The sequence below is a fragment of the Bifidobacterium sp. SO4 genome (genome assembly GCF_018555355.1).
GTDB classification, from domain to species: Bacteria; Actinomycetota; Actinomycetes; order Actinomycetales; family Bifidobacteriaceae; genus Bifidobacterium; species Bifidobacterium miconisargentati.
Window position 1 is genome coordinate 1 of the sequence record NZ_JAFEJP010000013.1, and the last position, 57,671, is coordinate 57,671.

Below are 57,671 nucleotides of genomic sequence, written 5' to 3' on the forward strand. Positions count from 1 at the left end.
CTGCCGCTTCGTCGCCATGCTGATCCTGTCTTCCATACGACAAGCCAAACAGACCAACCCGGTTTCGCGCTCACTCCAGGTGAGGCACCACTACCCATTTCGCGCTCAAAAAACGTGAGGCACGTCGCGTTGCTCTACCAACGATCTTTGGCAGGTTAATATGGAATGCCATACGAAAACGAGGAGTAAGATTTTATGCTCGACTTGGATGGTATCAACAAGGGGCTTGACGATTTGAAGCGTCGCGCCTCCGAGTCAAAGACGCTGAAGAACATCGCCAACTCCGACGCCGTGCGTAACGCTGCTGCCGGCGCGTCGGATGCTGCCGCCGGTGCGGCGGACGCGGTCGCGAAGGCTGCGCAACGTCTGGAGGAATTCGCCAAGTCGAACGAGCGTAAGTCCTCTGGTGTGCGCTCATCCGAGCGGATGAGCGATGTGAAACCCTTCGCTGCATCTGATGACGGAAAAACCGGGGCGAGTTTGCCGGAGGATGGTCCGGAAATCATCCCGGTGACCGAGATCGTGGATGCGGGAGGCCCTTCGAAACCGTCCGATGGCGGTGCGCGTCACGGTGGCCGCCACGGCGGTCAGACTTCGAAAGCCAAAACGACTAAAAGTGATCGTGTTTTTCTGATTGCCATGATTGCCGTAATCGCCGCGTGCTTCCTGTACCTGGGTATTTCCGCGCTGTTGGATTCGCACGATGATGCGGGGTCGGAAACACAGCAGACTGTCCAGACGACGCCCAAGGCATCAGAGACGCCGGAAGCTGATTCGTCTAAAGATGCTGAGGCGAAGCCGGAGACGGTGGACACGGGCGCACTCGTGGGCCGTGACGCCCGCGACGTCATCACCGATCTGCAAAACAAGGGTTTGACCGTCGACACCCGTTATGTCGCGAACCGTGACGCCGACCACACGTCCGACGTACTCGCCGACACCAGCACCAAGTACGTGGTTAAGGAGGCCTCGCAGACAGATTATATGGTCACGCTTATCGTGGAGGCCGACTTGGCCGCGTCGAAATCCGACGATTCCAGCGATTCCGGTTCGTCCGGCTCGGAGTCGTCTTCCGATACGGGTACCGGCTCCTCGGCGGGCGCGAGCATGACCGCCGCCGTGCGTGTGGCCTGCAATCAGGCCGGTGAACGCGCCTTCCCCTACGGATTCAAGGCGCATGGCATCACCGGCGTGGTCCAGGAGGTCACCCTGGAAGCCGATGGCACGTACACGTACGTTGTCATGGCGGACGTGAAGAACGCCGCCGGACAGAAGCAGGAGCTGCAGGTCACTTGTACGGCAGTGTCCCTGCCCGACGGATTGAGCGCCCAGATCGTCGCCGCCAACTGAAAACTTCGAAAGTCGCGGCCGCAACGACATGACAGGGAACTCCCGCATCAGTGGAAGGACCTTTCATTCCTCCCCTGTGAATGCTGGTGGCGTCAGGCTCTCGCTTGGTCGACCGAGTCGAGCAGGTGGAGGATGTTGAGGTCCTTCAGGCGTTTGTCGGCCGTGAGTTGGTCTGCGGGGCGGGCGCCTTGGTTGGTGTCGGTGTCGTAGACGATGGTGTCGGCCAGACGGGTTGGTTTGTCCGTCCTGTCGTGGGCGGGTTTAGGGATCGTCTCGGCGTTGGTCTCTGTGTCGGCGGCGCATTCGTCGCAGACCGGCAGCCCGTCGATGGCATGGGACATGCCGCCGAACTGTCCGCAACGGGAGCAGGCGTGGATCGCCGCGAGCCGGTAGAGGAACAGCAGATTCGTCATGAGCGTCACGGGACCCGCCTGCCCGTTCCCTGCGGCCGTCGCGCCGGCGGCGGAATGGCCGCTGTCGGACTGCCAGTGGATGCGGGGCAGGCCGAATTTCGTGTCGATGCCGGTGATGCGGAAGTCGTCGAGTCCCGGGTCGATGATCTGCTGCATGTCGCGGATGAGTTCGGGGCCGAATGCGAGCTTCCACCCGTCGGGCAGGCCGTAGAGGGGAGCGGCCCAGGTCCAGTGGTGTTCGAGGACGGTGTCGAGCATGCGTTTGGTGGTGTGCGCGACGAGGAGGTGGCGCAGCAGGGGCATGCTGATCTCGCTGGCGAGGATGCGTTGGCGGTCCTGTTCGGTGAAGTCGTACAGGTGCTCCCAGGTGTCCGTGCTGTCCCCGGACGGGTCGATCACATTCAAGACGGTACGGTACGTGAAGCAGTCGCGGGTCCACTTGTGGATAAGCCCGATAACGGTAGAGCGCGGGGTCTTCAAACGGGAATTGCCGTCGTATTCGGCCTGAAGCGCGTAGCTGAGCCGGCGGTCGTGGGCCTGAAGCGCGGGCGAATCGTCCGGCGTCCAATCATAATCATCCATACTGGGATCGCACCGGTATTCCAGGGCGATGAACTCGGCACTCAGGTCGTTCATGCGGTCGTGCTGCGTGTCGGCGAGCTGCCAGTCCTCCTGGTCGTCCACGGGATACGTGCCCTGACGGCAGGCGTACCGATCCATCGGATCCGTGACCAGATCGCCGTCGCTTTTCCTTGGATCCTGTTCCATGGTCTCGTGGATCTCACGGCGTTGGTCGGGGTCGGGCCAGGCCAGGGGCTCCAACATGAGCAGACGCTCCCGCCAGACACGGGCCGCCCGGTTCATGCGGTCGAACTCGTAGGATTCGATGGCCTCGCGCTCCTCGCACAGGGCATGCCATTCGTCCGTGTAAGCCCGGTATCGTGCGTCGTCGCCGTCCCGCTTGGCGCGGTAGGCGAGCAGGCTCACACGTTCCAGGAGCCGGGAGAGGGCCTTTTCACCGTCCTCGAACACGCGCATCGCGCCGCGGGCCGATACGGGTTCGCGTGGGGAGCGTCCCTCGGCGATGTCGTTCTGAATGGTCCGGCTGACCTGACGGGCGAGGTATTGGAGCGCGGCCTCACCGTCCGGCGAGCTTACGCCTTCTATTTCCGGGTATTCCAGGCAGGACGCGGTGAACGCGAGCAGCTCCTCGTCCCACTCGACCCGGTACGTCAACTCGAACGCGGGATCATTGCTCCAGATACCCCAGTAGGCCATCCTCAACCCCATGGTCGGCTCCTTTCCGTTTTTTTGACGGATCTCCTGTCCCGATTCTCTCTCGGAACGTCCTACCTGTCATAACCGGACAACTCCATGTTTGGCATGCGAGACTGCCGGGTGTTCCGACGGTGTGTTTCGAACCGTGACAGTGGAACCGGGATTCCAGCCCGATGATCCGCATGAGGGTTCCGCGGTGATTTCCGGTACCGGCCCGGCTGCTTCGATGGTGCGTTCTTGGGTGCCGGCATGGCGGAATCGTTGGCTCCTATCGGTAATCACGAAGTACGTGATCGCCGGCAAGGAGTGGGGTCGAGGTTGGGCATGGGCTTTTCCTTGTAATGTGTGACAATTAACACCAACGCGGAGAAAGAAGCACCGATGAGCAACCTCAACCTCGAAAACCTCGAAGACAGCGTCCTCTACGACCTGTTCTATGAGGTCGGCTCCATCCTCGGAGGGTCGCTCCTGGCGAAGGAACGCGAAGCAAGGCAAGAGGGCGACCTCGAACGATACCGGAAATTCCACGAGGAACGCATGGCGATGCGCCGGGAACGCATGTCGGTCAAGTCCAATGACCGCGCGCTCCAGATCGAATGCAAACGCAAGTGGGATGCCCGCGTGAAGGAACTCAGGGAGTCCCGATGAAACTGCTACCAGAGGGCGGGTAGGATACGGTGTTATGACTGTGGTTTCAGGAAGTCATGCGCATCGGAAGACGGTCGGCGGATGGGTGCTCACATCCGCCGACCTCGCGGAATTGGAACGTCTCGAGGACGAACTCGAACGTTCGCTCGCCGAGATCGACGAACGATTGGAACGGCTACGCGGATCCTGGCGCGGGTGACTTGACGGGTCCGTCAGTTGTTCCATGTCACGAATGGAAGACCGCTTTCCAACTGGTTGTTGAGCAGCATGGGGTCGGTACCGCCATTGATGACATTGTCCAGCAATTCCACGGTTTCCTCGGGCATAGCGGAACGATCAGAGGCGTCAGGGAATCCCGTGTACTCGCCGCAAGGAGTCATGCCTGTGGCGTCGAGCCCCACATTGCGGTGACGTAATCCATTCTGGATTTCGCTCTGGCCCGGTGCACCTTTCAGTTTCAGTGAAGAGGCATCACATTCCAGTGTGTAGGTGCCATTCTTGTTCTTCGTGATCGTCTTGAACCGTCCAGTGAACGTTGCGGTGTCGACGGTTCCGTTGGGATAATCGTCGCCGGTTTCACCCATGGCGGAGGCGCTGTATTTGCCGGTGAACGTACCATCCTTCGCCAGGGTGAGCATTGTGCTTCGGCCGCCGGCTCCGCCGGACAGGATGTACTTTCCTGCAAACGTGGCGAAATCAGTTGTAGCTTCGGCTTTAGCTACGGATTGTGAATCGGATGATTCCATCTTCGATTCCGTCGTCTTTGCCTCGCTGATTACCTTCTCGTCGAACAAATTCCAGTCAATGGGGTTTTCGATAAGGTAGTAGACGTTGTTCTTGTTTGGCGCGTCCTTGAAAGCGGCCATCTTGCCATCGTAGTTCGGTATGAACGACTTCGAGAAGTCGGTGTATTTTGTGTTATCGCGACGGATGATGTAGGGTCTGTCCTTGTCTGGCTCATACGTGGATTTCCCATCGAAATATCCGTTGGATTTCAAAGTCTTGAGGTCGGCGTTGACGGGCATGTACAGGAGGAATTCTTCCGGTTTGTAAGTGAGTCCGGTGTTTTCTCCATACCCGTCTACTGCGGTGCCGTTTTCGCAGTGGTAGGAAGTCGCTCCTCCGCCGAATAGCTTGTCGCCGCAGTAGGAGAACCCGTCTCCCTCGTGCAGTTCGAAGGCGCCGGTATCGCCGGATATGAGCCATCCCTTCATATACGTCTTCTGGAATTTGTCGTCGGTTTGGTTGGATGGGACGCATCCCCAGTACCCGTTCTGCATGTATGGACAGGTCTTCACGTCGTGTTGCCAGTCGCCGTTCGTCATATCGATGGTGCCCGACACCTGTGCGGAAGACGAAAGGTACGGAATGAGATTGAAGCAGTCTCCGCCATCCGTGCAATATTCACCTTCAAGACGGTTCGTAAGGTTGGCGATGGTGACCTCACGGCCATAATCATCCACCTTGTGTGTGAGCACGTCGTATCGCTTGGATGCGTCGACGCCGTAGTAGAGGGTGACGTCCTTGGTGTCGGTCTTCAGGCCGATGGACGGGTTGGCTCCGACGATTTTGCCGAGGTATTGGCGGCTGGAGAAGCGGGGTTCCATGGTGACCGTGTAGCCCTTGTCCTCGAGTGCGCTTTGCGCGTCGTTCATGTCCTGTCCGGCGATTTCGACGGGGATGCCCTCGCCTTCGACGCCGACTCCCAGATGGATGCCGTCCTGGGTGTCGGTGACCGGGTCTCCGTCGGCGGGCGTGGTGATGACGACTTGGCCGGGTTTGTCGGAGACGACCTCGTGTTCGGTGAGGGTCACGCCCATGCCTTTGAGGTTGTCTTCGGCTTTGTCGGGCGTGAGTCCGACCGTGCCTTCGGGCACGCCGGGGCCGGCGGATTCGACTACCGTAACGGTGCTGCCCGCGCTGAGCCTGTCGCCCGGCTTGACGCCGTCGAGTCCGAGGTAGGAGCCCTTCTTGGCCCCGGCGTACTGCTTCTTGCGCACGACCTTGAACCCGTGGCCCTCGAGCTGGGATACCGCATCCGAGGCGGTGTCCACGCTGATCTGGGGTACGGTCTTCGGGCCGAATACGTTCCAGGCGACCAGGCCGCCGGCTACCACGCAGATGGCGATCAATGCCGCCAGGATGGTGATGAGGATCGCGCGGCGACGATCCGGTTTCACGGCCATGGTGGTAGCGTCGGTGCCTCCCGCTTGCGGCGTCGGGTTTGCTGGGATCGGCGGCATGGGTACGGGCGCGACGGCGCCGGCCGCCGGCGAGGGCGTGCCTGGAGCGGCCATGCTGGTCGGGGAGGCGGCGGGAGCCTGTGCGGATGGTTCCGGTACGGACGTCTCCCTGAGGGTGTGGGTGTCGTCGGTGGGGGTGAGGGGTTTGCCGCAGCCGATGCAGTATTTGCTGTCGGGCTGGTTCCGGGTGCCGCATTCAGGACAGGACATTGGAGATCGCCCCCATGAAGGTCAGGCCGAGCGCGCCGGCGACGATGGCGGTTAGGATGATGCTGATGATGGTCTGGAGGATGGCCATGAGGAACGTGGTGAGGAACCGGAGCCATTGGCCGTCGAGCTTGCGGCGGGACTCGCCCTCCCAGACGAGCACGTACACCCAGATGGACTGCGCCCACGAGGCCAGCGACCAGACCGCGAGGGCGAGCGGGTCCAGGTGCACGAGGGCGAGCAGGAGCGCGGCCGTGTACGAGACCGTCCACGGGGACAGTCGGTGCGCGTACCCGTCATGCAGGGACGCGAACGTGTCGGGCGAGGCCATGATCGCGCGCGTCAGGCGCAGGCAGCCGAGCGTGGCGTACAGGAACGCGGTCGTGCCCAGCCAGATCCCGAAGAACAGGGCCGTGCCAGCGCGGGTGACCAGGTCGTCCACGTAGTAGGCGATCTCGTAGGGCATGTAGTAGCCGAACTCGTCATAGATATGGCCCAGGATCACGATGAACGTCAGGGCCGAGATCGCGGTGGTGGCCAGGATGACCGCGATCCCATACCACGCCTTGCCGCCGCCCGTCTCGGACGGTCTGGTGACGAACGTCTTGAACCATTCGCCGAACGCGCGCGCCTCGGCCTTCGCCTTCTCCTGCTGCTCGGGAGTGAGCAGTGGCTTGACCTCGGAAGGCTGTGGGACGCCGGCAGACGGGGTGGCCGGCGACGGTGCCGGGCCCGGGATCGATGACGGGGCGGCCGGGGCCGGGACGGACGGCTGCGCGGGAGCGGGAATCGGCCCGGAGACGGATGGAGGCACCGGGATGGACGGCTGCGGCAGGACCGTTGGCACAGGCATGGGCTGCGCCGCGACGGTCGTGGGTGCCGGGGTGGACGGTCGGATGGATGGTTGCGGCTGCTGTGGCGCGGCGTGTGCGGGCGATGCGGCTGCGTTGGTTATCGGGGTGCCGCAGCCGCGGCAGAAGCGCGCCTCGTCGGGGCTTTCCGTGCCGCATTTCGGACAGGTGTACATCGGTGTTCCTCCCTCTCTCAATGGGTGAAAACTGGTTATGTGGAATGTTTTAGGGGATTGCCGTCCCTGAAACGCCGTGACGCCCGGAATATCGCGGGTAAAGAGGCGTCAATCGGGGTGGTTCCGGCCGGTGGCTGGCTCGGTTCCGGATTCGTCAGTGGAAGCTGAGGCGGGCCGTGTTCCGAAGCTTTTGCGGTCAGCTCCGGCGGTAGCGGTCGATGACCTGCTGTGCGGCCTGACGATCGGGGCCGTCCCGCCCGTCGAGGGGAAGGATGCGGTCGCGTTCGACGGTCATGTTCTTGAACATCATCGGCTCGTCCTCGTCGATGATGTCGTACGACCATTCGTTGCCGAAGAAGTCGTGATGGTTGACCCCGCATACGACGCCCGTATGCGTCCTCCCGTCGAGCTCGAAGGCCACACGCGCATACCGTTCGAAGACGATGCTCGCGCGGTTCAGGTCGACGTGCTTGGCGGCGATACTGCCGGCCGCGCGGCCGCCGCCGGTATCCGTCTTGGTTCGGCTTCTCACTTGCTCTCCTCGATGGTGGACAGGTCGAAGTTCCACAGGATCTGGTCCTTCCAGTGGTCGGGGATGCCCATGGTCTTGTTCGGGCTCATGCCGGGCACGTCCGTGGGGAACGCCTCGAGGCAGTGCTTGAGGTTCAGGGCCTCGTCGTCGTCACCGAGGTTGCGCAGCATGTACGCGATGACGGCGATCTGCCCGTAGATCCGGGTGTAGCGTCGGGACTGCTGGAATTCGCGGTACGTCTCGTAGCTCATGCGGGACAGGTTCTCGAGACACCGCAGGTATGCCTCGTTGGCCTGCTTGGCGTGTGCGAGTTCGGGGCGCTGCTCCCAGTTCGGGATGTTGTCGAACTCGCGGTCGAACAGGCGCTCCTGGTGGGCGACGCTGTTGCGCAGCTCGGTCAGGGTCGGGAACCAGGAGCGCAGGGCGCCGCGGGAGACGCCGAAGTCGGCGGCGATCTCGTCGCGGTCCTCGGGCTTCATGCACAGCATCAGGCTGATGAGGTTGCCCAGGGTCATGGCCTCGGTTGCGGCCCACAGGGGCATCTGCCCGTCGTAGTCGTTCCTGAAGTGCTCGGCGTAGTCCTCGTCGTTGCGTTCGGCCTCACGGGCGAACGAGCTGGCGAAGTTGGCGTAGGCGACCACGTCGATGTTGTCCTTGAGCATCGCGGGCTTGAGATAGGCGAATGCATCGCGGCGGCCCAGCACGTATCCGGTCTTGACGCGCAGGGCGACCTCGATCTTGCTCAGCGCGGAGTACAGGGCGGCGCGCAGCTGCTCGTCATACCGGTACAGGCGCATGACATGCTCGAAACGCGCGCCATCGACGAACTCGTCGAGCCGCTTGCCGGTGGCCGGGTCGATCCTGCGCAGCGGATACCAGTAGCCGCTCAGACGGTAGTAGCCGATGCGGGCGAACTCCATCGCGTACTCGTGCGCGTCGGTCATGCCGCGTTCCTCCACGCGGCTGATCTGCTCGTCAAGGCTCAGCCAAGGCTTGTCGTAATGCGGCTTGTGGTTGTTGCGTCCCATGTGTTCCTCGCTTCCGGAAAGATCCTGCACGCGCCGGGCGTTCCCGCCGCGTCGTCCCGGCCCTCTCGCCGTGACACTGAAGACAACCGGACAACACGGCGTGACGGCTTGGAATCGCAAACCGCCTTCATGATTTCTTCACATTCCGGTACGAGGTATGTGCCATCCGGGAGGAATAGTCAGACGGGATTCGTCATGTCGTGTGAGATGGGAGGTGCCTGTCCGGGCTTTGCCGTCGGAGGGGTGAGTCGTCTTCGGTGTGGATGGCCGCAGTGGTTTCATATACGGATGCGCGACGGGTGAAGGGTATTCATCAAATCGTGATTTGACAAATCACGATTTGATGGAATGGGGCAGCATGGAAGACTCCGCGGTCGGCGGGCATGTGACGCTTGGTGTCCGAAAACGACCGTTTGCGGACACCTGACGTGCGAATCGAGGCGCGTCTCCGACACGCCGGGCGAATGTGTATCAAAAACCGTCCCGTAAACAACGTATTAATATTCGGTGCATTTCACGGGTTGTGATACGTTTGCGGGTATGGGAAAGCGATTCGGGTACGCCAGGGTGAGCACGAACGGCCAGACGGCCGACCTCCAACGCGACGCATTGGACAAGGCCGGGTGCGACCGGCTGTTCGTCGACGTCGCCTCGGGCGCCAAGGCCCACCGGCCCGAACTCGACCGGATGATGGAACTCTTGAGGGAAGGCGATGTGGTCGTCGTCTGGAGGCTCGACCGGTTGGGACGCAGCGTGCAGAACCTCGTGGAGCTCATGAACCGGTTCCAGCAGATGGGCGTCGGGTTCGTCAGCCTCAACGAGGCCATCGACACCACCACGCCCGGCGGGATTCTCGTGTTCAACATCTTCGCCGCCCTCGCCCAGTTCGAACGCGACCTCATCCGTGAACGCACCAACGCCGGCCTCGAGGCCGCACGCGCCCGCGGACGAAAGGGCGGCCGGCCCACCAAGCTCGACGGCAGGCAGGTCAGGGAGATCCGACGCCTCTACGAGTCCAGGACGGTGACCGTCAACCAGATCGCCGCCATGATGGGCGTCGGCCGCGCCACCATCTACCGGGCGCTCGAACGGGGAGATGTGTCTGACGCAAGGCGGAGTGCGTCGGTTGGCACCTCCCGTGCATGAGCATTAACTTACTGTGCTTGTAAGCAAGTTGCTTACGAACAACTTGTTCACAAACACAGTAAGAATCTGAGATGCGGTTAACCGCACCGCATGCGATGGCACAAGTTATATTCGGTTTGTAATGGCGGTCGGCCAGAGAAGATGTCGGTCATGTCATATCACCACTCGCCGTGGCGGACGATCTTGTATGTGCCGTCGCCGAAGAAGAAGCCGGAATGGCGGTCGATGAAGTCCTCGGCCTCGTCGATGGACACGTCCTCGAGCACCACTTCGTCGGTGAGGAAGCACCAGCCTTCCTTGATCACGTCGTACGTGTTGAACAGGCTCGACAGGAAACTCATGATGATTGTCCTTTCAGTAAAGAGGATTTCTTGCTGTTACCCCTTCCAACCGGACAACTCATGCAGAGCCGGTGGAGAGATGCAGGACGGGAGTCTCGTGATTTCCCGCCCTACAGTCCGATCCGGCCCCAAGCGAGGAAGTAGGAGTGGAAGACCTCGCGGACCTGGGACGGCGTGGACTGTTCATCGAAGTACACGTTGCGGCTCGTGGCGTCGAGGATCAGATGCAGCCGCAGCGCGAAATGACGAGGGCAGAAGTACAGCTTGTATAGGCCGCCGGGCTTGCTGCGGTCCGCGATGGCCAGCCAGTACTTGGGTGTCTAGTCGCATTCTCCGATCGGGAAGCAGCAGCTTTCGCCGCCGCCTCCACGGTCGTCGTCCTCGAAGAACCCACCGCGGATGATGTCGTCGAACGAATCGTCGACCTCTTCCGGAGTTGCCGTTACGGTGGCCACGGTTGTGGCGGTCATCGGCATGGCTGCCGGCATCGGTTTCGTCATGGGCATCGCTATCGTTTCCTTTCTTTGAGGGCCCGTTCGTGGACGGGGCATGCGGGCAGGTTTTCCTTGGTGAGAGTGCGCGGGTTGAGGAATCCCGCCTGGATGCGTTCGATCAGGTCGAGGCAGTTGGCGATGTCCAGTTCCACGTCGTCCTCGTTGAGGAACGTGTCCGGGTCGAAGTATTCGGGATACGTGTCCATCTGCCAGCGCAGGGACTTGCCGTCATACACGGCGAACTCCACGCCTGCCCCGTCGCTGTAGTACATCCAGGAGATCACGGCGTGCGCGGGCAGGGGAAGCACCAGGCCGGAACGGCGCTCGATCAACGCGACGACGCTCTCCTCGCGGAGCTCGTCGTCATCGGTGAGCATATGCTCACGTTCGAGTTCGGCCAGATGCATCACCGAGAAGTACTGGTGGGCCGACTCCCAGTCCGGCGTGATTCGGTCGCCGTCCTGCTGGTAGCGCAGGCACAGGTCCGAGGTGCAATGCCAGTTCACCGGTACTTTGGTACGCAGCACGGTCTGGTCGAACGCGACATCGTTCATGGAACCCCGCTGCACGCGGGTCTCCGAACCCGTATCTCTGCCTTCACCGTCCTCCTTCCACATGTGCTGGTAGAGGACGAACGCTTCGGGAGACCCGTACCGGTTCAGCCGGTAATGGTCGAAATTCTCGAAGCCCGTGACCTCGAACTTGGGCATGATGCCGCCGATCAGGTCGAACTCGTGCTGCAGCCGCTTCAGGCTCCCCGGACGGGAGGTGTCACTCACCCAGATGAGGCCCTGCGCGTGGCATTCGTGGTTGATGACCCGCTCGCGGTCATGCTTGTCGTTCTCTCCCAAGGTGTTCTCCTTTCCGGTTTCGTTGTCCTGCGCTGCCGTGGGCTGGTCCTATTTTTCGAAGTCGTCGAGGGTGATGCCGAGCTTGCTGAAGTCGAGCTTGTCGAGCGCGACGGGCTCCGTGCTGTCGATGAGGTCGTCCTCGTAGAACCAGGGACGGCTGACGACCTGATAGCCGTCGAGCAGGTCCTGCTCCTCGTCCGGATCGGTCAGATCGAAGCGGTCGGCGAGGTCCCAAGCCTCGTCCACGCTGCTCACCCACGTGCCGTTCATCGCGTCGTCCTCCCATGCGGAGTCGGTGCCGTCGAGATCCGGATCCGAGAGGAACGCGCGGTCACTCGCGCGGCGAACCGCGTACTCGAGTCCGGCCGCCTTGGCGCCCTCCGGCAGGCTTTCGGTATCCGGCGCGATCAGAATGACGTTCATGGTCATGATGGTTTTCCTTTCTTCTTTTTCGTCCGGGGTCCTTCCCCGAACGATTGTCTTTCCGTCACCCGGGCTTTCCGCGTGACACTCTGAGCAACCGGACAATCCCGCAGATGGAAGGTTTTACCTTGTCTTTGTCGGCGTGTCGCGTCGTTGCGACGAGGTGATGAACATGCTGGCTCACAGCCGACCATGGCCACCGGCTTCAGCGCCGGTGTGGCAATCGGTCCTATCAGTGTGTTGTCCGGTTATTGAAGGTGTGTGGCCGGAAGGTCCGGTCACACAGGAAAGGAAGGAGACCATCATGGGATGGTTCATTGCGGGATTCATCATCGCGTTCCTGGCGGTCAAGGCCATCAAGCTCGTGTTCTGGGTAATCGGCTTTATCGGAGGATTCATTGGTGGGCTGCTTGGAATCCGATGAAGTTATGTGCCTGACGGATGAATGTCCATTCAAGCAACCAGCAACCTTGTAATTTGTATAGCTCGAGTTGTCAAAATACCAGTATATTTGATGTAACAACGATTGAGGAGACGCGCGTACGGTTTGACTCCGCTTAACCAAAGGATTGACATAAATCCGATAAGTTGTATTGTTTTATACTTTTTGTCCGTACAATGTAAGGGAACATATTGTGTATTCCACGTCTTGTGTTAATGAAGTTGTTTTGTTGGCCTGTTATGCATAAACTGAGACGGTTTCATGCACAACAGGCCAACAAAAGCTTAATAGGGATAATTCGGTTTATATTTCAGGAATACCGATTGATCGAAGATATTTATAAGTGAGATCATAAAATTCGGGATTCCGTGTAATATCATTTTTATTACCTTTAGGAATGAAAATAACCATTCCCTGTCGTGCCCGTGTTAACAACACCCGATACGCATTTTTGAGATATCGACGATCTGTCTCCGAATTGATATTATTCCATGTGGATCCTTTGAATTGAAGATAATTCCACTGCGTGCCATCGAATCGAAAATCAGCATCCCATGCGACGATGGCATAATCGACCTCCAGCCCCTGCACGTCGAATTCTGTAGCACAGTCCTCCATCGCATAGCTCGAGCGGATATCCGTTTTGGGCTTGAGGAACCAGTTCACTACCGACTTATCGCTTTTGACAAAAATTCCCTCTGGTTTAAGACGTAAACCTCCACTACTGGCGAGAATGCCAAACCGCTCATTGCCTATGGATTGGTCTTTGACCCATCTTTTTGCCGAGTTAAGATCGCGTGTCAGAACTATGGGATATCTGTTTTTGATTCGGTTAAATTCGGATATGGCTGATTGCGGATCAACGTCAAGGATTGCTTTCATGAAAACGGCAAGACTTGGTGCCCTAAAAGATCGGAGATCTGTTGAAAGATGGAGGTCAGACACAATTGTGCAATCGAGATTGCCAATTACCTCATCCCAAGCTTTCCCTCGAAGATACTCATCATCGCGCAATCGATCGGAGGCATAGACCTTCCAGCGCGGGAAGGTTCGCTGCAATGCCGCGAACCATTCTGGAAGACCGGCTTCGCCATCGTGTATTTCTTGTCCGCCGCCAACTAAGCATATGATCACCGCCCAATCAGTATGTCTATCCATTGTCTGAATAAGGAATTCAGGCTCACTGTATTGAAAATCAGGAATATGTTTCTTTTGAGACATAAAATGCCTAATTTGGGTCAGCGTCCAAGCTCGCTGGGCTTCATCGAATATAACTACATGTTCTGTAGGCTGCTTGTCATTACCGACATAATCATCCCGATAATTGTGAATTTTCTGGATGAATGCTGTAGTGTCTCTTCTAGCGTCAGATATTTTAAGCTTAATTCCCTTTCCTTGTTCTTGGGAAACTTTATCCTGTGCAAGTGCTTCCATAAGAACATCCACTAACGGTCCGTTTCCTGAAAGATATGTTGCGCGTTCGCCGTTTCGGGAATTGGAGTGTTTTACTGCGATATTGAGGCCTACGAGCGTTTTTCCTGCTCCGGGGACACCCGTGACGAAGCAGATGGCTTTCTGGCCTGATTCCCTTGTCCTAGTGATGATGTTATCAATGGCATTGCTTGTAACGGACAGATTTGTTGCGCCTGCTCCATTGCGAGTGATCTCATGAACGTTATGGCCTTGATACAAGGCCTGTGCCGCTTCGACAATAGTCGGAGTCGGGTAATAGCGTGAGTTTTCCCATTGTGTGTAATTGAAATCGGATTCGTCTTTGTAGATAGATGCCACTTTGTTTATGTATTGTCCTAGATTATTAGCGTTACAAAGAATTGGGTTGAGGATCCGTCGTTTATCGGCTACCTCATTCTTTATTGGGTCAGCTTTTGTGGTAATCAGGATCGGAACAAGCAGTTTATCATGGCTTTCTTCTTGAAAATCTCGCAGATCCTTGGCATAACCGCATACCTGATCTATTGCTTCTGATGTATATTTCCTTGATCAGCATTTGAATTCCAAAATAAAGACGATATTCCTATATAAGAGAATTGCATCAGCCCTTTTGCCCATTCGTGGAATAACATATTCTAGAAGTATGCGACCATCGTCAAGATTCTTGAGTTCCCTCTGGAGGATTTCGATTTCTTCATTCCATGCATAGGCTTGTTCTGCGGTATCGCTAGTGGTCTTATTTTGATTAATGATTCCGAATATAGTTTGAGTATTTTCATTTAGAAAAACACTAAGATCTTGGGAATAGTAGCTATTCTTCATTGATTCTCCTTTGAATACTATTTATTTGCTACACGGTCTGGTGATCGTCTATGCGTTGCAAACCGATCACCAGACCATCATTGTTTTGTTATTACAGTGCTTTCACCTGGTCAAGAAGGGCCTTATAGGTAACGGCTTGTTGGTAGTGGACGTCGTCGCCGGCTAGGTGGAAGTCGTTGAACAGCTTCGAGGCGCAGGCTATCTTGCCTTTTTCCACATCTCGGAGTTCCAGCGAGTCCATTGTGCCTTTGGTCTCGGCCACGAAGAACAGGTGCTTGATGCCGTTGCCTTCACGGAAGGCGACGGCCCAGTCGGGGGCGTAGTTGCCTACCGGCGTGGGGATCTGGAAGCCGCGGGGGAGTTTCGCGTAGACGACGACCTCCTCGGCGGCGTCGAGATCCCTGGCGAAGCGGCGCTCCACGCTTTCCTTGGCCGTGCCGTCCGGGAACACCCAGTCCTGCACGCATTTGCGGGCGCGGTACGCCTGGGCTTCCTCGCGGACGTTCCCGCCCGCGGTGAAGATGCTGGCGTCGTATTTGCCCTCGATGCGGTCGTAACGGATGTGGTCCACGATCATGGTGGCCTTTTCGCCGACGATCAGCTTTGAGACCTTGGCGATGAACTGCTCCGGATTGTCCGCGAACATGCGGAACTTGGCTGGGCTGATCCGCTTGAGGATCTCCGCGGCGCAGCGTCGGGTGATCGAGGCTCCGCGCGCGATCTCTCCAAGCAGGTCGTAGGCGACGCCATTGGAGACGTTTACTTTCATCTCGTTGCCGCTGCTGGTGGATTCGCGCGAGAAATGCTCGCCGGCGGCCAGCTCGTTACGGTTGGCCTCCTGCTTCTGCAGGCCACGTGTGATCGTGTACGACAGTTTGGAGACGACCAGGTCCTTATCGATTCTCTCGACCGCCTTGCCGATCAGCTCGTCGTCATCGAAGTTGACGGTGTACGCGTACTTGTGGTTGATGCGCTTCCACAGCTCCTGGAACTCCTTGCGGTCCCAGTTCTCGTTGAGGGGATTGCTGAGCACCTTCTTCTTGAGCGCGTTGCCGATCAGTACCGAGGTCAGGCCTTCGAGGACGCTGTCGAGCGAGCATTGGATCGCGTCGATCTTCTCCGGTGAAACCACCTTGGCAAGATCCTGCCTCGTGGCGTCATCGAGATGGTTCTCCCGATACGTATCGGTCAACTTGTCGTTGAAGTCGACGAGATCATGCTTGACCAGCGTGACGTAGATCTTCCTGGACTCCTCCGCGGTGAACGTGACCGGTTCTTCGCCTTCATAGGACGGGCCAAGCTTCTTGGCAGGTACCGTGATCCGTGAGAAGAACGCATTGTCGATCTTGACCGGACGGTCACGCAGATCCTGGCTGATGTCCTTCTGCAGCGAATCGGTGAACGACGCATAGCTTTCCGAGGCGATTACGGTCAGCAGGTTGATCTCCTGCACCTGATCCGCACCCAGAGCATTCACATCCTGGCGCACACCGTCCTTGTTCACGCACAGACGCAGACCGCGACCGACTTCCTGACGTTTGCCGGTCTCGGAATCGGAGTGCTTGAGCGTGCAGATCTGGAACACGTTCGGATTATCCCAACCCTCACGCAACGCGGAATGGCTGAAGATGAACCGGGTCGGCTCATCGAAGCTCAGCAGCCGTTCCTTGTTCTTGAGGATCAGGTCATAGGCGTCCCTGTCGTCGCTTTCCTTCTCTTTGCCCTTCGTTTTCGAATCGATGCTGTGGCCGCTGCGCTTGTCGATGCTGAAATAGCCGTTGTGGGCGGCATGGGCATTGGTGTTGCGCAGCCAATCACGATATCCGCCGCCATCCACGTCCAGATGAGAGTCGAGCCATTCACGCACGCACGAGTCGTATTCCTCCTCGAACATGCGCGCGTACTCGCCGGGCTGCTCCTCGTTGTTGTCGTCGTACCACCGGTATTTGGCGACTTCGTCGATGAAGAACAGGCTCAGGCATTTGATGCCGTGCGAGAACAGCATGGCCTCCTTATCCAGGTGGCTCTTGATGGTCTCCCTGATCTGGATGCGGCGAAGGTCCTCTTCGGCACCGTCGTTGAGGATCTCTCCGCGCCGTAGCACGGTACCGTTGAGGAACCGCACGTAGCCGAGGCCGGTCTCGCTGAGCTGGTCTGGCACGATGCCGTCAGGCGCGATACGCCAATCGTCGCGGTACGCTTCCAACTCGCCGGACGCCGTGTATAGATCGTCGTTCACGTCGAAAGTAGCGGTCGTCTTGACCACGCTGCCTGCTGCGGACGTCTTCTTGTATTCGATGCGTGCCTGGGGCGCCCGGTTCGGCTTGACGATGATGTCTTGCAGGTACAGGTATCCGTCGGTGCCGCGCATGTTGTCCAGTTCAATGCCTTTGACCTCGATACGCTTGACCAGCCGCTGGTTATAGGCATCCAAAGCGTCTAGTGAATACACGAGATCATGCTTGACTTTGTGCGTGGCCGAATAGTTGAGCACGAACAATGGCTTGAACAGGCTGATGCCCTGCTGGGTTGCCTTGCCTCCCATCTTCTGCGGCTCGTCCATGATGATGATCGGACGCGTTGCGGCAATCACGTCAATCGGCCTTCGAGTGCCGAAATCATCGCGTTCGGAGAAGATGATGCGGGCATCCTTGCTGCGACCGTCCTCTTTCATGGACGTGTTGAATGCCTGCATGTTGATGACCATCACGTTGATGTCAGAGGATTGGGCGAACGTATCCAGTTCGTTCAAATTGGCCGAGTTGTATACGAACCATTTGATGTGCTTGCCATATCCCTCGCCGCTATCCGCGCCGGACGTATAGAAGTACTCGTCGGTCAGATCCAACGATTTCGCCACGCCCTCGCGGATGGCGATGGAGGGGACCACGATAATGAACTTCGACCAACCGTATCGGCGGTTGAGTTCGAGGATGGTCTTCGTGTACACGAACGTCTTGCCCGTGCCGGTCTCCATTTCCACATCCAGTTCCACGGCACCGTTTCCCTGGTACAGCTGGCTGGATGCGATCAGGTCCTGACGCTGCTGAACGGCCTGGATGTTATGCAGCAGCTGCTCGAGAGACAGTTCCAGGTCGCCATTGCGGTAGCCGGTGTCGTCAAGCTCGTCAGCGGATTGCAAGGTACCTTGCTTGGCTTGGGCCTGTCCCAGACCGAGCTCACCTTGTTCGGCCTCGGGTTTGAAGACGGGCTCCGGCTTCTTCCACACACCCACGTCTCGAATGTAGCTGACTTTATGCTGCATGGGCTGGCCCGCGAACACATCGCACACGGCGTTCGCCGCATCGGTCTGATATTGGTATCTCGAAAACTCGAATTTCATGCGATATCACCTCAGATGATGCGAATCTGCGTGGAACCCTGCTGGGCGTTCGCCGCCTGCTTGAAGATCTCCGCGAAGTTCGTCACGGTTTGACTGTTCTTCAAACCGGCCTCGGCGACCACCGCATACGAAGGCTTCGGATCCAGAGCAGCCATGCCACGCAATACCGACTCGGGAATCTCCGCATCAAAGCAGGCGACCAGCTGTCCGCCGTTGACGCTGTACACCGTATGACCGGCGAACGCGGGGAAGTCCAGCACTTCGATCGCGGAATCATACGGCAACTGGAACGTCGGGAAGCATTCGAACAGTTTGTCCAAGCCCTCGCGGTCCGACTTCGCCACGTCAATCAACTCATCCAGTGAGCCCTGAACCGTCTCCTCAGGAGTACGGCGCGCATCCTGATAGTTCGAGGAATCCACGCGCAGCACACGGAACCCGATATCTGGCACCTGCTTCGGCTTGGCGCCCAGCTCAAGCTGCTGATTCTGTTGCTCCACCTCAGCCTTGATCTTTTCGCCGGCGCGACGAATGCGTTCCTCTCCGATCTCACAAATCGTGTGATAACCAGCCTTCGCCGCCTCCGACTTTTCATCACAGACTTCAGGCAGCTGCACCATAATGAACTTGCGATTGCCGCCGTCCTCGGCGTTCAACTGCATCACCGCATCGGCAGTAGTCGCAGAACCTGAAAAGAAGTCCAAGATGAAGCAATCGGTACTTGCTCCTATTTCAGCGAAGCGCTTGACCAAAGCCGGCGGCTTCGGAAAACTCATAATATTCGAACCAAAAAGTTCCTTAATACGCTTCTTTCCATAATCATTATTGAATTCTGCATCCTGCTGAAGTGACTTAGCCATAGTCAAACCAGCTATTCCTTCATCCAAATAATCTTTGCGGAATACTCTCCATCCTTCTGACGATTCCCTGCCGATTAGATAACTCTTCTCGTTGTTGATCTTTTGCTTGGACCAAGTCCAGCAAGTTGGCGTACCGTCACCGGCAAGAGGAAGTCTTTTAATGCAGTATTCGTTGCTTTCCTGTGTGGACACTGCGCCTGTATTCGGATTGATCCAAAGAGGGAAGTAAAGATTAGGACGTGTAGTTGGATTAAAAGCTTGATTGCGGTTTCTAAGCCCGATTAAACGATACCGTCCTTTTTCATCCTCTTGGTCATACTCCGAAAGCATGCGCTCATCCTTTGCGATCAGACTAAGACAGTCGGGATTGTTGTAGTCCTTTACATAGATGACAACTGGTTCACACGTTTTTGCAATATATCTATCTAGGTTCCTACCGCGAGGATTTACTTGTACAGAAAGATCCGCTACAAAATTAGTATTTCCAAAAATTTCATCACAAATCTTTAAAAGATTATCGTGCTCATTATCATCGATGCTAATGAAAATTGATCCATCAGATGATAATAAATCCCGCGCAAGCAGTAAACGTGGATATATCATGCTGCACCAATCGGAATGGAAGCGACCGTTGGACTCGGGGTTGGATACAAGGCGGCCACCATCGCCATCATATGCGCCACTGTTCTCGGTATATTCAGCAGCACTTTGCGAGAAATCATCATGGTACACAAAATCATGTCCCGTGTTGTATGGCGGATCGATGTAGATCATCTTGATCTTGCCGGCGTAGGTTTCGCGCAGAATCTTCAACGCATCGAGGTTGTCGCCCTCGATATACAGGTTCTGGGTGTCATCCCAGTTCTTGCTGCGTTCCTTAATCGGGCGCAGCGTCTTGGCAATCGGACGGCGCGCTTCTTCCTTAGCGGCACGCTTACCCGGCCATGTGAACTGGTAGCGTTCGCGCATCCCCTCGGCCACGTCACCAAGCTGGTCGCGCAATGCGTCGAAATCAATCGCTCGCTTGACCTCACCGGTTTCCGGGTCTTGCACTTCGGTGCCCACATTCGGGAACAACGCGAGGATCTTCTCCACGTTTTCCTTCGTCAGGTCAGGCGTCACTGCCTCGATACGCTCTGGCATCCCTTTCCTCCTTTGTCGGTTCGGCTGCCGGTTGGTTATTCCGGTCAGCCTTCAAACTGATGGTTCACATGCAGCGTCAGCCGTGGCTTCCCCTGCATCAAGTCATAACCGGACAATCCGCCGCCGTTGGATACGGCGAGGATATTTCCGAAAGACAGATCATGGAGTTCCCGCACGGTCAGACCGGTTTCCTCGCTGATGGTGCGCGAGGAAATGCCTTTGCCGTGATTGGTTTGGACGACGAATGGGAACACTTTGGAACGTTCGGCGGCAATGCCATCCGGTTCGGCGGAACGGTATCCGCGCGCCGTCAGGGCCGAGCACGTCTGACGGTACTCCCAGTCGGAGAGCCGGCCCAGCTGGTGCGCACGACGGGCCATCGCCATTGCGGACACCTTAAAGTACCGTTTGCCTTTGATGATGTCGGCAATGCCGGCGTGCGACGGAATAACCGCCTTCACGCGCCGTTCCGGCATCAGCAGATTCGCGGCGAAGTCGTGCGCCTCCGATTCCACGTCACGATTGACGGCCCCTTCGGACAACGAGCCAGCATGCAACAGCAGGTGCCCAAGCTCGTGCGCGATATCGAACCGCACGCGTTCCGCTGTCTTCGAGGTGTCGACGGCCACATATGGTATCGCATCGAATACGAAACTGAATGCGTCCACTTCCTTGCCCACGGAAGGCAGGCTGAACAGGCGAACGCCATGTGCCTCGGCGAGACCGGTCATATCGGGAAGCGGGTTTTCCCCATACCCCCAATCACCTCGCAATGCTTCGGCCGCCTCGCGGGGGCTCCATGCCGTTCCGTCATCGGTCGGCAACGCACGGCCGGGGAGCCGGAAATGGCGATCGATCCAGTGGAAGAACAACAGGGCGTTTCTGCCATGGCCGACCGCCGATCTGCGTTGCCGGGCCGTGGACTTGCGCAGCGAACGGAACCATACCTGCTCCTCGCTGAGATCCTCGATTATGGGGGAGCCGGGCAGCACCGTGAAGAACGAGGGCATGACGTCCAGCGCGTTGCTCAACGCCGTCACCTGGGATGATGGGGCCCCGTCCTCCTCGTAGTTCGTGATGGTGCGCGAGGTCACTTGCAGAAGATCGGCCAACTGCACCTTGCTGAGTCCCGCGGTCTCACGAGCGCAGCGGATGCGTTCCGGATCAAGCGGCGGGCGGGGAGTGACGTCAGCGTGCGGAAATGGCGATGGCAGTGCCGTCACCCTCGTCGCGCTCATCTTCTCGAACCTCCACGATCTGATCGTTCGAACCAATCTCGCCAAGCACGATGCGCTTGTCCCAACCCAAAATTTTACCGTCATCGCTCACGCCTGTGGGCAGCGACACCTCCAGGCTGACAGCCTCATTGGCCGTATCGCGGTGGAACAGCAGCAGCCACAATGTTTGCGGTCGCTCTTCGACCGCTTCGGACAGTTCCGGGAACTCCAACTGCTGTGGATCGCAGTTCATGTTTTGCCGTAACTCCAGTAGCGTGAAAGTCCCGAGCGGCTTCCTTGGGCGGGGAGATCCGGTGATGTGCCCAGTCGCCGCAGTTCCCTGTGCGAATGCCAAAGCCAGCCCATCCGATCGGTGGGCCCTCGGCGAGGTATGGTTGTCGTCATCCCGGTTGGCGCTCCAATCATCAAGGGTATCCACCTCGGCGCGAACATCTTCCACGAGCAGATGGTAGAAATGCGATCCTGCCGCGCTGAGCTGTGAGTGCAAATCGTCCGTTTCACGGGCGCTGCGCAACGCCGCCAATGCCGCGTTTCTCAACACCTGTGCGGAAAAACCGAAAATACGTTCAAACTCCTTATCCGCGGATTCCTCGGTGAATACGCGGCCATTATCGGCAAAATCGGGTTGAATGGACATGTTGCCGCTCTCTATCTTTTGTCTGAAACCGGAAAAACAATGTTATCCTATCACAGGATAGGCAAGGTATAGGTCCACTCGCGTGAAAGGAGGTGGATATGGCAGTGAGAAGCGCATCGCAGAAGCAACGGGCCCGCAGCGGGGCCGGCAAGGGACGTTACAAGTCCGCGATCACCGGTCGTTTCGTGACAAGCCGTTATGGCAAACGTCATCCGAGAACTACCTACAAGCTCGGTGACTAACCCACAGGGTCTCGGTATCGTCCAAGTGGCGATGCCGAGACCCTGATTCGATCAAATGCCGGTTTCCAGCTCCTTGAGCTCCAGGCGGGCCTGCCGCAGCTGGTTCCACAGGGTGTTGCGCTTGGCTATCTGCCGGGCTTTGGCATGGGCCTTGGTCAGACGGTCGATCTCCTTGGTGAGGGCCTTGATCCGGTTGTCGACCGCGATGCGGTGATCGACCTGTTCGGGGTTCGCGTCGTCGAGGATGACCTGGGCGCAGATCGCGTCCCATGCATGATCGAGGTCATGCTCGTCCAGACGGACCGACTCCTGCGTGAAGTTCACGTTCTCGACCGTGTAGACATGGCCTTCCATGAGGCCCTGGGCGACGTTGGCGTTGCGGAACACGGCGAGCGTGCATTCGCCCTCATAGGTACACATGAAGAGGATGCGGGTCTTGTAGCCGGTCTGCTCGCCGTAGAACCGGGCGATGTGTTCCATGACCTGGATCGGCGGCTTGTCGGTCTTGGTCTCGATGCCGAGCACGAAGATGTTGTTCACGGCCTTCCCGGCGGGGATCCCGGTGGAGCGTTCGTTGACCTGGGCGAGCATGACGAACGATTCCGCTTCGGACACGAACCGTCGTCGCAGGGCGGCGGGCACGTCCATGTTCCGGTAGAAGCCCTCCTTGGGAAGGTGTCCGCGGCCGGCCGGCACCGCGGTGGTGCTGGGCAGGCCCATGTCGGTCGCGGAGATGGGGCCGCAGTGTTCGATGCCGCTCATCGCGGATCCTTTCCGGTCTTCCGGGGCAGGATCACGAGGAAGCAGATGAGTTCGAAATCGTCGAGGCCCTGGATGGTGGGGGCCAGGAAGTCGGCCATGCCGGTGGCGAGGAACCCGTCCGCCGCGGACTGCGAGTCCGTCTGGACGATGCCCGAGACCGCTTCCTGCAGCAGTCGGGATGCGCGGCTCATGTCCTTGCCGTTCCTCGTCATCCTGTTGTATGTCCGGCATGCCTTGTCGTCCGGTTCGGTCCGTCCCTTGCATAGCATGCGCATGAGGTCGAGGCACGCCTTGGGCTCCAGGTGACCGTGGCGGATGGTGCCGTCGCTGCCCACGTGGACGAGGTAGTACGGGTGGAGATGGTTGCGGCCGCTGGTGTTGACGCCCTCATTCACGTTCTTCAGCACGAACATGATGCCGGGCTCGTCGCCTTCGACCACCGCATCGATGCCGTCGGGCGTGCGTTCGATGTCCGGGTTCTGGCGGTGGTATTCGACCAGGTCCATGCGGAATTCGTTCAAACCGAGGTCGGTGATGCTGATGCCGCCCTCCACGTCCTCCAGGTCGGGGATCTCCGTCTGCATCTGCCTGAGCTGGCGGGTCCGGTAGGCGAGGTCGCCCTGCTCGTTCTCGTTGATGTAGTCGTCGTCACCGGTGGAGGTGAGCACGGTCAGGCGCATGCGGGCCTCGACGCGGTCCTTGAGCTTCAGGTACTTGTCGAGGTCCACGTCCGGCCAGTAGTTGACCAGCTGGATGTACCTGTTCCGGGAGCCGATGCGGTCGACACGGCCGAACCGCTGCACGATGCGCACGGGGTTCCAGTGGATGTCGTAGTCGACCATCATGTCGCAGTCCTGCAGGTTCTGGCCTTCGGAGATGCAGTCGGTGGCGATCAGGATGTCGATGTCCTGGCCCTGCAGCCCGGGGGCGGTCTGCTCGCGTTCCTTGGAAATGGGGGAGAAGCAGGCGAGGATGTCGCCCATGTCGCCGCCGACCTTCTTCAGCGTGCAGCGGCCGGGCCGGGCTCCGGTCACCTCCGCCGTCTCGAGCCCCAAGGTCCTCGCATAGGCGGCGACATGCTCGTACAGGTAGTCGGCGGTGTCCGCGAACGCGGTGAACACCAGCAGCTTGCGGTTGCCCGGGTTGATGGGATGATCGACCTTCTCGCGGATCGTGCGGTACAGCTGCTGGAGCTTGGCGTCATGGTCGGCGTCGATCCCGTTGATCATCGACAGGAGTCCCTCGATGACGGTGATGTCCGCCTGGATGTAGCGGCGCCAGTCCTTCCAGTTCATGTCCGACAGGGCGAACCGGTTCTTGCCCTGCGTGGTGAACTCCATCTGCTCGTCGTCGTCCTGGTCAAGGTCGAATCCCCGGTCGAAGCTGTCGGCGTCGATGTCCTTGAACATGCTCAGGTCGCGATGCTCGCCGCGGTACTTCTCGTACCGGTCGATCACCTCGACCGTGTCCTTCATGTAGCCGAGCACGCGCTCCAGTGTGAGACGGAACGAGTGCACGCTGCTCTCGAACCGCTTGAGCAGGTTCGTGGCCATGAGCTTGCGTACGCCGGTCTCGCGGCCGCCCGTGGTCAGGCTTTCGTCCTCGCCCTCGAAGTACTTCGACTTGCGGGATTCGAGCACGAATTCGGACGGCATGTAGAGGGCCAGCGAGAGCTTGTCCAATTCGTCGTAGATCTGGTCGTAGGCGACCGCGTCCGGGTCGGTGGACAGCTTCGGCCTGACGCTGACCGGCTTCATGCGTTCGGGGAACCGGCCGATCGCGTTCATGTCGTAGTAGCGTTGGATGTGCTTGCGGCTGCGGGCGACCGTCACCTGGTCGAGCACCTTGAAGAAGTCGAAGTCGAGCCGGTCCATGAGGTTGGCCGTGGTGCGTTCCTCCGGGTCGAGCTTCGACCATGCCGAGTACGCCTTCTGCGCGTTGCGGAACACGTTGTCGATGTCCGTGGACAGGCCGAGCTTGGCGGTCCAGTCGTCGTCGTTGCCCTCATACGCCAGGGCGAGCTGGTTCTCCAGGTCGCGGAACCGGTTGTTGACCGGCGTCGCGGACAGCATCAGCACCTTCGTGCGCACGCCGGAATGGATGACCTTGTCCAGGAGCTTCCTGTACCGGTTCTCGTTGCTGTCGGTCTTGACGGCGGAATCGGTGCCGTTGCGGAAGTTGTGCGACTCGTCGATCACTACGAGGTCGTAGCCGCCCCAGTTGATGCGGTCGACCGGGATGTTCATGATCGTGTCGCCCCTGGTGCGGCTCAGGTCCGTGTGATACAGCACGTCATAGCGCAGACGGTCCTCGGCGATCGGGTTGTTCGTGGCGTTCGAACGGTATGTGACCCAGTTGTCCTTGAGCTTCTTCGGGCACAGCACCAGCACGTTGCGGTTGCGCGACTCGAAGTATTTGATCACCGCCAGCGCGGTGAACGTCTTGCCCAGACCGACCGAGTCAGCCAGGATGCAGCCGTTGTACGTCTCCAGCTTGTTGATGATCGACAGGGCCGCGTCCTTCTGGAAGTCGTACAGCATGTTCCAGATCCGGCTCTCCTTGAACCCGGTGCCTTCCTTGGCGAGCTGGTCCTCGTCCACGTCCTCCAGGAATTCGCTGAAGATGCGGTACAGGGCCTTGTAGTACACCAGTTCCGGAGGGTTCTCCCGGTACATGCGCTCGATGCCGTCGATCACCGCCTCCGTGACGTCATGCACCTGCCGGCCGTTCCATACCTGGTCGAACGTGGCCAGCAGGCCGCGCGTCTGGTTGGTATCCTGCTTCATCACGAAGGACGTGTACGGTGAGGAGGCCGCATGTCTGGTCACGCCCAACTGGGTGGTGGAGAACTCGTCGAAGGGCAGGTATCCGGTCGAGTCGCCGTCCTTCCGTTCGACGGCGAGGAATCGGGGGAATCCGGTCTCCTCGTCGAACGACATGAACCGGACGCCCTTGCGCCGGATCCAGTCCACGCATTCCAATGCGACGGCCTTCTGCGTCAGCTCGTTGCGCAGGCGGATCTCCAGGTTCGTGCCGTACAGGCTCTGCTCTCGTCCTATCCTGGGAATGTAAAATTCGCGGCGTTCCTTGGGCGTGCGGTCCTTCGTGAAGGCCTTCGAAGTGAACAGGAACCGGAACGAATCCACCTGTTCGAGCTGTTCGCTCAACTCGCGGTACGCGTACATCGAGAACAGTGACGCCGCCACCGATACGCGGCTGCCGGAACGGATCGCGCGCACCAGGTCGTCCTTCACCAGCGAGGTCCGGTTGTCGATCATGCCGTAGGCGTCCATGCGCTGCGTTCCTCCACTATCCTTGTTGTCGTGTTCCTTCATGGTATCCGTGCCGGAATCCCGCGCCGCGCCCGCGGCGTCCTGTATCGCGGCCGGTTCCGTCGCCGGGCGATCCTGCTCGTTCTGTTCGACCACGATGAAGTGGTTCCGGGCCTGGCCCTGGGAAAAGGCGATGGAGGCCTGGGCCTCCTCCCCGTCGGACAGGGTGAGCGGATAGAAATGCGGCGAACACGGATCGTCCTCCATGCTGAGGCGATCCATCACGGCCCGTTCCGTCGGGGTCAGCGCATCCTTGTATTCGACGTGGCCGTCGGTGTGAGCGCGCACGCTGACGGAATCGTCCTGGATCAAGGTCACAATGCCGGGGCGCGGCATGAAATCGACCATACGGTGGGCCACCACCGGCCGTGATGCGCGCATCACCCTTGACCGGCTTTTCCTGCCAAAGTCGAATACACGGGTCGCGTTGGCCGCGTTGGCCGGTTCGCCATGGAGCACGGACTCCACGTAGGAGTCCGGCAACAGGACCAGGGAGGCGAAACGGTTGCAGGAAGCCTCCTCGAACCGTTTGCTCTCGGCCGGATCGGCAATGAGCTCAAGCGTGCGGGCCAGATCGTCATCGGTTTGCTGCAGATAGTGGCCGATCTCATGCATCAAGGTGAAATTGCGGCGGACCGTGTAATCGTCCGGCTTGAACTGCACCTGAATGTGACTTCGTTCTCCGTCCTCGATGGTGAGGCTGAACAATCCCAGCAGATCGTTCTCGGTATCGTCGTCCACCGTGGCATAGTCGTCGTCGATCCTGTCACTGTCCACGATCGAATCGACGTACGTAATCTCGACGTCGTCCTTCCACTGTTCCACGACGATTCCGAGGTCGGTTCCGGCCGGCGGCGGGAACCCCGGATGCCGGGATGAGGCCAGGGCGAGCATGGCTCGCGCCTGGCTATCGACCCTATGACGGTATTGAAGGAGATCTTCCATCGTTCTGTCGCAGCACGCCGCCCGATGTCAGTCCCGTGGATCGGCCAGCACCGTCGCGGCGGCCTTGTGCAAGGCGCCCCTGAGCGCCTCCACGCCATGGCCGTTGACCCTGGCGGCCAGTTCGAACTGGGCCTTGTACGCCAGCCGTTCACGCGGATCCCCGGTCACGCCGCTCGCGGCCAGGGCGTTCGCGGCCGCGCGCCAGCGGGGCTGTTCGACCTCGACCAGATAATCGTCGTCGACCTGCGGACGGTTGTACGGGGACTCCGGGAAGCCCGCGGCGGCCATCCTGCTCTGCTGCTCGTCGGTCAGCGCCTTGCCGCGGCTCACCGCGATGCGCTGTCCGGGCGTCAAGTGAAGCACGTTCTTCAGCGCATCGGCGTAGGCCGCCAGTTCGTCGCCGGAATGCTCGGCAGCCGTCCGGTCGGCGTGCAACTTCGGCAGGTCGGCGCACAGTTTATGCCATGATTCCAGGCTGTGTTCGATCTCATGGATTTCCTGTTCCGCGGATTCCATGGGATCGTCAGGGGCCGTGGCACGATTGATGCCGAGCTTCTCATCGGCATGGTCGGCGGCAAGGGCCTCGGTCGTTTGGGGATTGAATTCGTCCAACGGTTTGAACAGTACGCGAACGGGGATGCTGGTCGCCAGTGCGGGCCATGCGACCATGGGCATGCCCAGGGGAGTGCGATCGACGATCAACGAGCCGTCGGTGCGTTCCGCGGTGTTGTTGCTCAGCGGGATGACTGTGATGGTGCGTGGGTCCTCGCCGTCCACGGCGGTGATCAGCACATACTGGGCTTCTCCCTTCGTCTTAGCCATCCACAGCTGTCCTGCGGCCACCGGCATGGCAAGCCGACGCGCAATGTATTCCGGATCCTCCATGTTGATGACTTCGGCCGGGATCGCGGACGCGGGAAAATCGAAGGAGCGTTTCTCCGCTCCGGAAGTGTGTTCTACCATGATTCACCTCCGCGTTCATCGGTAGATAAAGTCGTTTTCGGCGTAATTGCCGTCGTTATAGGCCATGTTCTCGAAATTCAATTCGTAGGTGACCGAGGGTATGGCATCGGACCCGTCCCGAACCATGTAGGGATGCAGGCCGATGATGAGCCGTGTCAGCACGTTGATCTCCACGGATCCCTTTGCCTTGAGCAGGATATCGTGCAGGCAATCGACGATCTGTCGCCGTGGAAGCGGCGGCCGGTTCTTCCTCTCCCTGCGTCGGACCTTGTCATATTCGACGTCGGCCGGCCATTTGATCCGGTTCCTGTGCCGGAAGGCTGTCGGACGGAGCTCGTCCTCCGAGAGAGCCGTGCCGGCCGAAGTACATTCCAGCAGATGCCAGCAATTGTTTGTCGGCTCCTTGACGAAACGTATGTCCGTGGATTCCTCCATGTCCTTTTCGAGGACACGCCTGGTCTTGCCGAATTCGGTCCGGTCGAACAAGTCGGCCAGCCAATGCTTCGCCTCGCCGATGACAAGCTCTTCGAACTCCTCGTTCGTCTCGCAGGACTGCATGAACTTGATGAGCTTCGGGTTCCTGCAGTTTTTGTCATATTCCAGCGAATCGATGGGCTCTCTGGTGTTGGTGAAGATGAACTTCATGGCCCATGCGTCCGCGTCGCCACCATATGCGCCGGTGAGGGCGGGATACCTGTCCAGGACCCCCGAGAAGTAGTTGTTCAGAAGAGAATACAGCTGATGGTATTTCCCCTGTTCAAAAGCTTCTTTGCTGTACTTTGTCGTCATAGTCCCTCCTGTCGGACGGAAACAAATCCAGTCTACCGTCCGGACGCTCATGGGCTATGTATTGTCCCACATGCTTTTCGGCGGTGGCGTGCGGCACTGCGATGGTGAAGATGTTCATGGTGGCTTCCTTTCCTGCCGTCTTTCCGGCGGCATGTGTCCGGTTGACGGGGCGGCGTTTCCTGCCCCGCCATATTCGTCACTGATGTCAACCGGACAATCTTCGGCATCCACCCGATCAGCCGTGGATTCGGCCGCTCATGGCATCACGCCAACGGGTCGGAATGCCACCGGACGGCCACGAATCGTGCCTTGGCTTCCAACGACGGTCCGGCATGCCCCGTGCCTTCCAACACCAGATATGGGCTGTGGTCGGCGGGATACAACGAGGGATTCGAGCTCCGGGAATTATCGTCGCCGAATACATGCCGGTCAAGGAAGACGCGGGTCCGCTTCCAATGGTTCCGTCGTTTCTCATCCTTGGCAATGAGGTTTCGCGTCTTCTCGTCTATCTCGAAGTGCTCATTCGACTGGTTCTTCTCGAGGTATCCGCCGTTGTATTGCGGCAGCGGCACCGTTCCGCTGTCACGCAGGAAGGTGACGTTCCGTTTGCTGACGACGATCTTGTTTTCCCCGGACTTCAGGTGATAGGCGGGGATTCCGTTGTGGCATCGCATCCACACCACGAGTCCATGGAACACCGGCAGCGATAGCGCCAGCGACAGCACGGCGCAGACGATGGACAGCACCAGCGCTGGAACGGCGAAGCCATCGAACATCGCGGTGACACCCACCAGCATGCAGGACAGTGAGGTGACCAGCAGATTCGCGGAGATCAGGATGTTCGGATACCTGGTCAGGTCCTGCGATACGGAATGGTCGAAGGAGTTGATGCGTCGGGCCACCCATAGGGTGAACAGCAATGCGAGAATGTCCGCGACGCTGCCGAGCTTATCGGGTATCGCTTCGATTATCTTCGGATCGTTGATTACGACGATATTGGCTATGCAGCCGATGAGCAGCAGCAGGGACCATGCGCAGTTCGCCAGGATGGCAGGCAGTTTGTTCAGCAATGTCAGGTGCAAGTGAAGGGACGGTAGCAAGTCGCGTTTCCCTGCGCTGATATGCACTCTGCCGGCGGCGACGCTGGAACGGATGCGAGGGCGTCGTTCGCCGTGCAGATTCCATTCGGCAAGCGCGATGCTGCCGCCGCCGATCGGATTGATCTCGATATGCGTGGATTGCGCCGCATCGGTCTGGAACGACAGGTCCAGCTGTTCCGAGGACGGCAGCATGTACCGGTCCCACGCGGACTCCTGATAGCTGCTGTCGAACGACAGCTTGACGAGGCATCTGCCGTTCACCTGATCCTCGGGGATGAGCGCGACGCACACGTAGCTTTCGCACAGACTGGAGAGCAGCAGCAGGTATGTCGTCAGCGCATCGGTCCGTTCCGGCACGGGTGCGTCGGCAACATAGTCTTCCAAGGCATGTAGCAGGGTCTCGGCGGATCGGGTCTGCGACCGGTACTTATCGTCCGCTCCCGTGTGCACAGGACCGTGCTCGGAGCCGACGGTCCTGTCGATGGCACCCGTCGCGGATGACGGGTAGAGCCTGCCTAATATGTCCCTGATCCTGCGCCTGCGGCTCCCGTTGATATCATCCACGTCCACCGGGCTGCAGACGATGCCGGTATGGGCGGCTTGGACGCTGAAGGACGCATCCCCATCAGGCCACTGACGCGCCAACGTTTTACATAGTTCCAGCAGCCGATCATGGTCTTCGACCTGCTCGAAGCAGTAGTCGAGCGCCGCGACGGCTATGTCCTTGTTGTCATCCAGCCTCAGCAAGGGAACAGGATCTCCGCCGGCCACGCTTACATCGGCGTGGATCAGATCGCCCTTGCCCAGGAACGTGAGCGGCACCGCCACCAAGGTTCCATCGGTCTCGTTCTCGCGCCATGGCAGCCGCATGGACCGGGGCACTAGGAAGTCGAAGCTGATGCTCCGTCGCGTAGTCCCCTGCTCGGTGAACGTCACGGTTTCCACGCGACGTTCGATCCACGTGTCCTGGCCGAGCAACAGCATGGCGCACTTCCAACGGAACGCGTCGTCCTGCTCGTCCCAGGGGCTTCCGAGTATGTCCCTCGAACTTATGCCGACGTTCTGCACGTTCTGCACGTTCTGCACGTTCTGCACGTTACCGGTCATCGTCCGCTCCCTCCTCCTTCGTACGGCCTTCTTCCGGCCACTGGTCGAACCAGGAAAGCAGCCGGTCGACCGACTCGTCGCTCCAGTCGTACAGCCGAGGTCCCTTGCATTCGCGGTTGTACGGCTGGTCGAACACGACGACATGCTGGCCTACCGCGCGCAGCGTCTCGATGTTGGCGGGGGAATCGTCGATGCATACGGTCGCCTGCATGCTGTCCTTCAACCCGGTGAAACACAACGACATATACGGGATATGCTGCTCATCCAACCATTCCGCGGTGTCCGCGACGACCATGCGATGCTGTCCGGAGACGAACAAACGATGGGTGACGATGCGGATGTACACATGCTCGTCGGCCAACCGCTGCAAGGCGTGGGTCACGCCGTCGATCGGCTTCATCGTGGCGTACAGGTGCTCGCTTTCCGCGGCCTTGTGCGCCTCGATGTAGTCATCGAGCGTATCGAACGGCCATCCGGATTCCCGGGTGAGCTCATACCGGTCGTTCGACGGTACCGTCGACGCGTCCATCAGACCGTGACGGACCAGATAGTCGCGCAGCGCCCCCTTGTAGTCGGCGCATACGCCGTCCAGATCGAGGTTGAGCACCCGGTATCCGGTCAATCCGACCCGCTGGCTCCTGTACTGTTCCGGGATCATTCCCAACTCCTTCGTCCTGTATGCGATCTCAATGCCAATGTACTCGCCCCGACCCATCGGCGACGGGATTATGAGTTGTCCGGTTGTTGGGGATAGGTCGCCGGAAAGGGGTTCGGAAATGCCGGACCGTGGCGGCGTGGAAAACCGAGAGACGGTTCCGAGAGTCGGGACCGCGTGAATGGAGGTTAGAGGAAATGTTCGAGTTCATGATGCTTGTGGGAATCGTGCTGGGCGTGCTGCTGCTGCCGTTCATCCTGTTCGGCGTGTTCCTGAACACGCCCGTGGGCCAGGTGGTCTCCGGGGTCATCGACTGGGGTCTGGACCATCTGGTGCTGTTCCTGGTCATCGTCGGCGTGCTCGCGCTGATCAACCTGTTCTTCGGGGAGAAATGATCATGGCGGCGTGGCCCGGGGCATGCGAGGCGTCCGCTTGGGATGCGGGCCGTGTGGCGTGCCGTGCGGGTGTAGGTTTGTCGGTATCTGGTCTGGAGGGAATGGAGTTCCTATGACTGTCGGTGATGATGCGGCATTGAGGCCGCGTACGTTGGACGATCTCATCGGACGGGCCATCGGTGATATGGCCGCGGGCGGGGATGGTGAACGGTATGTGGTGCTCACTCCGGCCCGTCTGCGCCCGTATGTGGAGCGTCGCGCGTTGGAACTGCTGCGTGAACATCCTGCCGGGCGGCCTGGGGCGACGGTGGAGGTGCATTCGCCGTCGAGTCTGGTGCGTTCCGTGGTCGGCAACCATGCGGACAACGACCGGCCGGTGAGGTCGGTCACGGGTTTATTCGTGTTGCGTGCCGGGCTCGCCCGTCGCATGCGCCATGACACGACGGATGCGTTCCGCGAGGCTGGCGACGTGTTCGGTTCCATCGGCCAGTACGCGGACCAGCTGGTCGAGCTCGCCAACACGGGCGTCACGGGCACGGACGTGGGTTCCTTCGATTCGCAGCGTTTGAAGGCTGTCGGCCGGCTCATGGGGTATGTGGGCGAGGATTTCGGCCCGGATCCGGTCCTGGTCGGTGGCGGTGCCGTGAACGCCATGGATTGGGTGGAGCAGCTGGGTGGCCGCCTGCATGTCTATTTGTATGGGTTCGAGGATCCCGCGCCGGCCGAGGCCCGGCTTCTGGATGTGATGCGGCGTCATGCGCATGTCACTGCCGTGGCCGAGGACGGGTATCGGTCCGATGTCATGGCCGCCGTGCTCGGGGAGGAGCCGGTCGGTGATGGCTCCGTCGAATTGGCTGGCGGCAAGCCGTCTGACGGCAATTACCAGGTGCTGCCCGGCCTGATGTTCGAGCATGCGGATGACGGCCATGCGTCGGACCGGTTCCATGCCTTCTCCGCCTTGGACGAGACGGCGGAGCTCATGGCCGCCGCGGCCTTGGTCCGTGACCTGCTCAAGGGTGGGACTCCGTCTTCGGAGATTCTGGTCACGTCGCGTGATCTCGCGCCGTACCGGGCGATGCTGGGCGCGGTGTTCTCCCGTCGGGGCATCTCGATCAACGCGGTGCCCGTGGCGACTCTGGCCGACCAGCCGTTGGCCGTGTTCCTGTCCGATCTGATGGACGCGCGTCTGTACGCGGAGCTGCCCGATGCGGGGGTCGTGCTGCGCCTGTACCGCACCGGGTTGATCCGGGCGGACGAATACCGGGTGGAGCCCGACGAGCTGGACGCATTGGATGCGAGGCTGCGCGCGGAGGACCCGGCGTGGGTATGGAAGGACACGAGGGACAAGACGACAGGTCATGCGGTCCATGCGATCCGGGCGATGGTCAGGCTGGCCGGCCCCGTGTTCGCCCCGGAATGGCGGTACCGCGCCAAAAAGACCACGGTCCGCGAGGCCCTCGGAGCCATGGTCCGTTGCCTGGATGCACTGGGCGTCAGGATCATCCCGGTGCGGGACGATGGCGTTGACGGGAGGGCGGAGTCCGCGAAGCTGGTGTGGCGTGTGCTGATGGGCCAGTTCGACGAGTTGGCGGAACGGTTCGGCGACCTGCCGTTCGCGGATTTCCGTCCCACGTTCCGTGACAATCTCATGACCCTGCTGGCGAGCATGCCCGCGGGTGGTCTGCCGCCCGCGTCGAACGCGGTGGATGTGACCGGCTTCCCGACCCCGATGCGCCCGTACCGGCATGTGATCGTCCTAGGCTGCACCGAGACCGGTCTGCCGGCCGTCCCGCGCGAGACGGGCCTCCTGGATGATAGGGAGCGTCTGGCATTGGCCGGCCTGCTCGAGCATGAGGGGCGGCGGGTGGAGGCCGCGTGTCTCAGGGCGCGGTCGGTGCATGGCATGGCCCGACGCGAGATCCTCGCGTTCAACCGTGTGCTGCATGATGCGGGCGAGGTGACGTTCCTGTGCCCCAGGAGCACGGCCGGCACCGCGCAGGCCCTGTCTCGCCTCGTCTCCCGTCTCCTGCCCGGCGTGCCCGACGAGAAATACGCGGACTACAACCGTGAGCATCCCGACAAGCCCCGGACAAGACCCCGGACCATCGACGACCTGCCCGATGGGAATGCCAACGAGACCTCTAGGAACGCCGATGGCTCCGATAACGGGTCTGCCGAGAGCGGGAGGGACGATTCGTGGCTGGTGGCGCGCGACCGGTCCGGCATCACGTCGGAGACGGCCCTGAGCCTGTTCACCAAGCCGGGCCGCGGCAGGCGTCCGGTGATCGACGTGTCCGTCTCCACGATCGAGACGTATTATTCCAACCCGTTCGAGTTCTTCCTGACCAAGGGTCTGGGCTTGCAGGAGAACGACCCGTTCGGCCTGACACCGGCCATCAGGGGCTCGTTCTACCATGCCGTGCTCCAACGCGCGGTCGGTGTCACCATCGCGCTCGACCGGCTGCGCCGGAAGGCGGGCGAAACCGTAGACGAGGCCGAGGCGTTGCGGGGCGTACCCGCCGATTACCTGAACACCGACGGCACAGGCAAGGATCTACGCGCACTGATCGGGCTCCTGTCCGACCTGGAGTATGAGCCCGTCCCGTTCGACGGGTTGGAGATCCCCATGATCAGCTTGCTCAGGGAGAACCCGGAGTTCAGGGTATTGCAGTCCGGCAACCGCATGAAGGCCGTGCACGAGCAGCTCGTGAGCGACCTGCGCCTGTTCGCCACCCGTCTGCAGGCGACGTTCGAGGACTGGGAGAAGAACCTTCTGATCGACGGCAAGCCTGCCGGAGGCCTGACCGTGGCGGCGGAGTACACGGAACGCCAGTTCGGTGACATCGGCCGCACCAAGGGCGCATGGGAGCCGATCACCCATGTGATCGAGGTGCCGGACGGCGACGGGAAGGCCCGTGCAGTCACGGTGCGCATTCGCGGCAAGGTCGACCGTATCGACACGGTCTCGTGCGGCATGCCGGGCGGTTCGGGCTCGTTCGTCATCGACTACAAATCCTCGAATCACACACTCTTCCCCAAGGGCGACGGGTCGAAGGTGTACTACGGGCGCGAGCTGCAGCTGCTGACCTATGCGTACGCCGTGCTGCACCATACGGAACGGGACCATACGGCCGATTCGCCGGCACAAGCCCCGAGGTCGGTCATAGGCATGGCGTTTATGCCTATCGCCGTATCCGACTGGGTCAAAGCCAAGCCGGCCGACATGCATATCCATGAGTCGGCGGCCGGGGATGGCGGCCGGATGGCGTTGTTCGGCGGAGAACCGTCCGATGCGGACTCCATCGAGATGAGTCTGCCGGACAAGATCGCTGACATCCGGGACATGGGCTGCCTTGTCGGACCGTGGAGCGCGCGGCCGAAACCGGAGGGCAAAAGCAGGGGGTCCGTAACCTCGCTGCCCACGGCCGTCGTGGAGCCGGGAGAACTGGACGGTCTGTTGGACTACGTGCAGGCTCTCATCAAGGACGCCTGCTCACGGATCCTCATGGGCGACCTGCGGGTCAACCCGTATCTGAAGACGAAGGACGACGGAACCACCGAGGACGGCACCAAGTACAGCGATTTCAAGGACATCATGGCATTGGATCTCATCGACGGACTCGCCTGGCGCTACGAGACGCCCAGGACGCTTGATGATCTGGAACACGAGGCAGGGCAACATGCCTCGACCGCACACGATGGGATCACGGACGGAAACGGAGAGGAACAATGAGGGACGAAACGAGCCGGTCCGTGCCGGATGCCGGCAACCGGTATTTCATCAGCGCGTCCGCGGGCACGGGCAAGACCACGCGCCTGCTGCAGGACGTGATGATCGACCTGCTGGAACGCAGCCGTGACGATCGGGGAAACCCGGACCCGGGCGCGTCGATCCGCCAGTCGCTGATCGTCACGTTCACGATCGCCGCGTCCGAGGAACTGCGTTCGAAGCTGGACGCCAACCTGCGGTTCGCCATCGACTACGCGAAGACCGCCGAACAGTGGCTGCGGGCTCCCGAGGACCACCCCGAACCCTGTGACGGTGGCTTCCGTATCGGTGGTGACAAGGGTGATCTCGCCTTGATGATCAGGAGGAGCCCGGCGGACGCCCGGTTCGCCCAAACGGTGTTCTCCAAGGCGTTGGATGAGCTGCCGGCCGTGCAGATCAGCAGCATCGACGCTTTGAACAAGTACGTCGTGGACCGCAACGCCGACATGCTGGGCATCGACCCGGGTTACGCGATCATGGCGGACACGGCCATGCTGGGCCAGTTGCGCGGCCGCGTGCTCGACGACCTGTTCGAGCAATGGTACGACCCGGATTTCAGTCGTTCGGATATCATGCTCGGCGATCGTACGGTCACGGTGGATCATGCCGCGTTCCTGGATCTTCTGGACAACGTCGGCGGACCGCAGGAGGACGACAAGCTGCGCGTCGAGATGCTCGGACTGTACGATCAGGCCGAGTCCAAGCCGGAGGGCATGGCCTGGCTGGATGATTTGTCCTCCCTGTACCGGACGGGGTTCGCGGATCGTCGACCGCTGCAAGGAGCCAACCCGCTCATCGACCGTGCTGTCGATGATTGGCGAAGCCGCGTCGAGGCAGCTGGACGACAGGTGGCCGATTATCTCCGGGCCCTCGAGACCGGGCACAGCGGCCATCGGACGGCCGATGAACTGATGGCCTTCCCCGATCAGATGTTCAAGCCGCTGTTCGATGTCATCGATCGGGGCATCGCGGCATATGAGACCGGCACCTGGGACGAGTTCCGGGCTGCGCTCCTGCCGGCGAAGAGCATGCCCAAGCAGATTTTGAAGACGACGATTGCCTCCGGCGAGTTGTTCCCCTGGCTTGACAAGGAATCGGAGTCGGCTGCGGACGGTCGCGAACTGTTGAGGACAATCAAAAAGCTGGCCAGCGAACCATTGTCCTGGTGCGACCGGCCGGCCGTCCAGGTGGATGCGGTCGACGTGGTCGCCGCCCGTCGTATCGACACGTTGGCCGCGCTGGTCCGCCTGTTCGACGAGGCGTATACGGCCGAGAAGCGCAGGATGAAGGTCGCGGAGTTCTCTGACGTGACCCACTGGTGCGCCAAGGCGTTGGGCGTCGAGAGGGATCCGACCATCGACCCGAAGGCGGTCGATGCTGCGGTGGGGCGTCTGGCCGGCCAGTGGCGGTACGTGTATGTGGACGAGTGCCAGGACAACAACGCGGTGCAGAACGCGATCATCGACCGGATCGGCGAGCGGGCCGTCAAGGTCACGATGGTGGGCGACATCAAGCAGAGCATCTACGCTTTCCGGTATGCGCGGCCGGACGAGTTCCAACGCAAGAACGACGAGGTCGCCTTGAGCGCGCCGGAGCATATGCGCGTGTTGGAGGAGAATCATCGTTCGGTGCCGGAGATCCTGCATTTCGTCAACACGGTGTTCGACCGTCTCATGCGCCGTGACATGGGCGGCGCCGACTACACGCCTCTGGACGGCGGGCGGGATTCGGGGACGGGCGTGGCCTCGCACCGGTTCCGTATCCTGCCGCCGAAGGTGGAGGAGGGGGAGCCGCCGTACGGGTATCATCCCGACGCGGTCGAGCTGCTCGTGCGCACCAAGCTCGACGCGGGCTCCGGTCCGGATGATGAGGGCGGGGATGGCGGTGCCGTGATCCCGCGTGTGGCGACGGGACAGCAGCAGGTGGACATGATCGTGCGCCGCATCCGGTCGCTGATCGGCACGCCCATCCCGGGCGACAGGGACGGGAAACGGTACTCGGCCGGGGATATCGCGGTGCTGGCCCGGTCCAAGGGCCTGTTCGGGGAGCTGCATGACGCGCTCGTGCGCGCGGGCATCCCGGTCGAGGTCGATGGCGTGGGCGATTTCTACGCGAAACCCGAGATCCTGATCGCCCTGGACTGGCTGCGTGTGATCGACGACCCGCACATGGATACGCCCATGGTGGCCCTGCTGCGCGCGAACGGGTTCACGGACCAGGACCTGGCCTCCATGCGCGCCGCGGACCGGGACGGGGACGGCAGACCGTTGCGCAGCGGGTTCCTCGAACTCCTGGAGAAAAACCGGGACAGGCGGGACGTGGCCGGGTTCCTGAATCTGCTGGAGTCGTTGCGCGCTTATGCGGCCACGCATCCGGTCGACGAGCTCCTGTGGCACGTGTACGGGCGGACCCGTTGGCATGAGTACTGCGGTTTGCTGCCGGACGGCGCGAACCGTCAGGCCAACCTCGCGCAGCTGGCCGGCAAGGCGCGCGCGTTCGCGGACGCGGGGGAGCGGGGCGTGCGGGCGTTCCTCGACGCCGCGGACCGTTGGGCCGAATCCAAGGACAGCCAGGTCTCGGAGGAGACCGGAGCCTTGGCCACCCGGGACGCGGTGCATGTGACGACCATCCACCGGTCCAAGGGCCTGCAGTGGAAGGCCGTGATCCTCATGGACGCCCAGTCGAACCCGGTCAACGAGCGTAACCGGGCGAAATTCGAGGTCCTGTCCTCCGCCAAGCTCGGCGACGCGGCGGACCGTGCCCTGGCCGCGTGCGACCTCGTGGATACGGCCCATCAGGTCAAGGTGGCCACGTTCCAACGCGCCCTGCTGGTGGGCGAGGAACGCCGGGAGGACATCGGCGAACAGCTGCGCCTGCTGTACGTGGCCCTCACCCGCGCGGAGAAGAAGCTCATCATCGCCGGCACATGGACTCCCAAACACGGCAAGGACGACCCGGATGACGATTCCGGGATCGCAGACCTGGGTTCGTTCTGCGGGAAGATGACTATTTCCGCGGACGATCCGGATCGGGTCGATCCCGGGTGGGTCGCGGGCGGCTCGGTGTCCTACCTGGCCTGGATCCTCGCCGCGCTGCGGTTGGCCGCCGAACACACGCCGGACTTGGATCCCGGGACCCTGTTCAATCCCGCGGACCCCGAGTGCGCGGGCGGCACGGACACGTGGCGCGTGCGCATGCCGTCTGACCTGGGGCATGACCCGGTCGTCGCCGGACTCCCTGGCGAGCATGCCTTCACCGTGGTCTCCGACCATGAGCCGATCGACGTGACCTCGGTCACGCGGGCGGACGCCGAGGGCATGGAGTACGCGGACATGCGCCCGAGCGCGGAGAGGTTCCTCGACCCGGAGGCCGACCTGCCGGAACGCCATCCGGCCACGGTCAACGCCTCGGGCATACGCGACTGGATCCAGGACACGCGCACCGTCCCGGACACGACCGACGAAGCCGTCGTGTCCACGGAAGCCGACGACATCGACGACCAGACGGATGAACGAGATACGGACGGCCAGGGCGCTCATGACGCGGACCGCCTTGAGACGGGCGAACATGACGTTGACGGGCGGCGGTTCTCGTCCCTGCCTTTGCCGGACTTCATGGCCGGCGAGGGGGCGGGTCTCACGGCGTCCGAGCTCGGCACCGCGGTGCACAACGTCCTCGAACTGTTCGACTGGAGCGTTCCCGCGGACAGGGACCTGTGCGCCGGGGAGCTGCGCCGCGTGATACGCCTGCTCGACGAACGGGGCGTCATCTCCCATGCGGCCGCCGAACGCATCGGTTCCTCGCGCCTGTTCGCGGGCATGCTCTGGTTCACGTCCGGCACCGGTGAGGGCGTCGGACGGCTCTCGGACGGCATCCGCCGTCACCGTGACCGCCTGTTCCGCGAGGCCCCGTTCGCCCTGCTGGCCACGGCCGACCAGGCGCGGATCCTCATGGGCGAGACGCCCACGGGCAAGGACGACGAGGACGAGCGCGTGGTGCGTGGCGTCATCGACGGCTACTACGTGGACGACGAGCACAGGCGTATCGTGCTGTTCGATTACAAGACTGACCGGGTCAGGCGCGAGGAACGGCAGGACGATGAGTTCGGGCTCGAGCAATGGGAGGAACGCCTCCATGACGAGTACTACGGGCAGCAGGCGCTCTACGCCCAGGCCCTCGCCGACCTCTATCCGGGCTACAAGGTCACGAGACGCTGGCTCGTCGGCCTGTCCGGCCATCGGCTCATCGACGTGACGCGGTAGCTGTCCCCGAGTCAACCGTTCCGGGTCCCTCCAATCGGAGGATGCCGATCCGATAGGCGGAACCGGGACGGTGGGAATCATGACGGTTCCTGTTTCCTGTCATAGGTGACGTCTATGGCAGGAAACAGGAAACGTCAGTTGGCGTTCAAGCCGAATTCGCGGGTTCCGAGCTTGTCCTTGTACAGGTTCTCCATTCCGACGACCTGGTCCGTGGATAGACCACTGTCCAGTACACGGAGCACCGAATACCGCAGATTCCGCTCATATCCTTCGCCGCCGCGGTTCAGCAGGTCCACGAGCAGTTTGTTGCCGCCGTCCCCGGAGCCTCCGCGTCCTTGGGTGTGCGCATACGTGCTCCAGCGCTGCCACAGTCCCTCACCGCCATAGGCGGATCCTACGTACTGCTTCCCGCTTGCCGTGTCGGTGACGAGATAGATGGCGCTGACCTGGCTCATGGCATCGTAATAGGCGCTGTAGTAGTCGGGGTCCTCGATGATGTCGGACAGCTTGTCGAATCCGAGTATGAGATCGTCGAACCCGGGGAAGGTGGGTTTCGTCCGTTCGATCGAGACGATCGGCTTGTCGACCGTACCCTTCCAAGCCAAACTTCTAAAAGAGCCCCAATCTATTGTGAGCCTGTTCTCATATTCGGCGAGCAGATCGAGGCGCTCCAATATGTAGAAGTCGTTTTTCCCGTAGTTGGATTCCTCGATGGGGTAGCCATCAGGAAGCATGCCTTTCTCCAGCTTCGTCCACCCATCCATCCGGTACAGGGCGACGAGTCTGGTGGTCGATTGCTCCCCGGCGAATACCATCCAATAGCGATGAGTCTGGCCGAACGTGAACTTCGGTTTCATTTCGGCGGTGCATTCATCCAGGAAACCTTGGTTGACGTATTTTCTCGTGATCGCCGTGGAATGCCGTATGAGCATCACGTCATTGGGGTCCAGCCCGATTTTCCTGATGAGATCGATCGTTCCCAGTCTCATGCCTGTCCTTTCAGCCGAATGAGTCTTGTATTCCATCATCTCATGCCGTTTGCTCGATGTCGTGGCCAGCACATGAGGACACCGTCCGGTTGACGGGCGAACGGGCGGATCAGTCGCTGCTGCTCCGCTTGAGGCGCACGGTGAGCTCCATGACGTAGTTGTAGATCTCCTGCTTCTGCTGCATCTCGTCGCTCACGCGCGTGTAGGCGTGCATCACCGTGGTGTGGTCGCGGCCGCCGAACACCTCGCCGATGTCGAGCAGGCTCATGCTGGTCATCTCACGGGCGAGGTACATGGCGATCTGGCGGGCCAAAGCCACGTTCCTGGTACACGAACGGCCCACGAGATCGTCGAACGTCAGATGGAAGTACTTGGCGACCTGTCCGATGATGTCGGTGAGCTTGATCTCCACGTCGGTGGTGAAGAAGTCCTGGAGGGTCTGTTCGGCCAGGGCCCGGGTGACGGGCTGGTTGCTCAGGGAGGCGACGGCGGTCACGCGGGTCAGGGCGCCTTCGAGCTCGCGGATGTTCTCCGTGAAGCGTTCGGCGATCAGGTCGAGCACGTCGTTGGGGATCTTGGACCCGTTCATCGACGCGATCATCCTCAGGATGGCGATGCGGGTCTCCAGGTCCGGCGGCTTGACGTCAACGGTCAGACCCGATTCGAAGCGGGAGATGAGGCGCGCCTCGAAGCCCTTGAGGTTCTTGGGGGCGACGTCGGAGGCGATGACGATGCGCTTGTTGGCCTGGTGCAGGGAGTTGAACGTGTGGAAGAACTGGTCGAGGGTCGCTTCCTTGCCGCCGAGGAACTGGATGTCGTCGATGAGCAGCACGTCGACCTGGCGGTAGCGTCGGTTGAATTCGGCGATCTGGCCCTGGCTCTGGTTGGGGTTCTGCAGGGCGTCGATGAATTCGTTGGTGAATTCCTCGCTGGTGACGTACCGGACCTTCAAACCGGGGTCCTTGACGAGCGCGTAGTTGCCGATGGCGTTGAGCAGGTGGGTCTTGCCCAGACCGGAACCGCCGTAGATACACAGGGGGTTGAAATCCCGGCCGCCGCGTTCTCTGGCCACGGCCAGGGCGCACGCCCTTGCAAACCGATTCGAGTCGCCCGGCACGAACGAATCGAACGTGAAGTTCCTATCGAGATGGGTTACCGGATCGATGTCCTCCCGCATGGCGTTCTCCTTCCTGACGTGTGCACGCCCCGTATCGGCGGGGCGTCGGTTCCACCATCGCAGTCTCCCATCGTGTCCGGTAGATATGTACCGGACACTGTGGTCGGGGCATACGGTTCGGGGTCATGGGCCAGACTGGAGACTTCGTGCATCTGCACAACCACACGCATTACTCGCTGCTCGACGGCGCGTCGAGGATCCCGAACCTGGTGGACCGGGTCCGGGAGCTGGGCATGCCGGCGGTGGGCATCACCGACCACGGCAACATGCACGGCGCGTACGAACTGTGGCGCACCGCCGCCAACCGGGGCGTCAAGCCGGTCATCGGCATCGAGGCGTACGTGACGCCGGAGACCTCACGAAAGGATCCCGCCAAGGTCTCATGGGACACCGACTGGAACCCCGAACTGGACGGGAAGCACCGCCGCCGCAACCCGGACGACGTGTCCGGCGGCGGCTGGTACACGCACCTGACCATGTGGGCGGAGAACGACCAGGGGCTCTCCAACCTCATCAAGGCATCCTCGATCGCGAACCTCGAGGGAAGAGTGGCGAAATACCCGCGTATGGATAAGGAGGTCCTGTCCACCTACTCGAAGGGCGTGATCGCGTCGTCGGGTTGTCCGTCGGGCATCATCCAGACCCGTTTGCGTTTGGGGCAGTTCGATGAGGCGTTGCGTGCGGCGGGCGAGTTCCAGGACATCTTCGGCCGGGATAATTTCTTCATCGAGCTCATGGACCATGGCCTGAAGATCGAGACGCAGGTGACCCGTGATCTCCTGGACATCGCGAGGAAGCTGGACGCGCCCTTGTTGGCGACGAATGATTCGCATTACGTGCATGCGGAGGACGCGGGCGCGCAGGACGCGATGCTGTGCATCAACTCGGGTTCCCGTTTGGATGATCCGGACCGGTTCAAGTTCGACGGCACGGGCTATTTCATCAAATCGGCGGATGAGATGCGCGACCTGTTCAGGGAGTTGCCCGAGGCGTGCGACAATACGTTGCGTATCGCGGAGCGGTGCAATGTGATGTTCGACGATCACGAGGACGGGGCGTTCATGCCGAAGTTCCCGTGCCCGGAGGGTTGGGACGAGACGAGCCTGTTCCTGAAGAAGGTCGAGGAGGGCCTGGAGAAGCGGTACGACGGGCATCCGCCCCTGGAGGTGTTGAAGCAGGCGGATTACGAGTGCGGCGTGATCTGCCAGATGCAGTTCTGCGGCTACTTCCTGGTGGTCGCCGACTACATCCAGTGGGCGAAGGACCACGGGATCATGGTGGGTCCGGGCCGTGGTTCGGCGGCAGGCGCGATGGTCGCCTACGCGATGGGCATCACCGAGTTGGACCCGTTGAAGCACGGTCTGATCTTCGAACGCTTTTTGAACCCGGAGCGCGTGAGCCTGCCTGATATCGATGTGGATTTCGATCCGGAGGGCCGTGGCCGTGTGATCGAGTACTGCGGCGAGAAGTACGGGACGGACAAGGTCGCGCAGTGCGTGATCTACGGCACCATCAAGACCAAACAGGCGCTGAAGGACTCCGCACGCATCATGGGCTACGAATTCTCCGTGGGCGACGCCATCACCAAGGCATTGCCGCCATCCGAGACCGGCGGCAAGGACATCAGTTTGCACGATGTCTTCGACCCACAGGCGAAACGCTACGCGGAGGCGCAGGAATTCCGCGACCTCTACACCGCGGATCCCACGGCCAGGGCCGTCATCGACAAGGCCTCCACCATCGAGGGCCTGATCCGCCAGACCGGGGTGCATGCGTGCGCGACGATCATGGGCTCGACCCCGATCACGGATACGTCCCCGTTGCTGGAACGTACCGACGGCACCATCACCACCACGTTCGAGTACCACACCTGCGAGACCCTGGGCCTGGTCAAGATGGACTTCCTCGGTTTGTCGAACCTGGCCATCATCCGTGACACGTTGCGCAACATCGAGGCGAACGGCAAGCCCGCCATCGACTACACCAGGATCCCGTTGGACGACAAGCCCACCTACGAGTTGCTGTCCCGCGGCGACACTTTGGGTGTGTTCCAGCTCGATTCCGACGGCATTCGGTCGCTCCTGAAGGCCATGAGGCCGACCTGCTTCAACGACGTGTCCGCATTGATCGCCCTGTACCGGCCCGGTCCCATGGGCGTGGACTCGCACACCAAGTACGCCCGGCGCAAGAACGGGCTCGAGCCGATCGAACCCATCCACCCGGAACTGGACGAACCATTGCGTCCGGTATTGGACGAGACCTACGGGCTGATCATCTACCAGGAGCAGGTGCAGTCCGCCGCGCGTATCCTGGCTGGCTACTCGCTGGGCAAGGCCGACGTGCTCTGGCGCGCCATGGGCAAGAAGAAGCCCGAGGTATTGGCCAAGGAGAAGATTCCGTTCTTCGCCGGCATGAAAGCGCACAGCTACTCCGAACAGGCCGCGGAGACCATCTGGGAGATTCTCAAACCGTTCTCCGAATACGCCTTCAACAAGGCGCACTCCGCCGCCTACGGGCTCATCTCCTACTGGACCGCGTACCTGAAGACCCATTACCCGGTCGAGTTCATGGCCGCCCTCCTGCAGGCGGCGGCAGGCAACAAGACCAAGACCGCGCTCTACCTGGGCGAGGCGAGACGCATGGGCATCCAGGTGCTCTCCCCGGACATCAACGAATCCGCGTACGAGTACACCGCCGTCGGCGACCGCATCCGCTTCGGCCTGGGAGCCATCCGCAACGTGGGCGCCAAGGCCGTGGCCGACATCATCGCCGAACGCGAGGGCCCGGACGGGGCGTACCGGGGGTTCCCGGACTTCATCCGCCGTGTCCCCCTGAACGTGCTCAACCGTCAGCTGGTCGAATCGCTCGTGAAGGCCGGCGCGTTCGACTCGACCGACCCATGCCGGCGGGCCCTCGATCTCATTCGGGACACTGCCATCGACTCGATGGTGAGCCTGAAACGCAAGCAGGCCGAAGGCCAGTTCGACCTCTTCGCCGACTGGGAAGACGACGACCCGATGGCCACGGTCGACCCCACCATCACCATCCCCGACGTGGCCGAATGGGACAGGAAGACCAAGCTCGATTATGAGCGCGGGATGTTGGGCCTGTACGTGTCCGACCACCCGCTCTCCGGCATGCAATCCGTGCTCGCGGGTCTCAGGGAGATGTCCATCGCGCATTTGATCGACCGTGCCGGGGCCATGCCCGAGGGTCAGCAGGTCACGCTCGCCGGGCTCGTGACAGGCGTGGACCGCCGCGTCTCCAGGAAGGGCAACCCGTGGGCCATCGTCACCATCGAGGACATGGAAAGCAGCATCCAATGCCTGCTGTTCGGCCGCGTCTGGCAGGACGCGGCCACACGGCTCGCCACGGACGACATCATCCAGGTCAGGGGCCGCGTGGAGACGCGCGACGAGACCGTGACCCTCAGGACCACCGGCATCGAGTTCCCCTCGATTGAAACCGGCGACGGGAAACCCCTGACCATCGTCATCCCGGCCGAGGCCGCCACGCGGGAACGCATGGAACGGCTCGGACGGATCCTCGCCCGATATCCCGGCGTCAGCGAGACCAGGCTCGCGTTGATCGGCCATGACGGTGACGCGCGGGTGCTCACGTTCGGCGACCGGTACCGGGTCGGACGGGACACGGGACTGTATGCCGAACTCAAGGCCGTCTTCGGCCCCCACTGCCTGCCCGGCGCATGAGCCTGGTACACAAATGGTTGTGCCCCGCATCCTTCGGGATACGGGGCACAACCATGTTTCGGATCGTTTTTCAGAACGATAGCTTGACGGTGATCGCAACCGGCCGGGAATGGTCGTCGTCCGTTTCGACGGGCATGGGATCGGGGACGATCCCATCGGCCCGGGACGTGGTTACGGATTCGGGGCATCCAGCGTCTGGCTTGTCGGTCGCGAGGAGCGGTCTGACGCGGTCAAGCGTGATCGAGGGCCATTGCCTTGATTGGACGAGGATGCGGATCAGCGCTCTTTTCATGCGTCCTATGTCATGGGGATACCGTTCGGCCACATGGACGAACACGTCGTCGGGCACATCGGCCATGAACTGGTTCGCCAGCCGCAGCAGGATTGCCATGCGGGTGGCCAGCTCCGGCTCCCTCACCTCCACGGGAATGAAATCCATGAACGCCTGCCGCGTACGCGCGTCGATGTCGCCCAGTCGTCTCGCCGGGACGTTGGCCGTCGCGATGATGCGTTTGCCCGAGCGTAGCAATCGCTGTACGGCATTGCCGAACTCCCTGAGGACCGTGGCGCTGCGGCCTACCTTGTCGACGTCGTCGAACAGCAGCAGGTCTGGTCTGGCGTATGCCGAACGGAACGTATCGATGTCGGCGGGGACGGTGCTCCCGAGCGCCATGGCGCATGCCGTGTTGAACCGTTCGGCCGTGACGTACAGCACGCTGGTCCCGCATCCGGCGGCGAGCAGGTCATTGCCTATCGCGTTGAGCAGATGGGTCTTGCCCAGTCCGTTTCCGCCATACAGGAACAGCCCTCGACCATTGGCTCCCGTCCGGCCGGCGAGCGATGCCTGTTCGAACGCGGCCCGGTTGGACGTGTTCACCACGAAATCCTCGAACGTCAGGCTCCTGTCCGGCCAGGCATCAACGCCGCCGACGTCACGTCTTTCATGTCTCTTCATGTAGTCCATGCCCGCCAATGTACGGGCATGCACATCAGCCCGGTAGATATCTACCGGGCCGGGCCGGCAGCCGGCAGCCGCGCCATCGAGTCACCACATCCTCGCGGGCGGCCATCGTCACCCGTTCGCGGCGAGGATGTAGTCGATCTCCTCTTCGGTCCAGTCTCGGCCGATGTCCTCCTGCATGTGCAGTACCTCGTCGCGCGTGGTCACGTGCCCCTGCCCGCGCAGGATTCGCACGGTGAACGCAGCGAGACCGGCGTCACCGGTCCTCGGGTCGTACAGTCCCTTGAGCTGCTTGGTCATGGTCTTCCCCTTCCGCTGTTCCGTTCGCGGCCAGGATGCCCGCGATCTCCTCCTCGGTCCACTCGCGGCCGGCGCGCTCCTGCATGGCCAGCACCTCGTCGCGCGTGGTGATGTGCCCCTTGGCCCGGCGCATGAGGCGCACGGTCATGACGGCCAGCCCGTAGGCGCCGTCCTTGGGATCCCACAATCCCTCCAACTGCCTTTCCATATCAGTCCTTTCCTCCGTTTCCGTATTCCGTTCCGTGGTCTGTGGCGTCCGGCGTCTCCTGTCCGTCGGGCCAGTGGTCGAACCATGCGAGCAGCCGTTCCGTGGATTCCGGGCTCCAGTCGGCCATGCGGGGGCCTTCGAAGTCCCGGTTGTAGGGGTGGTCGAACACGACGACGTGCTGGCCCGCCCGGCGTAGGGCGGTGATGTTGGCGGGGGAGTCGTCGATGTGGACGGTGGCCTGCATGCTGTCCTTCAGTCCGGTGAAGCACAGGGACATGTACGGGATGCCCTGCTCGTCGAGCCAGCAGGCCGTGTCGGAGACGACCATGCGATGCTGGCCCGAGACGAACAGCCGGTGGGTGACGATCCTGATGTACACGTGCGCTCCGGCCAGCGTCCGCAGCGCCTCGGCGACTCCGGGCAGGGGTTTCATACGCGCGTACAGGTGGTCGAGTTCGGCATCCCTGTGCGCCTCGAAGTATCCGGCGGGCGTGGTGAACGGCCACCCCTCGTTCTCGTACAGGCTGTACCGTTCCTCGCCGGGATGCGAGTCCGCTGCCATGCGGCCGGTCCTGACGAGGAAGTCGCGCAACGCGCCCGTGTAGTCGGCGCACACGCCGTCGAGGTCCAGGTTCAGCACCCGGTAGCCGGTGACGCCCACCCTCTGGCCGAGGTATTCGTCCGGAATCATGCCGTTCCGCTCCTTGCATGTGGCGTCCGGGGCCTTTCCCCGGACGCCTGTCGTTTTCCTTGTTGCCTACGTCAACCGGACAACCCGGTTACTTGCCGTCCTCCGGCGTGTCGCGGCGGAAGGGGTCGGGCAGCGGGTCGTCGCCCTCCTCGCCGATGCGTCCCCATTCGAGCAGCTGGAAGCGGGCGGGGATGTCGCCGGCGCGGATGTCCCAGGCGATCTCCATCGAGGGCGAGTTGCGCGACAGGGTCCGGGCGAGGTAGCCGATGTTGGCCGAGAAGTGGCGCAGGCAGTAGTACCAGGTGTGGATCTCGTCGCAGCCCGGGTCCCAGCAGTAGGCGCGGATGTAGTACTCCGGCGTATCCGTGCAGATGTCGGCCTCGTCCTGCTCGTTGAAGTACTGGCACACCCTTCCCTCGCGGCCCCAGTCGTCCGGGTCCGGCGGGAAGTCGATGTCCCCGACGTCCGGATCCGTATCGTTTGCTTCCGTGACGCTGACGGCGGTCTGCGCGCCGCGTACGCGGGTCGCGTCCATGATGCCCAATGGCATTGTGGCTCTTCCTTTCCTTGTTTTCTCCGCCGGTGATGGCGGATCGGTTTATCGTGCTGGTGTCAGCGGGCCTGTCCGGCCGTGTAATCCTCGCGGTTCTCGGCGCGCAGCCGTTCGGCGGCCTCGAGGACGGGACGCCAGCGGGGCGAGTCGCGTTCGAGGAGCACGGCCCGCAGACGCCGGGAGTCCTGTTCCAGTCGGCGCAGGGTCTCCTCCTCGCTGCGCGGCTTGTCGTCCGGATCCCGTCGCGCGGATTGGGAGTAGGACTCGCGACGTTGGACGGTGATGTCCACGAGCCGGCCCGGTTTGCCGTCCCCGTCCTCGGGTTTCAGGACCAGCCTCGTGTCCGAAGCGACGGGGTAGAGCAGGCCCGTGCGGCGTTCCGCGACCGCGTACAGGTAGGGGACCGGTTCGGCCTCGCCCTCGCGGATGAGCAGTCCGGCATGCTCGGCCTCGGCCGTGCTGACCACCCAGTCCACGCTCTCGATACGCACGGCGACGGGCTCGTCCGGATCCGCGCGGTCCAGTCGGAGCCTGGTGTGCGACTGGTAGTCGCCGTGCAGGATCTGGGCGCGCACGTAGCGCACGTCGAACATGCGGCGCACGGGAAGACCGTGCTCGTATTCGACCTGCCCGTACCGGGTGACCAGCACCGGCAGCTGGAACCGGCAGTTCCACGTTCCGTTCTCGTCACGCCGGGGCAGGCGGAAGCGCATGACCTCGAACTGCAGACCCAGGTCACGGTTGATCCTCGCCAGGTCCTGCAGGAACTCGTCCATGCGGCCCGGGGCGAGACCCGCCTCCATGACCCGCGCCTCCTCCGCCCCGGCTTTTCCATATGCCCCGTAGTCCGTCATCACATGCTCCTCTCGTATCCGTGGCACGGACCGTTTCGCCATGCCTCCCATCGGCTTCTGATCGCTGTAACCGGACAACCCCGGCACGACACGCCCGGAAGGGGCTGATCATGCGGCGACACGCCGTCCCGACCGGCCAAATGGAGGGTTGTCCGGTTAACGCATGCAGATGCAAGGAACACGGGACCCCGCGGGGTCCGGAAAGGAACGGTCACATGGACGCGCAAGAGGCGGCTGGCCTGTACACGTACCGGATCAGATGGTCCGAACCACTGCTGGAATACGTCATCGACTGCGACGAGTACACGCCTCATTACGTCAGGCACGCGGACGCGGAATACCTGCTGGACTACACCAGGAACACGGTGCGCGAAAACACGGCAAGGAACCACGAGGACGGCCTGCCCATCCACCGGCCGGAGCGTCCACGCCAGTCTGCGGACATCACCCGCCGATGCCTGGAACGCGCCATGATGCTCGCCGCAGGCCATGAGCCGGACGATTCCAGGACGGACGAGTTCCGCCCGTGGGAACGGGAGGTCCTCGGGATCGCGGCCGGACTGGGGGAAGAGGACTGGACCATGTCGCGCAACATGGTCGAACTGTCCGACGCGAAACTCAAAACGAGACTGGACGACACCTTCATCATGCTGCACGCCATGCTGATCGCCGAATCGGCCGAAGCCCTCGCCCAAGGCGACATGGGGCAGGCCGAAGCATTGGACCGGGCCCGGCTGGCGTTGGGCGAATCGTATCTGGGAATCGGGCCGCACGACCGGCGCAAGATGATCGCGTGCACGGACCGGTACCTGCACCTGATCGCCCGTCGCGCGCTCGATCTCGGTTTCCAACCGGACGTCCATATTCCACCGGACGAAGCCACGGCCATGCGGCTGCTGGCCGCCGACCCGCGATTCCGGTACGCGGGCCTGCGCCGCGCGACCCGCCGCAGGCGCCCGTGGGCCGGTCCGCTGGCGGACATGCCACGGGGATGGATGATCCGTTTCGGGCCCGAACTCATGGACGACATGCAGCAGGTCATCGACCTCGGTTTGCGTGGTTTCGGCATCGACCAGGTCAAGGAGAAGTGGGGCGGCCTGCGCGTCCTGTTCGACGACGACCCGATCGACTGGACCACCGGCCTGGAACGCCCCGCACGATGGATGGACCTGGCCGGGCTCATGCGCGAACTGCTGGACCTGTACGAGACGCTCTCGACGTGCACGTGCATCCGATGCGGCTCCCAATACCGGGTGCGCGCCAGTGCGGGACGTTGGATCGAACCCGTATGCCGCCGCTGCGCGCATGCCCGGGCCACCGGCAGGCGCGGCGCGCCCCCGGCCAAGAGCGAGTGGAAACGGATGCGGCCACTGGACTGCGGGGAGCCGCTCGCCGCATGGGCCGACGGAAACCACGCGAGGCTCCTCGGGGACGGGCGTCTCCGTGGTTTGCACATCCGCACGCTGCTGGAACAGTGCGACCGGGAACAGGCGGGATACGCCGATACCGGCAACGGAACCCCGCAAAGCCACGGTCCGGACGAAACACAGGACCGCACCATCGGAAGGAAGGAATCATGAACGACAAGGACACGACCATGGACGCACCTGACGAGACCCCGCTCCTGGACCAGCTACTGCAGGACGGGCTGACGGACCGGGACACGATCCGGCAGATCACCGGGCATTCGATGTTCCGCCGGGTACGCCCGTATCTCGACCACCGGATGACCATGCGCAACCGGAGCCGGAACGTCGAACCGATCGAACGATACGACTACGACATGGAACCGGCGTGGATGATCCTGCTCAGCCCCCGGTTCGGGGGACGCTGGTTCACGCTCGACAAGCGCATGCGCCTGCTCGCCGACGCGACCCCGCTTCACTGGCGGTTCGCGCTCGAATCCATGCGGCGCGTGTTCGTGTCCGTGCACGTGCGCGGCGGCAGCAAGGAATTCGGCTGCAACCAGGAATACCATCACCTGTTCGCCGGCGCCCTCAACGCCCTGGACACGGGAGGCCCGGAACTCCTGGACATACTCCTGCACCTGGCCACGCTCGTGCCCGATACCGGCGGGCGCCTGCACGTCACGCCCGACGGATTCGACGTGACCTACCCGAACACCACAAGCCACTGACCGGCCAAAACCAATGATTCCCAAGGGCAACCGGCGTTTCGCCGGCCGCATATCGGCTAGAACGGTGTGCGTCGGCATCGCCGGCTCCCCGGGAGAGAGGAAAGGAAGACCCTGATGAGATACTGCACCGAATGCGGGGCCGGCAACGAGCCGGACTCGAAGCACTGCATCATGTGCGGCGCGCCACTGGACACCACGCCATCCCAGCCGGCCGCGACGTCTGCGGCCCATACCGGGTCCGGGCCGCAGGCGGAATCCGGCGGGGACACCCGCACACTGCATGACATGCCGGCACCGTCATCGCATGGCGGTCCCGCGACCGCGGTCCCGGGACCGGTGCCCATGCCGCCCGTGGGCGGGACGCCCAAGCCCGCGCCCGTATCCGACGGGACGGGGGATGCGACGGCCGTCGCGGCCGTGAGGCCGGACCGCAGGCGCGCGATCATCATCGCGATCCTGGCGGCGGTGCTCGCCATATGCGTGGTCGTGGCCGGCGTCGCGGCGTGGAACGTGTTCGGACCGAAGACCGTGCCCGAGATCAGCGTGACGACCGCGTCCGACGCGGTGTCGCAATTGGAGGGACGCGGGTTCAAGGTCGTCAGGAAAAAGCAGTACGACGGGGCCAAGAAAGGCTCCTACCTGGGTCTCGACGGCGTGAAGGCCGGGGACAGGGTCTCCCCGGGCCAGCCGGTCACGGTCCTCGAATCCGCCGGCCCCGGCGTGCCCCAGGGCACGGTCGGCATGACCGCCAGCCAGGCCGAACAGTCCCTGTCGACCATGGGCGTGACCGTCACCGAGCACGAGGTCGTCTCCGACAAGCCCGGCCACGTGGCCATCACCACGCCCGCCGACGGAGACCCGGTCACCGACGTCGAGGACGGCATCCACCTGGGAGTCGGCATCGAAGGCGAAGGCATCCCCGTCGAAATCGCCGGACAGTACATGGACGACGCGCAAAGCGCACTCGAGGACAAGGGCTACACGGTCACCATGGAACCCCGATTCTCCAGCCGCCAATACCTCGGCAAGATCGTCGGCGCCAACCCAGCCATCGGACTGAAGACCGACGTCAAGGACGTGACCCTCTACTACGGGGTCGACGCGTCCAAACGGTATGAAGTGCTCACGGAGGCCAAGGACGCCAACGGCACCAAGACCGTGCTCGCCACCCGCGCCGACCGGCTCACCGGTGAATACTGCACCGACGGTGGAGACTGCCTCACCCTGTCCGAATCGGACTCGACCTCGGCCTCCGTCACCGGAGCCATCGCGATGAGCGACGGCAAGGACTCCACGGACGTCAAGCTCTGCCCCTACTCGCAGAACGCGCCCTGGGGATGCACGCCAAGCAACCAGACCGACGACGAATTCACCAAGACGTACATGAAGAATTGGCTCATCTCCGGCGACACCGGCGGCTTCGAACTGCACGCCGGCGACGGATTCCCCTCCTGCGGCGACACCGTGTTCTACTCAGGTGGCGGCGTCATGGGATACCACTGCGACAACGGGACCGTGGCCGACGGCATGGGCACCAGCACCGGACTGACCTACAAGCCGGACGAATTCCTGCTCTACATGCCCGTCGACGCCAACCTCAAGACCCTCGAATCCGACGGCTACTTCGACGGGAAGACCACGTACACGCCCGACAAGGACCGTCCCTACATCATCCGACGCGACAACGCGAAGTACAAGCCCGTGGACGCCACCGCGACCGGAGCGAAACCGTTCATCCCCAACGAAACCAGCAAGGCCGTCGCCTTCAAGGACGCGCCCGACAAGGACAACGTCTACTACCTCGTCGAGAAACCCGTGGACTGGACCCTCATCGACGGCACCACCGTCGACAAGGCCAAGTCGAAGGCTGAGACGAAGACAGAGGGCGCCGGTTCCACGGAGACGGAGACCAAGCAGGACGACCAGGCCATGGCCCGGCTCGCCGGCACCTACATGATGCAGCCGCCGATGGGCACCTGGCATTCAGCCATGGTCATCAAGGCGGACGGCACGTTCGCGGGAGTCTACAACCCCGGCGGCATGGGAGGCGGCCCCACCAAGTTCACCGGCAGATTCACCAACCTGACCGCGAAGGACGACGGCACCTACACCATGGACTGCGAAGACTACACGATCACGGAAGGCGATAACGGCGACGCCACCGGACTGAGCCCCTGCGGCTCGTTCGCATGGCATCCCAAAGGCTCCGAGGCGTCCCTCATGACCGACCACGCCCGCGGTTGGCTCTCCTACGACACCCCATCCAGCGGGCCCCTGCCCAGGGACGCCATCACCAACCTCGGATCCGAGCAGGAAACCACCTTCGAAAAACAGGAATCCTGAACGGAACGAAGATAGTGCTCGGTGAGGCCTGGAAGCTCGGGAATTGTATACGCGAGATCATATAGGTCAGCCCATCTGACAGCGCCGTGGTGGTTTTTCCGGGAAAAGTTCCAATGATGGACGGGATGATGAAAACGGCCGCGGCCATCGCTACCGCAATGATGATGGCCGCGGCCTGGCCGCGTGCGATATTCATCGCTACACGACGGCCACCGACAGCGACAAAGCGTTCTGATTGTGCAACGAAACAGGTCATGTCACGGAGTATTCCTCCTAGTCCGGGTCCTCCGGCAGATCCACGAATTTGGATATGGCACTTTGGAATCCGAGGTGGAAGGTCATGGTCGGGCCGTTCTGGTTCATTGCGTGCGCCGCGATGGCGTTCCCTCTCTTATGTGTGGCGTCCCTAGGACTTGTCCTGACCATCTCCCCCTAGTATGGATTGACGACGATGGTTTCACCGGCCGACAGGAGGGACAAGATGGAATCCTACGAGCTTGACGAACTGCGCAGCAAGCTGGACAGCATGGAATTCCATCTGAACAGTCTCGAAGCGGCGAACCAACAACTGTCCATAACGATGACGGACCTCACTCAAAGGCTCGACGAGATCGGCCGTCGCGACCGTGACTTCCAGTACGCGATGTGGATCCAGACCGACGACGGGAAACGCTACAAGCAGTGGATCGATACCTGGCGTCCGACATGGAAGGAATTCCTCACCCTCAGGGAGGTCACGGAGCGGGAACGCCGCCGGTATGCGTTGGAGGCGACCCGTGCGGCCGGTTTCGAACGGAAACCGGAATGGACGGAATACCGGGAGCGGGAGAAGAACCCCATCAAACGTCTGGTGGGACACACCCCGTGGCGCGAGGAGTACGAAAAGGACCTGCGACGATGGCAGGAGACGTATGACGCCGCCATCAAACCATTGCCTCACGCCTCGTTCTTCGTGGAAGGCGGCCGGGGCGTGGTCAAGCAAGCCGAAGACACGTACAAGGCGGTCGATGCCGCCATCAAGGACGGCCGCTATGCAACCATCAGGGAGCTCATCGGCGCGACCATGCCATCATTCGTGTACCGGTATGATGCGCAGGTGCCCGACGCGCTGCCTGGTGTCGCCACGTGGCTGCGGGAACACCGAAAGTAACTCAGCCGTCGGGCCTCGAACATTCGCGAAATCCGGCAAACCCCCGAAAACAAGGGTGAACACTCGGTGAACGCGGCTGTCCGAAAAATGGCGTAAATTAGATTAGGTCACACAAGGGTGGCCACCTGAAACCAACGAGCGAAAAGGTGAGCCTTGTCTGAAGAAACACCCATGGTCGGCAAGAGCGTGGTGACGCTGGACGACCTGTCTACCAATCAGATTCTCGAACTGCTGCATAAGGCCGAGTACATCGACGCGCATCGCAAAGAGGTGTCCCACACCTGCGAGGGCCGCGTGCTCGCCACCTTGTTCTACGAGCCCTCCACTCGAACCCGCCTGAGCTTCGAGACCGCCATGCTGCGTCTCGGTGGCAAGGTCATCGGTTTCGCCGGCGCGCAGCTGGCCTCCGTGACCAAGGGCGAGTCCATCGCGGACACGCTCAAGACCGTTTCCAACTACGTGGACGTGGTCGCCATCCGTCACCCGAAGGAGGGTGCGGCGCTGGTGGCCTCCCGTGCGGCGAGCGTGCCGGTGATCAACGCCGGTGACGGCGGGCACATGCATCCCACGCAGACGCTGGCCGACCTGGCCACGCTGCAGTCCCGCTTCGGCCGCATCACCGACCTGACCGTGGGCCTGTGCGGCGACCTGACCTTCGGCCGTACCGTGCACTCCCTGATCGAGACCCTGTGCCGCTTCGGCAACGTGCGCTTTGTGCTCATCAGCCCGGACGAGCTCAAGACCCCGCAGTACGTCATCGACCGCATCAATACCACCCCGAGCTGCTCCTACGTGGAGGTGCGCGACCTCGCCTCCGTGATCGGCGACCTCGACGTGCTGTACATGACCCGCGTGCAGAAGGAACGCTTCTTCAACGAGGACGACTACCTGCGCCTGAGGGACACCTACATCCTCGACGAGGACAAGCTCGCCCTCGCCAAGCCGGACATGGCCGTGCTCCACCCGCTGCCGCGCGTCAACGAGATCGCCGTTGAGGTGGACGACGACCCGCGCGCCGCCTACTTCGAGCAGGTCAAGAACGGCATGCTCATGCGCATGGCGCTCGAAAGCTCCGTGGTGGGCGACGAACTGCCCGGATACGAACCGCTCAACCCCAAGGAGGTCCAGGCCTGATGGAAGTCACCAGCATCGTCAACGGCATCATCATCGACCACGTGCCGGCCGGCACCTCGCTCAAGGTGCTCGAATACCTGAAGATCGATCCGTCCAAGACCAAGCTCGCGCTCATCATGAACACCACGTCCCAGCGCTACGGTTCGAAGGACATCATCAAGATCGAGGACGACAAGGACATCGACCTCGACGTGCTTGGCTTCGTGGCCCGCCAGGCCACCGTGGACGTGGTCCGCGGCGGTACGATCGTGGAGAAGAAGACCCCGCACCTGCCCGAGCACATCGTGGGCGTCATCAAGTGCGTCAACCCGCGCTGCGTGACCACCACCGAGCCTGGCATCAAGCAGATGTTCCACCTCGTGCACTCCGAGCGCATGGAATACCGTTGCGACTACTGCGACGAGGAAGCCAAACTGTGAGCATCACCCTACGCAACATCAAGGTCTGGAACACCGGCGAGATCATCGACCTGGTGGTTCCGGGCCTTGCCGACGCCTACTTCGCCGACACGGACGCCGTGCATGACGGCGCCGACATCGACGCCACCGGCCTGACTCTGGCCCCCGGCTTCGCCGACCCGCATGTCCACTTCCGCGATCCCGGCCAGACCTACAAGGAATCCATGGTCTCCGGTTGCCGCGCCTCCGCATCCGGCGGATACACGAACGTGCTCATCATGCCGAACACGCTGCCCGCGCTCGACGGCCAGCCCGTCACCGAGGAGGACGCCGCCGCCGACAAGCCTGGCGCGCGTGAGGTGCGTGATGCCGGCTTTTCCAACGTCATCGACTTCCTGCAGCAGTACGACGCCGCCCACGACGTCAAACTGCCGGTCCGCTACGATCTGTGCGTCTGCGCGTCCAAGGACCGCGCCGGTCTTGAGGCCAGCGACACCGCCGACTGGCTCAGGTACGTGCCCGGATTCGAGGACGACGCCAAGACCGCGGCCATGAACGAGCACCCCATCACCGCGATCAGCGACGACGGCTCCGCCGTGCCCGAGCCGATTCTCGATGATGTGCTCGCCAACGCCAAGGCGTCCGGTCTGTATCTCATCGAACACTGCGAGCATCACGACACCGGTGCCGTCAACGAAGGCCCCGTCTCCCGCAAGCTCGACGTGCCCGGCATCCCGGAGGACACCGAATTGAAGATCGTGGCCCGCGACATCGAAGCGGCCCGCAGGACAGGCATCCACGTGCACTTCCAGCACGTGAGCACCGCG

At 61.6% G+C, this 57,671-nt stretch carries 46 protein-coding genes and 1 pseudogene (1 of these 47 running past the window's edge); 16 read left to right on the top strand and 31 right to left on the bottom strand.

What is annotated here, in order from left to right; all coding sequences use genetic code 11:
- Nucleotides 1-195: 195 nt before the first annotated feature.
- Nucleotides 196-1,350, top strand: a complete 1,155-nt coding sequence (locus tag JS536_RS08700) for a hypothetical protein (RefSeq protein WP_214356609.1) — start codon at nt 196-198, stop codon at nt 1,348-1,350.
- A gap of 92 nt (nt 1,351-1,442) precedes the next feature.
- Here the strand turns inward: JS536_RS08700 and JS536_RS08705 are convergent, their stop codons facing one another.
- Nucleotides 1,443-3,053 carry a hypothetical protein gene (locus JS536_RS08705; RefSeq protein ID WP_214356610.1) on the bottom strand — a complete coding sequence of 537 codons (1,611 nt, stop codon included), beginning with the start codon at nt 3,051-3,053 and terminating at the stop codon, nt 1,443-1,445.
- Nucleotides 3,054-3,422: 369 nt separating this feature from the next.
- On the opposite strand from JS536_RS08705, the gene JS536_RS08710 reads away from it, so the two are divergent.
- Together JS536_RS08710 and JS536_RS08715 are read left to right on the top strand one after the other, a co-directional pair.
- Nucleotides 3,423-3,689 (top strand): hypothetical protein, encoded by a 267-nt coding sequence (locus JS536_RS08710; RefSeq protein ID WP_214356611.1) that lies wholly within the window; start codon nt 3,423-3,425, stop codon nt 3,687-3,689.
- Between the two features lie 34 nt (nt 3,690-3,723).
- Nucleotides 3,724-3,888 (top strand): hypothetical protein, encoded by a 165-nt coding sequence (locus tag JS536_RS08715; RefSeq protein WP_214356612.1) that lies wholly within the window; start codon nt 3,724-3,726, stop codon nt 3,886-3,888.
- Between the two features lie 13 nt (nt 3,889-3,901).
- Here the strand turns inward: JS536_RS08715 and JS536_RS08720 are convergent, their stop codons facing one another.
- From JS536_RS08720 to JS536_RS08735, 4 genes are all read right to left on the bottom strand, one after another.
- Entirely contained in the window at nt 3,902-6,142 is a 2,241-nt protein-coding gene (locus JS536_RS08720; RefSeq protein ID WP_214356613.1) for a serine/threonine protein kinase, read from the bottom strand.
- Nucleotides 6,129-7,166 (bottom strand): zinc ribbon domain-containing protein, encoded by a 1,038-nt coding sequence (locus tag JS536_RS08725; RefSeq protein WP_214356614.1) that lies wholly within the window; start codon nt 7,164-7,166, stop codon nt 6,129-6,131. The genes JS536_RS08720 and JS536_RS08725 overlap by 14 nt, the downstream gene beginning before the upstream one ends.
- Before the next feature lie 196 nt (nt 7,167-7,362).
- On the bottom strand, nt 7,363-7,698 hold the full coding sequence (locus tag JS536_RS08730) for a hypothetical protein (RefSeq protein ID WP_214356615.1): 336 nt from the start codon (nt 7,696-7,698) through the stop codon (nt 7,363-7,365).
- On the bottom strand, nt 7,695-8,726 hold the full coding sequence (locus JS536_RS08735) for an Abi family protein (RefSeq protein WP_214356616.1): 1,032 nt from the start codon (nt 8,724-8,726) through the stop codon (nt 7,695-7,697). Before JS536_RS08735 ends, JS536_RS08730 begins: the two co-directional genes overlap by 4 nt.
- Before the next feature lie 540 nt (nt 8,727-9,266).
- Between JS536_RS08735 and JS536_RS08740 the strand changes: the two genes are divergently transcribed.
- The gene (locus JS536_RS08740) at nt 9,267-9,872 is read left to right on the top strand and encodes a recombinase family protein (protein ID WP_214356617.1); all 606 of its coding nucleotides are present in this window, start codon (nt 9,267-9,269) and stop codon (nt 9,870-9,872) included.
- A gap of 158 nt (nt 9,873-10,030) precedes the next feature.
- Here the strand turns inward: JS536_RS08740 and JS536_RS08745 are convergent, their stop codons facing one another.
- From JS536_RS08745 to JS536_RS11885, 10 genes are all read right to left on the bottom strand, one after another.
- Nucleotides 10,031-10,213 (bottom strand): hypothetical protein, encoded by a 183-nt coding sequence (locus tag JS536_RS08745; protein WP_214356618.1) that lies wholly within the window; start codon nt 10,211-10,213, stop codon nt 10,031-10,033.
- Nucleotides 10,214-10,533: 320 nt separating this feature from the next.
- A complete protein-coding gene (locus JS536_RS08750; protein WP_214356619.1) occupies nt 10,534-10,719 on the bottom strand; it encodes a hypothetical protein in 186 nt (61 codons plus the stop codon).
- Between the two features lie 2 nt (nt 10,720-10,721).
- Nucleotides 10,722-11,558, bottom strand: a complete 837-nt coding sequence (locus JS536_RS08755; RefSeq protein WP_214356620.1) for a hypothetical protein — start codon at nt 11,556-11,558, stop codon at nt 10,722-10,724.
- Nucleotides 11,559-11,606: 48 nt separating this feature from the next.
- Complete coding sequence (locus JS536_RS08760) at nt 11,607-11,987, bottom strand: hypothetical protein (protein WP_214356621.1); 381 nt, start codon at nt 11,985-11,987, stop codon at nt 11,607-11,609.
- A 739-nt stretch (nt 11,988-12,726) separates the two neighbouring features.
- Complete coding sequence (locus JS536_RS08765) at nt 12,727-14,214, bottom strand: DUF2075 domain-containing protein (protein ID WP_214356622.1); 1,488 nt, start codon at nt 14,212-14,214, stop codon at nt 12,727-12,729.
- Nucleotides 14,215-14,424: 210 nt separating this feature from the next.
- Entirely contained in the window at nt 14,425-14,697 is a 273-nt protein-coding gene (locus JS536_RS08770; protein ID WP_214356623.1) for a hypothetical protein, read from the bottom strand.
- 91 nt (nt 14,698-14,788) lie between these two features.
- Nucleotides 14,789-18,040, bottom strand: coding sequence for a DEAD/DEAH box helicase family protein (locus JS536_RS08775; RefSeq protein ID WP_214356624.1), 3,252 nt, complete (start codon nt 18,038-18,040; stop codon nt 14,789-14,791).
- Nucleotides 18,041-18,051: 11 nt separating this feature from the next.
- Entirely contained in the window at nt 18,052-20,043 is a 1,992-nt protein-coding gene (locus JS536_RS08780; RefSeq protein WP_214356625.1) for a site-specific DNA-methyltransferase, read from the bottom strand.
- 44 nt (nt 20,044-20,087) lie between these two features.
- Nucleotides 20,088-21,281 carry an XRE family transcriptional regulator gene (locus JS536_RS08785; RefSeq protein ID WP_214356626.1) on the bottom strand — a complete coding sequence of 398 codons (1,194 nt, stop codon included), beginning with the start codon at nt 21,279-21,281 and terminating at the stop codon, nt 20,088-20,090.
- Complete coding sequence (locus JS536_RS11885; protein ID WP_240544337.1) at nt 21,232-21,918, bottom strand: hypothetical protein; 687 nt, start codon at nt 21,916-21,918, stop codon at nt 21,232-21,234. The genes JS536_RS08785 and JS536_RS11885 overlap by 50 nt, the downstream gene beginning before the upstream one ends.
- A 98-nt stretch (nt 21,919-22,016) precedes the next feature.
- On the opposite strand from JS536_RS11885, the gene JS536_RS08795 reads away from it, so the two are divergent.
- Complete coding sequence (locus JS536_RS08795) at nt 22,017-22,160, top strand: hypothetical protein (RefSeq protein WP_214356627.1); 144 nt, start codon at nt 22,017-22,019, stop codon at nt 22,158-22,160.
- A 51-nt stretch (nt 22,161-22,211) separates the two neighbouring features.
- Here the strand turns inward: JS536_RS08795 and JS536_RS08800 are convergent, their stop codons facing one another.
- From JS536_RS08800 to JS536_RS08830, 7 genes are all read right to left on the bottom strand, one after another.
- A complete protein-coding gene (locus JS536_RS08800; protein WP_214356628.1) occupies nt 22,212-22,922 on the bottom strand; it encodes a DUF4391 domain-containing protein in 711 nt (236 codons plus the stop codon).
- Nucleotides 22,919-27,079: a helicase-related protein gene (locus tag JS536_RS08805; protein ID WP_214356629.1), complete on the bottom strand. Its 4,161-nt coding sequence runs from the start codon at nt 27,077-27,079 to the stop codon at nt 22,919-22,921. The genes JS536_RS08800 and JS536_RS08805 overlap by 4 nt, the downstream gene beginning before the upstream one ends.
- Before the next feature lie 147 nt (nt 27,080-27,226).
- Entirely contained in the window at nt 27,227-28,162 is a 936-nt protein-coding gene (locus JS536_RS08810; RefSeq protein ID WP_214356630.1) for a hypothetical protein, read from the bottom strand.
- A 15-nt stretch (nt 28,163-28,177) separates the two neighbouring features.
- A complete protein-coding gene (locus tag JS536_RS08815) occupies nt 28,178-28,951 on the bottom strand; it encodes a hypothetical protein (protein ID WP_214356631.1) in 774 nt (257 codons plus the stop codon).
- Nucleotides 28,920-29,069, bottom strand: a complete 150-nt coding sequence (locus JS536_RS08820; protein ID WP_214356632.1) for a hypothetical protein — start codon at nt 29,067-29,069, stop codon at nt 28,920-28,922. Before JS536_RS08820 ends, JS536_RS08815 begins: the two co-directional genes overlap by 32 nt.
- A gap of 145 nt (nt 29,070-29,214) precedes the next feature.
- Nucleotides 29,215-31,158 (bottom strand): hypothetical protein, encoded by a 1,944-nt coding sequence (locus JS536_RS08825; protein ID WP_214356633.1) that lies wholly within the window; start codon nt 31,156-31,158, stop codon nt 29,215-29,217.
- Nucleotides 31,148-31,822, bottom strand: a complete 675-nt coding sequence (locus JS536_RS08830; RefSeq protein WP_240544338.1) for a hypothetical protein — start codon at nt 31,820-31,822, stop codon at nt 31,148-31,150. The genes JS536_RS08825 and JS536_RS08830 overlap by 11 nt, the downstream gene beginning before the upstream one ends.
- A 200-nt stretch (nt 31,823-32,022) precedes the next feature.
- Here JS536_RS08830 and JS536_RS08835 point away from each other — a divergent pair, with 200 nt between their 5' ends.
- From JS536_RS08835 to JS536_RS08845, 3 genes are all read left to right on the top strand, one after another.
- Nucleotides 32,023-32,208, top strand: a complete 186-nt coding sequence (locus JS536_RS08835) for a hypothetical protein (protein ID WP_214356635.1) — start codon at nt 32,023-32,025, stop codon at nt 32,206-32,208.
- A gap of 112 nt (nt 32,209-32,320) precedes the next feature.
- Entirely contained in the window at nt 32,321-35,941 is a 3,621-nt protein-coding gene (locus JS536_RS08840) for a PD-(D/E)XK nuclease family protein (RefSeq protein WP_214356636.1), read from the top strand.
- Nucleotides 35,938-40,239, top strand: coding sequence for a UvrD-helicase domain-containing protein (locus JS536_RS08845; RefSeq protein WP_214356637.1), 4,302 nt, complete (start codon nt 35,938-35,940; stop codon nt 40,237-40,239). Before JS536_RS08840 ends, JS536_RS08845 begins: the two co-directional genes overlap by 4 nt.
- A 134-nt stretch (nt 40,240-40,373) precedes the next feature.
- Here JS536_RS08845 and JS536_RS08850 read toward each other — a convergent pair whose 3' ends face one another.
- The gene (locus JS536_RS08850) at nt 40,374-41,300 is read right to left on the bottom strand and encodes a GIY-YIG nuclease family protein (RefSeq protein WP_214356638.1); all 927 of its coding nucleotides are present in this window, start codon (nt 41,298-41,300) and stop codon (nt 40,374-40,376) included.
- Between the two features lie 37 nt (nt 41,301-41,337).
- Nucleotides 41,338-42,402: pseudogene (gene dnaA, locus JS536_RS08855) on the bottom strand (chromosomal replication initiator protein DnaA); the annotation flags it as partial.
- Between the two features lie 128 nt (nt 42,403-42,530).
- Here dnaA and dnaE point away from each other — a divergent pair.
- Nucleotides 42,531-46,115 (top strand): DNA polymerase III subunit alpha, encoded by a 3,585-nt coding sequence (gene dnaE, locus JS536_RS08860; protein ID WP_214356639.1) that lies wholly within the window; start codon nt 42,531-42,533, stop codon nt 46,113-46,115.
- A 70-nt stretch (nt 46,116-46,185) separates the two neighbouring features.
- Here the strand turns inward: dnaE and JS536_RS08865 are convergent, their stop codons facing one another.
- The 6 genes from JS536_RS08865 to JS536_RS08890 all read right to left on the bottom strand — a co-directional run bounded on the left by JS536_RS08865 (nt 46,186) and on the right by JS536_RS08890 (nt 49,682).
- On the bottom strand, nt 46,186-47,079 hold the full coding sequence (locus tag JS536_RS08865) for a DnaA/Hda family protein (RefSeq protein WP_214356640.1): 894 nt from the start codon (nt 47,077-47,079) through the stop codon (nt 46,186-46,188).
- A gap of 108 nt (nt 47,080-47,187) precedes the next feature.
- Nucleotides 47,188-47,376 (bottom strand): hypothetical protein, encoded by a 189-nt coding sequence (locus JS536_RS08870; RefSeq protein ID WP_214356641.1) that lies wholly within the window; start codon nt 47,374-47,376, stop codon nt 47,188-47,190.
- Nucleotides 47,333-47,584 (bottom strand): hypothetical protein, encoded by a 252-nt coding sequence (locus tag JS536_RS08875; RefSeq protein WP_214356642.1) that lies wholly within the window; start codon nt 47,582-47,584, stop codon nt 47,333-47,335. Before JS536_RS08875 ends, JS536_RS08870 begins: the two co-directional genes overlap by 44 nt.
- Before the next feature lies 1 nt (nt 47,585).
- Entirely contained in the window at nt 47,586-48,275 is a 690-nt protein-coding gene (locus JS536_RS08880) for a hypothetical protein (RefSeq protein WP_214356643.1), read from the bottom strand.
- Between the two features lie 88 nt (nt 48,276-48,363).
- Nucleotides 48,364-48,825: a hypothetical protein gene (locus tag JS536_RS08885; RefSeq protein ID WP_214356644.1), complete on the bottom strand. Its 462-nt coding sequence runs from the start codon at nt 48,823-48,825 to the stop codon at nt 48,364-48,366.
- A 62-nt stretch (nt 48,826-48,887) separates the two neighbouring features.
- Nucleotides 48,888-49,682 carry a hypothetical protein gene (locus tag JS536_RS08890; protein ID WP_214356645.1) on the bottom strand — a complete coding sequence of 265 codons (795 nt, stop codon included), beginning with the start codon at nt 49,680-49,682 and terminating at the stop codon, nt 48,888-48,890.
- 215 nt (nt 49,683-49,897) lie between these two features.
- Between JS536_RS08890 and JS536_RS08895 the strand changes: the two genes are divergently transcribed.
- From JS536_RS08895 to JS536_RS08905, 3 genes are all read left to right on the top strand, one after another.
- Entirely contained in the window at nt 49,898-51,262 is a 1,365-nt protein-coding gene (locus JS536_RS08895) for a hypothetical protein (protein WP_214356646.1), read from the top strand.
- Nucleotides 51,259-51,819: a hypothetical protein gene (locus tag JS536_RS08900; RefSeq protein ID WP_214356647.1), complete on the top strand. Its 561-nt coding sequence runs from the start codon at nt 51,259-51,261 to the stop codon at nt 51,817-51,819. Before JS536_RS08895 ends, JS536_RS08900 begins: the two co-directional genes overlap by 4 nt.
- 114 nt (nt 51,820-51,933) lie before the next feature.
- A complete protein-coding gene (locus JS536_RS08905) occupies nt 51,934-54,162 on the top strand; it encodes a zinc-ribbon domain-containing protein (RefSeq protein WP_214356648.1) in 2,229 nt (742 codons plus the stop codon).
- On the opposite strand, the gene JS536_RS08910 is transcribed toward JS536_RS08905, so the two are convergent.
- Nucleotides 54,110-54,418, bottom strand: coding sequence for a hypothetical protein (locus JS536_RS08910; protein WP_214356649.1), 309 nt, complete (start codon nt 54,416-54,418; stop codon nt 54,110-54,112). The genes JS536_RS08905 and JS536_RS08910 overlap by 53 nt on opposite strands.
- Before the next feature lie 225 nt (nt 54,419-54,643).
- Between JS536_RS08910 and JS536_RS08915 the strand changes: the two genes are divergently transcribed.
- The 4 genes from JS536_RS08915 to JS536_RS08930 all read left to right on the top strand — a co-directional run.
- Nucleotides 54,644-55,312, top strand: a complete 669-nt coding sequence (locus tag JS536_RS08915; RefSeq protein WP_214356650.1) for a hypothetical protein — start codon at nt 54,644-54,646, stop codon at nt 55,310-55,312.
- Between the two features lie 171 nt (nt 55,313-55,483).
- A complete protein-coding gene (pyrB, locus tag JS536_RS08920; protein ID WP_214356690.1) occupies nt 55,484-56,446 on the top strand; it encodes an aspartate carbamoyltransferase in 963 nt (320 codons plus the stop codon).
- Nucleotides 56,446-56,865, top strand: coding sequence for an aspartate carbamoyltransferase regulatory subunit (locus JS536_RS08925; RefSeq protein ID WP_109056531.1), 420 nt, complete (start codon nt 56,446-56,448; stop codon nt 56,863-56,865). Before pyrB ends, JS536_RS08925 begins: the two co-directional genes overlap by 1 nt.
- A protein-coding gene (locus JS536_RS08930) for an amidohydrolase family protein (protein ID WP_214356651.1) crosses the window boundary here: on the top strand, nt 56,862-57,671 show its 5' portion. It continues 720 nt past the right edge of the window; only the first 810 of its 1,530 coding nucleotides appear in the window; its start codon is at nt 56,862-56,864; its stop codon lies off the right edge, out of view. The genes JS536_RS08925 and JS536_RS08930 overlap by 4 nt, the downstream gene beginning before the upstream one ends.

What these genes read in the sequence shown, in the direction of transcription:
- JS536_RS08700 (WP_214356609.1), top strand. Translation starts at nt 196, where the DNA reads ATGCTCGACTTGGATGGTATCAACAAGGGGCTTGACGATTTGAAGCGT.
- JS536_RS08705 (WP_214356610.1), bottom strand. Translation starts at nt 3,053, where the DNA reads ATGGGGTTGAGGATGGCCTACTGGGGTATCTGGAGCAATGATCCCGCG.
- JS536_RS08710 (WP_214356611.1), top strand. Translation starts at nt 3,423, where the DNA reads ATGAGCAACCTCAACCTCGAAAACCTCGAAGACAGCGTCCTCTACGAC.
- JS536_RS08715 (WP_214356612.1), top strand. Translation starts at nt 3,724, where the DNA reads ATGACTGTGGTTTCAGGAAGTCATGCGCATCGGAAGACGGTCGGCGGA.
- JS536_RS08720 (WP_214356613.1), bottom strand. Translation starts at nt 6,142, where the DNA reads ATGTCCTGTCCTGAATGCGGCACCCGGAACCAGCCCGACAGCAAATAC.
- JS536_RS08725 (WP_214356614.1), bottom strand. Translation starts at nt 7,166, where the DNA reads ATGTACACCTGTCCGAAATGCGGCACGGAAAGCCCCGACGAGGCGCGC.
- JS536_RS08735 (WP_214356616.1), bottom strand. Translation starts at nt 8,726, where the DNA reads ATGGGACGCAACAACCACAAGCCGCATTACGACAAGCCTTGGCTGAGC.
- JS536_RS08740 (WP_214356617.1), top strand. Translation starts at nt 9,267, where the DNA reads ATGGGAAAGCGATTCGGGTACGCCAGGGTGAGCACGAACGGCCAGACG.
- JS536_RS08745 (WP_214356618.1), bottom strand. Translation starts at nt 10,213, where the DNA reads ATGAGTTTCCTGTCGAGCCTGTTCAACACGTACGACGTGATCAAGGAA.
- JS536_RS08750 (WP_214356619.1), bottom strand. Translation starts at nt 10,719, where the DNA reads ATGCCCATGACGAAACCGATGCCGGCAGCCATGCCGATGACCGCCACA.
- JS536_RS08760 (WP_214356621.1), bottom strand. Translation starts at nt 11,987, where the DNA reads ATGACCATGAACGTCATTCTGATCGCGCCGGATACCGAAAGCCTGCCG.
- JS536_RS08770 (WP_214356623.1), bottom strand. Translation starts at nt 14,697, where the DNA reads ATGAAGAATAGCTACTATTCCCAAGATCTTAGTGTTTTTCTAAATGAA.
- JS536_RS08775 (WP_214356624.1), bottom strand. Translation starts at nt 18,040, where the DNA reads ATGAAATTCGAGTTTTCGAGATACCAATATCAGACCGATGCGGCGAAC.
- JS536_RS08780 (WP_214356625.1), bottom strand. Translation starts at nt 20,043, where the DNA reads ATGCCAGAGCGTATCGAGGCAGTGACGCCTGACCTGACGAAGGAAAAC.
- JS536_RS08785 (WP_214356626.1), bottom strand. Translation starts at nt 21,281, where the DNA reads ATGAGCGCGACGAGGGTGACGGCACTGCCATCGCCATTTCCGCACGCT.
- JS536_RS11885 (WP_240544337.1), bottom strand. Translation starts at nt 21,918, where the DNA reads ATGTCCATTCAACCCGATTTTGCCGATAATGGCCGCGTATTCACCGAG.
- JS536_RS08795 (WP_214356627.1), top strand. Translation starts at nt 22,017, where the DNA reads ATGGCAGTGAGAAGCGCATCGCAGAAGCAACGGGCCCGCAGCGGGGCC.
- JS536_RS08800 (WP_214356628.1), bottom strand. Translation starts at nt 22,922, where the DNA reads ATGAGCGGCATCGAACACTGCGGCCCCATCTCCGCGACCGACATGGGC.
- JS536_RS08810 (WP_214356630.1), bottom strand. Translation starts at nt 28,162, where the DNA reads ATGGTAGAACACACTTCCGGAGCGGAGAAACGCTCCTTCGATTTTCCC.
- JS536_RS08815 (WP_214356631.1), bottom strand. Translation starts at nt 28,951, where the DNA reads ATGACGACAAAGTACAGCAAAGAAGCTTTTGAACAGGGGAAATACCAT.
- JS536_RS08820 (WP_214356632.1), bottom strand. Translation starts at nt 29,069, where the DNA reads ATGAACATCTTCACCATCGCAGTGCCGCACGCCACCGCCGAAAAGCAT.
- JS536_RS08825 (WP_214356633.1), bottom strand. Translation starts at nt 31,158, where the DNA reads ATGACCGGTAACGTGCAGAACGTGCAGAACGTGCAGAACGTGCAGAAC.
- JS536_RS08835 (WP_214356635.1), top strand. Translation starts at nt 32,023, where the DNA reads ATGATGCTTGTGGGAATCGTGCTGGGCGTGCTGCTGCTGCCGTTCATC.
- JS536_RS08840 (WP_214356636.1), top strand. Translation starts at nt 32,321, where the DNA reads ATGACTGTCGGTGATGATGCGGCATTGAGGCCGCGTACGTTGGACGAT.
- JS536_RS08845 (WP_214356637.1), top strand. Translation starts at nt 35,938, where the DNA reads ATGAGGGACGAAACGAGCCGGTCCGTGCCGGATGCCGGCAACCGGTAT.
- dnaE (WP_214356639.1), top strand. Translation starts at nt 42,531, where the DNA reads ATGGGCCAGACTGGAGACTTCGTGCATCTGCACAACCACACGCATTAC.
- JS536_RS08865 (WP_214356640.1), bottom strand. Translation starts at nt 47,079, where the DNA reads ATGGACTACATGAAGAGACATGAAAGACGTGACGTCGGCGGCGTTGAT.
- JS536_RS08870 (WP_214356641.1), bottom strand. Translation starts at nt 47,376, where the DNA reads ATGACCAAGCAGCTCAAGGGACTGTACGACCCGAGGACCGGTGACGCC.
- JS536_RS08875 (WP_214356642.1), bottom strand. Translation starts at nt 47,584, where the DNA reads ATGGAAAGGCAGTTGGAGGGATTGTGGGATCCCAAGGACGGCGCCTAC.
- JS536_RS08880 (WP_214356643.1), bottom strand. Translation starts at nt 48,275, where the DNA reads ATGATTCCGGACGAATACCTCGGCCAGAGGGTGGGCGTCACCGGCTAC.
- JS536_RS08885 (WP_214356644.1), bottom strand. Translation starts at nt 48,825, where the DNA reads ATGCCATTGGGCATCATGGACGCGACCCGCGTACGCGGCGCGCAGACC.
- JS536_RS08890 (WP_214356645.1), bottom strand. Translation starts at nt 49,682, where the DNA reads ATGACGGACTACGGGGCATATGGAAAAGCCGGGGCGGAGGAGGCGCGG.
- JS536_RS08895 (WP_214356646.1), top strand. Translation starts at nt 49,898, where the DNA reads ATGGACGCGCAAGAGGCGGCTGGCCTGTACACGTACCGGATCAGATGG.
- JS536_RS08900 (WP_214356647.1), top strand. Translation starts at nt 51,259, where the DNA reads ATGAACGACAAGGACACGACCATGGACGCACCTGACGAGACCCCGCTC.
- JS536_RS08905 (WP_214356648.1), top strand. Translation starts at nt 51,934, where the DNA reads ATGAGATACTGCACCGAATGCGGGGCCGGCAACGAGCCGGACTCGAAG.
- JS536_RS08910 (WP_214356649.1), bottom strand. Translation starts at nt 54,418, where the DNA reads ATGACCTGTTTCGTTGCACAATCAGAACGCTTTGTCGCTGTCGGTGGC.
- JS536_RS08915 (WP_214356650.1), top strand. Translation starts at nt 54,644, where the DNA reads ATGGAATCCTACGAGCTTGACGAACTGCGCAGCAAGCTGGACAGCATG.
- pyrB (WP_214356690.1), top strand. Translation starts at nt 55,484, where the DNA reads ATGGTCGGCAAGAGCGTGGTGACGCTGGACGACCTGTCTACCAATCAG.
- JS536_RS08925 (WP_109056531.1), top strand. Translation starts at nt 56,446, where the DNA reads ATGGAAGTCACCAGCATCGTCAACGGCATCATCATCGACCACGTGCCG.